This is a genomic window from Mesorhizobium sp. M7A.F.Ca.US.006.01.1.1, assembly GCF_003997935.1.
Taxonomy (GTDB): Bacteria; Pseudomonadota; Alphaproteobacteria; order Rhizobiales; family Rhizobiaceae; genus Mesorhizobium.
The window spans coordinates 1-56,428 of the sequence record NZ_RZQL01000010.1; the positions used below are offsets into that span (position 1 = coordinate 1).

Annotated in this window: 58 protein-coding genes (1 of these 58 cut by a window edge); 31 read left to right on the forward strand and 27 right to left on the reverse strand. The window is 62.5% G+C overall.

Translation table 11 applies throughout. The features are described from left to right. Positions 1–861, reverse strand: an 861-nt coding sequence (locus tag EN943_RS03440; protein ID WP_127411510.1) for a cobyric acid synthase, incomplete at its 3' end; no start/stop codon positions are given. After that, the gene (locus tag EN943_RS03445; RefSeq protein WP_127411511.1) at positions 861–1,475 is read right to left on the reverse strand and encodes a dimethylsulfonioproprionate lyase family protein; all 615 of its coding nucleotides are present in this window, start codon (positions 1,473–1,475) and stop codon (positions 861–863) included. The genes EN943_RS03440 and EN943_RS03445, both read right to left, overlap by 1 nt. A gap of 144 nt (positions 1,476–1,619) precedes the next feature. Here EN943_RS03445 and EN943_RS03450 point away from each other — a divergent pair, with 144 nt between their 5' ends. Both EN943_RS03450 and mmsB read left to right on the forward strand, forming a co-directional pair. Beyond that, complete coding sequence (locus EN943_RS03450) at positions 1,620–2,786, forward strand: isobutyryl-CoA dehydrogenase (protein WP_127411512.1); 1,167 nt, start codon at positions 1,620–1,622, stop codon at positions 2,784–2,786. A 25-nt stretch (positions 2,787–2,811) separates the two neighbouring features. Then, positions 2,812–3,696, forward strand: a complete 885-nt coding sequence (gene mmsB / locus EN943_RS03455; protein ID WP_127411513.1) for a 3-hydroxyisobutyrate dehydrogenase — start codon at positions 2,812–2,814, stop codon at positions 3,694–3,696. 330 nt (positions 3,697–4,026) lie between these two features. Here mmsB and EN943_RS03460 read toward each other — a convergent pair whose 3' ends face one another. From EN943_RS03460 to EN943_RS03495, 8 genes are all read right to left on the reverse strand, one after another. Further along, on the reverse strand, positions 4,027–6,462 hold the full coding sequence (locus EN943_RS03460) for an FAD-dependent oxidoreductase (RefSeq protein ID WP_127411514.1): 2,436 nt from the start codon (positions 6,460–6,462) through the stop codon (positions 4,027–4,029). Positions 6,463–6,655: 193 nt separating this feature from the next. Next, complete coding sequence (locus EN943_RS03465; RefSeq protein WP_127411515.1) at positions 6,656–7,300, reverse strand: cytochrome c oxidase assembly factor Coa1 family protein; 645 nt, start codon at positions 7,298–7,300, stop codon at positions 6,656–6,658. A gap of 81 nt (positions 7,301–7,381) precedes the next feature. After that, positions 7,382–7,747, reverse strand: a complete 366-nt coding sequence (locus tag EN943_RS03470; RefSeq protein ID WP_127411516.1) for a hypothetical protein — start codon at positions 7,745–7,747, stop codon at positions 7,382–7,384. A 143-nt stretch (positions 7,748–7,890) separates the two neighbouring features. Next, positions 7,891–9,270 (reverse strand): aspartate aminotransferase family protein, encoded by a 1,380-nt coding sequence (locus tag EN943_RS03475; protein ID WP_127411517.1) that lies wholly within the window; start codon positions 9,268–9,270, stop codon positions 7,891–7,893. 47 nt (positions 9,271–9,317) lie between these two features. Continuing rightward, positions 9,318–9,458, reverse strand: coding sequence for a capsid protein (locus tag EN943_RS03480; RefSeq protein WP_081738968.1), 141 nt, complete (start codon positions 9,456–9,458; stop codon positions 9,318–9,320). 70 nt (positions 9,459–9,528) lie between these two features. Beyond that, entirely contained in the window at positions 9,529–11,601 is a 2,073-nt protein-coding gene (locus tag EN943_RS03485; protein ID WP_127411518.1) for a prolyl oligopeptidase family protein, read from the reverse strand. A gap of 70 nt (positions 11,602–11,671) precedes the next feature. Continuing rightward, positions 11,672–12,844 carry an MFS transporter gene (locus EN943_RS03490; RefSeq protein ID WP_127411519.1) on the reverse strand — a complete coding sequence of 391 codons (1,173 nt, stop codon included), beginning with the start codon at positions 12,842–12,844 and terminating at the stop codon, positions 11,672–11,674. Between the two features lie 112 nt (positions 12,845–12,956). After that, positions 12,957–14,132 (reverse strand): MFS transporter, encoded by a 1,176-nt coding sequence (locus EN943_RS03495; protein WP_127411520.1) that lies wholly within the window; start codon positions 14,130–14,132, stop codon positions 12,957–12,959. A 253-nt stretch (positions 14,133–14,385) separates the two neighbouring features. On the opposite strand from EN943_RS03495, the gene EN943_RS03500 reads away from it, so the two are divergent. From EN943_RS03500 to EN943_RS03515, 4 genes are all read left to right on the forward strand, one after another. After that, positions 14,386–15,963 (forward strand): trimethylamine methyltransferase family protein, encoded by a 1,578-nt coding sequence (locus tag EN943_RS03500; protein ID WP_127411521.1) that lies wholly within the window; start codon positions 14,386–14,388, stop codon positions 15,961–15,963. A gap of 138 nt (positions 15,964–16,101) precedes the next feature. Beyond that, positions 16,102–16,584, forward strand: a complete 483-nt coding sequence (locus tag EN943_RS03505; RefSeq protein ID WP_127411522.1) for a DUF559 domain-containing protein — start codon at positions 16,102–16,104, stop codon at positions 16,582–16,584. Continuing rightward, positions 16,584–19,154, forward strand: coding sequence for an FAD-dependent oxidoreductase (locus EN943_RS03510; RefSeq protein ID WP_127411523.1), 2,571 nt, complete (start codon positions 16,584–16,586; stop codon positions 19,152–19,154). The genes EN943_RS03505 and EN943_RS03510 overlap by 1 nt, the downstream gene beginning before the upstream one ends. Before the next feature lie 9 nt (positions 19,155–19,163). Next, positions 19,164–20,519: a Xaa-Pro peptidase family protein gene (locus EN943_RS03515; protein ID WP_127411524.1), complete on the forward strand. Its 1,356-nt coding sequence runs from the start codon at positions 19,164–19,166 to the stop codon at positions 20,517–20,519. Here the strand turns inward: EN943_RS03515 and EN943_RS03520 are convergent. Further along, complete coding sequence (locus EN943_RS03520) at positions 20,484–21,311, reverse strand: PhnD/SsuA/transferrin family substrate-binding protein (protein WP_127411525.1); 828 nt, start codon at positions 21,309–21,311, stop codon at positions 20,484–20,486. The two genes, EN943_RS03515 and EN943_RS03520, sit on opposite strands and share 36 nt — an antisense overlap. 91 nt (positions 21,312–21,402) lie before the next feature. Continuing rightward, a complete protein-coding gene (locus EN943_RS03525; protein ID WP_164778059.1) occupies positions 21,403–22,413 on the reverse strand; it encodes a fatty acid desaturase in 1,011 nt (336 codons plus the stop codon). Positions 22,414–22,641: 228 nt separating this feature from the next. Between EN943_RS03525 and EN943_RS03530 the strand changes: the two genes are divergently transcribed. Continuing rightward, complete coding sequence (locus tag EN943_RS03530; RefSeq protein ID WP_127411526.1) at positions 22,642–23,499, forward strand: helix-turn-helix transcriptional regulator; 858 nt, start codon at positions 22,642–22,644, stop codon at positions 23,497–23,499. Between the two features lie 131 nt (positions 23,500–23,630). Continuing rightward, positions 23,631–24,653 (forward strand): betaine--homocysteine S-methyltransferase, encoded by a 1,023-nt coding sequence (gene bmt / locus EN943_RS03535; RefSeq protein WP_164778060.1) that lies wholly within the window; start codon positions 23,631–23,633, stop codon positions 24,651–24,653. Positions 24,654–24,669: 16 nt separating this feature from the next. Here bmt and EN943_RS37550 read toward each other — a convergent pair whose 3' ends face one another. The 3 genes from EN943_RS37550 to EN943_RS03550 all read right to left on the reverse strand — a co-directional run bounded on the left by EN943_RS37550 (position 24,670) and on the right by EN943_RS03550 (position 27,983). Further along, complete coding sequence (locus EN943_RS37550; protein WP_164778061.1) at positions 24,670–24,939, reverse strand: hypothetical protein; 270 nt, start codon at positions 24,937–24,939, stop codon at positions 24,670–24,672. 366 nt (positions 24,940–25,305) lie between these two features. Beyond that, complete coding sequence (locus tag EN943_RS03545; protein ID WP_127411528.1) at positions 25,306–27,420, reverse strand: VWA domain-containing protein; 2,115 nt, start codon at positions 27,418–27,420, stop codon at positions 25,306–25,308. 2 nt (positions 27,421–27,422) lie between these two features. Then, entirely contained in the window at positions 27,423–27,983 is a 561-nt protein-coding gene (locus tag EN943_RS03550; RefSeq protein WP_127411529.1) for an RNA polymerase sigma factor, read from the reverse strand. 155 nt (positions 27,984–28,138) lie between these two features. Here EN943_RS03550 and EN943_RS03555 point away from each other — a divergent pair, with 155 nt between their 5' ends. The 6 genes from EN943_RS03555 (at position 28,139) to EN943_RS03580 (ending at position 30,533) form a co-directional block, all read left to right on the forward strand. Continuing rightward, entirely contained in the window at positions 28,139–28,462 is a 324-nt protein-coding gene (locus EN943_RS03555) for a metalloregulator ArsR/SmtB family transcription factor (protein ID WP_127411530.1), read from the forward strand. Continuing rightward, the gene (locus EN943_RS03560; RefSeq protein WP_127411531.1) at positions 28,459–28,884 is read left to right on the forward strand and encodes an SRPBCC domain-containing protein; all 426 of its coding nucleotides are present in this window, start codon (positions 28,459–28,461) and stop codon (positions 28,882–28,884) included. The genes EN943_RS03555 and EN943_RS03560 overlap by 4 nt, the downstream gene beginning before the upstream one ends. 54 nt (positions 28,885–28,938) lie before the next feature. Next, positions 28,939–29,160: a hypothetical protein gene (locus EN943_RS03565; protein WP_127411532.1), complete on the forward strand. Its 222-nt coding sequence runs from the start codon at positions 28,939–28,941 to the stop codon at positions 29,158–29,160. Positions 29,161–29,171: 11 nt separating this feature from the next. Beyond that, positions 29,172–29,612: a DUF1801 domain-containing protein gene (locus tag EN943_RS03570; protein ID WP_127411533.1), complete on the forward strand. Its 441-nt coding sequence runs from the start codon at positions 29,172–29,174 to the stop codon at positions 29,610–29,612. 80 nt (positions 29,613–29,692) lie between these two features. Beyond that, positions 29,693–30,085 (forward strand): VOC family protein, encoded by a 393-nt coding sequence (locus EN943_RS03575; RefSeq protein WP_127411534.1) that lies wholly within the window; start codon positions 29,693–29,695, stop codon positions 30,083–30,085. Positions 30,086–30,125: 40 nt separating this feature from the next. Then, on the forward strand, positions 30,126–30,533 hold the full coding sequence (locus EN943_RS03580) for a DUF1801 domain-containing protein (protein ID WP_127411535.1): 408 nt from the start codon (positions 30,126–30,128) through the stop codon (positions 30,531–30,533). 2 nt (positions 30,534–30,535) lie between these two features. On the opposite strand, the gene EN943_RS03585 is transcribed toward EN943_RS03580, so the two are convergent. Next, the gene (locus EN943_RS03585; protein WP_127411536.1) at positions 30,536–31,714 is read right to left on the reverse strand and encodes an NAD(P)/FAD-dependent oxidoreductase; all 1,179 of its coding nucleotides are present in this window, start codon (positions 31,712–31,714) and stop codon (positions 30,536–30,538) included. Positions 31,715–31,796: 82 nt separating this feature from the next. Then, the gene (locus tag EN943_RS03590; RefSeq protein WP_127411537.1) at positions 31,797–32,384 is read right to left on the reverse strand and encodes a TetR/AcrR family transcriptional regulator; all 588 of its coding nucleotides are present in this window, start codon (positions 32,382–32,384) and stop codon (positions 31,797–31,799) included. 140 nt (positions 32,385–32,524) lie between these two features. Between EN943_RS03590 and EN943_RS03595 the strand changes: the two genes are divergently transcribed. Further along, positions 32,525–33,082: a DUF308 domain-containing protein gene (locus EN943_RS03595; protein ID WP_127411538.1), complete on the forward strand. Its 558-nt coding sequence runs from the start codon at positions 32,525–32,527 to the stop codon at positions 33,080–33,082. Positions 33,083–33,221: 139 nt separating this feature from the next. Here EN943_RS03595 and EN943_RS03600 read toward each other — a convergent pair whose 3' ends face one another. From EN943_RS03600 to EN943_RS03620, 5 genes are all read right to left on the reverse strand, one after another. Continuing rightward, on the reverse strand, positions 33,222–33,959 hold the full coding sequence (locus EN943_RS03600; RefSeq protein ID WP_127411539.1) for a dienelactone hydrolase family protein: 738 nt from the start codon (positions 33,957–33,959) through the stop codon (positions 33,222–33,224). Positions 33,960–34,063: 104 nt separating this feature from the next. Further along, the gene (locus EN943_RS03605; protein WP_127411540.1) at positions 34,064–35,362 is read right to left on the reverse strand and encodes an MFS transporter; all 1,299 of its coding nucleotides are present in this window, start codon (positions 35,360–35,362) and stop codon (positions 34,064–34,066) included. Then, complete coding sequence (locus EN943_RS03610) at positions 35,359–36,036, reverse strand: FadR/GntR family transcriptional regulator (RefSeq protein ID WP_127411559.1); 678 nt, start codon at positions 36,034–36,036, stop codon at positions 35,359–35,361. Before EN943_RS03610 ends, EN943_RS03605 begins: the two co-directional genes overlap by 4 nt. 88 nt (positions 36,037–36,124) lie before the next feature. After that, a complete protein-coding gene (locus EN943_RS03615; protein WP_127411541.1) occupies positions 36,125–36,820 on the reverse strand; it encodes a 4Fe-4S dicluster domain-containing protein in 696 nt (231 codons plus the stop codon). Between the two features lie 89 nt (positions 36,821–36,909). Continuing rightward, on the reverse strand, positions 36,910–38,484 hold the full coding sequence (locus tag EN943_RS03620; protein WP_127411542.1) for a trimethylamine methyltransferase family protein: 1,575 nt from the start codon (positions 38,482–38,484) through the stop codon (positions 36,910–36,912). A 274-nt stretch (positions 38,485–38,758) separates the two neighbouring features. Between EN943_RS03620 and EN943_RS03625 the strand changes: the two genes are divergently transcribed. Beyond that, positions 38,759–39,457 (forward strand): B12-binding domain-containing protein, encoded by a 699-nt coding sequence (locus EN943_RS03625; protein ID WP_127411543.1) that lies wholly within the window; start codon positions 38,759–38,761, stop codon positions 39,455–39,457. An 88-nt stretch (positions 39,458–39,545) separates the two neighbouring features. Here the strand turns inward: EN943_RS03625 and EN943_RS38955 are convergent, their stop codons facing one another. Beyond that, positions 39,546–39,764, reverse strand: a complete 219-nt coding sequence (locus EN943_RS38955; protein ID WP_318011966.1) for a hypothetical protein — start codon at positions 39,762–39,764, stop codon at positions 39,546–39,548. Between EN943_RS38955 and EN943_RS03635 the strand changes: the two genes are divergently transcribed. The 10 genes from EN943_RS03635 to EN943_RS03680 all read left to right on the forward strand — a co-directional run bounded on the left by EN943_RS03635 (position 39,750) and on the right by EN943_RS03680 (position 48,890). Then, positions 39,750–40,379 carry a DUF1638 domain-containing protein gene (locus tag EN943_RS03635; RefSeq protein ID WP_127411544.1) on the forward strand — a complete coding sequence of 210 codons (630 nt, stop codon included), beginning with the start codon at positions 39,750–39,752 and terminating at the stop codon, positions 40,377–40,379. The two genes, EN943_RS38955 and EN943_RS03635, sit on opposite strands and share 15 nt — an antisense overlap. A gap of 112 nt (positions 40,380–40,491) precedes the next feature. Next, positions 40,492–41,067, forward strand: a complete 576-nt coding sequence (locus EN943_RS03640) for a DUF4893 domain-containing protein (protein WP_127411545.1) — start codon at positions 40,492–40,494, stop codon at positions 41,065–41,067. A 104-nt stretch (positions 41,068–41,171) separates the two neighbouring features. Continuing rightward, the gene (locus EN943_RS03645; protein ID WP_127411546.1) at positions 41,172–41,954 is read left to right on the forward strand and encodes a formyl transferase; all 783 of its coding nucleotides are present in this window, start codon (positions 41,172–41,174) and stop codon (positions 41,952–41,954) included. Positions 41,955–42,157: 203 nt separating this feature from the next. Next, on the forward strand, positions 42,158–42,460 hold the full coding sequence (locus tag EN943_RS03650; RefSeq protein WP_027034742.1) for a virulence factor: 303 nt from the start codon (positions 42,158–42,160) through the stop codon (positions 42,458–42,460). Further along, positions 42,453–43,091 (forward strand): methylenetetrahydrofolate reductase C-terminal domain-containing protein, encoded by a 639-nt coding sequence (locus EN943_RS03655; RefSeq protein WP_127411547.1) that lies wholly within the window; start codon positions 42,453–42,455, stop codon positions 43,089–43,091. The genes EN943_RS03650 and EN943_RS03655 overlap by 8 nt, the downstream gene beginning before the upstream one ends. Continuing rightward, positions 43,088–44,179, forward strand: a complete 1,092-nt coding sequence (locus EN943_RS03660) for a methylenetetrahydrofolate reductase (RefSeq protein ID WP_127411548.1) — start codon at positions 43,088–43,090, stop codon at positions 44,177–44,179. Before EN943_RS03655 ends, EN943_RS03660 begins: the two co-directional genes overlap by 4 nt. 81 nt (positions 44,180–44,260) lie before the next feature. Beyond that, positions 44,261–45,235, forward strand: a complete 975-nt coding sequence (locus EN943_RS03665) for a methyltetrahydrofolate cobalamin methyltransferase (RefSeq protein ID WP_127411549.1) — start codon at positions 44,261–44,263, stop codon at positions 45,233–45,235. Beyond that, a complete protein-coding gene (locus EN943_RS03670) occupies positions 45,186–47,336 on the forward strand; it encodes an ASKHA domain-containing protein (protein ID WP_127411550.1) in 2,151 nt (716 codons plus the stop codon). The genes EN943_RS03665 and EN943_RS03670 overlap by 50 nt, the downstream gene beginning before the upstream one ends. Positions 47,337–47,524: 188 nt before the next feature. Further along, positions 47,525–47,710, forward strand: a complete 186-nt coding sequence (locus tag EN943_RS03675) for a hypothetical protein (RefSeq protein WP_127411551.1) — start codon at positions 47,525–47,527, stop codon at positions 47,708–47,710. A 232-nt stretch (positions 47,711–47,942) separates the two neighbouring features. Continuing rightward, positions 47,943–48,890, forward strand: a complete 948-nt coding sequence (locus tag EN943_RS03680) for an alpha/beta hydrolase (RefSeq protein WP_127411552.1) — start codon at positions 47,943–47,945, stop codon at positions 48,888–48,890. Between the two features lie 27 nt (positions 48,891–48,917). Here EN943_RS03680 and EN943_RS03685 read toward each other — a convergent pair whose 3' ends face one another. Further along, positions 48,918–49,817, reverse strand: a complete 900-nt coding sequence (locus EN943_RS03685) for a LysR substrate-binding domain-containing protein (protein ID WP_127411553.1) — start codon at positions 49,815–49,817, stop codon at positions 48,918–48,920. 221 nt (positions 49,818–50,038) lie between these two features. On the opposite strand from EN943_RS03685, the gene EN943_RS03690 reads away from it, so the two are divergent. The 5 genes from EN943_RS03690 (at position 50,039) to EN943_RS03715 (ending at position 52,832) form a co-directional block, all read left to right on the forward strand. Further along, entirely contained in the window at positions 50,039–50,224 is a 186-nt protein-coding gene (locus tag EN943_RS03690) for a hypothetical protein (protein ID WP_013531162.1), read from the forward strand. A gap of 340 nt (positions 50,225–50,564) precedes the next feature. Then, positions 50,565–50,699: a hypothetical protein gene (locus tag EN943_RS38775; protein ID WP_013531161.1), complete on the forward strand. Its 135-nt coding sequence runs from the start codon at positions 50,565–50,567 to the stop codon at positions 50,697–50,699. Between the two features lie 346 nt (positions 50,700–51,045). Beyond that, positions 51,046–51,984, forward strand: coding sequence for a GlxA family transcriptional regulator (locus EN943_RS03705; protein WP_348625597.1), 939 nt, complete (start codon positions 51,046–51,048; stop codon positions 51,982–51,984). Positions 51,985–52,053: 69 nt separating this feature from the next. After that, positions 52,054–52,344, forward strand: coding sequence for a DUF1778 domain-containing protein (locus tag EN943_RS03710; protein ID WP_027034749.1), 291 nt, complete (start codon positions 52,054–52,056; stop codon positions 52,342–52,344). Further along, on the forward strand, positions 52,341–52,832 hold the full coding sequence (locus tag EN943_RS03715) for a GNAT family N-acetyltransferase (protein WP_127317913.1): 492 nt from the start codon (positions 52,341–52,343) through the stop codon (positions 52,830–52,832). The genes EN943_RS03710 and EN943_RS03715 overlap by 4 nt, the downstream gene beginning before the upstream one ends. Before the next feature lie 37 nt (positions 52,833–52,869). Here EN943_RS03715 and EN943_RS03720 read toward each other — a convergent pair whose 3' ends face one another. The 3 genes from EN943_RS03720 to EN943_RS03730 all read right to left on the reverse strand — a co-directional run. Then, positions 52,870–53,211 (reverse strand): peptidase inhibitor family I36 protein, encoded by a 342-nt coding sequence (locus tag EN943_RS03720; RefSeq protein WP_127411555.1) that lies wholly within the window; start codon positions 53,209–53,211, stop codon positions 52,870–52,872. 165 nt (positions 53,212–53,376) lie between these two features. Beyond that, complete coding sequence (locus EN943_RS03725; protein ID WP_127411556.1) at positions 53,377–54,225, reverse strand: DUF1194 domain-containing protein; 849 nt, start codon at positions 54,223–54,225, stop codon at positions 53,377–53,379. A 94-nt stretch (positions 54,226–54,319) separates the two neighbouring features. Then, positions 54,320–56,428, reverse strand: the 3' portion of a protein-coding gene (locus tag EN943_RS03730; RefSeq protein WP_127411557.1) for an FAD-dependent oxidoreductase. 453 nt of this gene lie beyond the right edge of the window; only the last 2,109 of its 2,562 coding nucleotides appear in the window; the start codon falls outside the window, past its right edge; its stop codon occupies positions 54,320–54,322.

A 56,428-nucleotide genomic window follows, 5' to 3' on the forward strand; every position in this document is an offset into this window, starting at 1 on the left:
CACCACCTCGACCTGCGGCTCGGCCTTGAGCGGGTCAAGATCGTCGAAATTGGCGATGCGGCCAAGCATCGGCACCGCCACCTTCAGCGCGCGCGCTTCGCCGGACGCCAGCCGTTCCAGCACCACCGAATCTTCCGAAGGCAGGCGTGCCGCCGCCTTCAGCCACGGAACGACACCGAAACAGCGCCATCCCGTGAATGTCTCGATCGACCTTATGCCGTCGTCGAACAGCGAAACGTCGCCGCGGAACTTGTTGATGAGGTAGCCGACGATCATGCGCCGGTCCTCCTCTGGCAGGATCAGATGCGTGCCGGCCACGGACGCGATGACGCCGCCGCGATCGATGTCGCCGACCAGCACCACGGGCACATCGGCGCGCGTGGCAAAGCCCATATTGGCGATGTCGCGGCTGCGAAGGTTGATCTCAGCCGGCGAGCCGGCGCCCTCGACGATGACCAGATCGGCGCCCTCGCCGACCTTGCCCCAGGAGTCCAGCACGGCATCCATCAGCCGGCCCTTCATCGCCTGGTAGTCGCGCGCCCGCGCTTCGCCGAACATTTTGCCCTGCACGATGACCTGCGCGCCGACATCGGTCTGCGGCTTCAGCAGAACCGGGTTCATGTGGACCGATGGCGCCACGCCGCAAGCGATCGCCTGCAGCCATTGCGCGCGGCCGATTTCACCGCCGCCGGCATTGTCGTCGCCCGGAATGTCGGCGACGGCGGCATTGTTCGACATGTTCTGCGGCTTAAACGGCCGCACCTTCAACCCACGCTTCTTTGCCGCACGGCACAGGCCGGCGACCAGCACTGTCTTGCCGACATCGGAACCCGTGCCTTGCAGCATGATCGCTTTGGCCATCAGCCCCTGCCCTGCGCCACGGTTCCGGCAATGTCGGATTTCTGCGCCAGCGGCCCGCCGCGCCAGATGTACAGCGCCAGCAACGGCTCCTTGCTGGTGTGCATGGCGTGATTGACGTTGGAAGCGTGGTGAACGACCTCGCCGGCCGTACGCATGCAAAAGCCGCTTTCGCCCATGCGCCATTCGGTACCGCCGGTCAGCGGAATGTAGATTTCCTCCGCAACATGATGGTGGTCGGGATAGACGATATCCGGCCCAAGGATCAGCAGGCCGGCGGCGGTCTCGTCATTGGCGAAGTGGCCTCGCGTGCCGAACACTTCCAGCCAGCCGTAATTGTCGATGAACTCTTTTCCGAAATCCGCCTCGCCATAGGTCTGCCCCCAGCGGAAATCGTTGCGCCGTTCGGCAAGCAGTTGCACCAGAGGCTTGGCATCTGGCAGCGCCAGTTCGGCGGCGCGATCGAGATGGCGCAGGCAGGCGAGCGGATGCGGCTCCAGCGTGCGAGCCGGCATGTCCCAGCTGATCCGCGTCACGGCATCGCGCACCAGGGCGTGATCCACGGACGCAAGGTATGCGTGGAGCCGGCCCAGCAGTTCATCGAATTTTGTCGTCACATCTTGCTCCGGACATGCATTGATGCACAGCCGCTCCGCAGAGCGTCGGGTTGCGCGGCGGCATCATTGGTCTAGATTGGTGCGCGCGCAAAGCCAAAAACGACAGGCCAGCGAGCTAGCTGGCCAGCACACAGGGAGCACGCCATGGACGCCGCGGTCGATGCGAGCACCAGCCAATTCGAACTCAACGAGGAGCAGCGCGCCATCCAGGAGATGGCGCAGGCCTTCGCCGCCGACCGAGTCGCGCCGAATGCGCTCGATTGGGACCGCAACAAGCATTTCCCGGCCGACGTGATCCGCGAGACCGGGCCGCTCGGCCTCGGCGGCATCTATGTCAGCGACGATGTCGGTGGCTCGGCACTTGGCCGGCTCGACGCCGTGCTGATCTTCGAGGCGCTGTCGCATGCCGATCCGGCCTTTTCGTCCTTCATCTCGATCCACAACATGGTGGCCTCAATGATCGACCGTTTCGGCAATGACGAACAGCGCCAGCGCTTCCTGCCGAAGCTCACGTCGATGGAATGGCTGGCGAGCTACTGCCTGACCGAGCCCGGCTCCGGCTCCGACGCCGCGGCGCTGAAAACGCGTGCGGTGAAGAGCGGCGACGACTATGTCCTCAACGGCACCAAGCAGTTCATCTCCGGTGCCGGCGACAGCGATGTCTACGCCGTCATGGTGCGCACCGGCGCCGATGGGCCGAAAGGCATTTCCACCATCATCGTGCCGAAAGACGCGCCAGGTCTTTCCTTCGGCGCCAACGAGCACAAGATGGGCTGGCACATGCAGTCCACCCGCCAGGTCATCTTCGAGGATTGCAAAGTGCCGGCGGAGAACCTTTTGTCCGGCGAAGGCGCGGGCTTCGGAATTGCCATGGCCGGGCTCGACGGCGGCCGGCTGAACATCGCCGCCTGTTCGCTGGGCGGCGCGCAGTCGGCGCTCGACAAGGCGCTTTCCTACACCGCCGAGCGCAAGGCCTTCGGCTCGAAGATCAACCAGTTCCAGGCGCTGCAATTCAGGCTGGCCGACATGGAGACCGAGCTGCAGGCGGCGCGTATTTTCCTTTATGCCGCCGCCTCGAAACTCGACCGCAAGGCGCCGGATGCCGGCAAATGGTCGGCGATGGCCAAGCGCTTCGTCACCGACACCGGCTTCAATGTCGCCAACGATGCGCTGCAGCTGCTCGGCGGCTACGGCTACCTGCACGACTACGGCATCGAGAAACTGGTGCGGGACCTGCGCGTGCACCAGATCCTCGAAGGCACCAACGAGATCATGCGCGTTATCATCGCGCGAGCGCTGATCGGCCGCTGACGTTACAAAAATCGGGAGAGAGACAATGACGACGATCGCCTTCATCGGCCTCGGGAACATGGGCAATCCGATGGCCGCCAATCTGGTCAAGGCGGGGCATACGGTGAACGGTTTCGACCTCATGCTGGAGAACCTCACCGTCGCCAAAGAACATGGCGTGACGATCATGGCGAATGCCTTGGCCGCGGTGAAGGATGCCGAAATGGTGATCACCATGCTGCCTGCGGGCAAGCATGTGCTGTCGGTCTATGAGGACATAGCGCCCAAGGCGAAAAAGGGCGCACTATTCATCGATTCCTCGACCATCGATGTCGAATCGGCGCGTAAGGCGCACGCCATTGCCGCCAGACACGGCCTGCTGTCGATCGATGCACCGGTCTCAGGCGGCACCGGCGGTGCCGCAGCCGGCACGCTGACCTTCATGGCCGGAGGCTCCGATGACGCCTTTGCAACTGGCGAGCCGATCCTGAAGGCGATGGCCGGCCGCATCGTCCATTGCGGCGGCGACGGCGCCGGCCAGGCGGCAAAGATCTGCAACAACATGATCCTCGGCATTTCGATGATCGGTGTCGCCGAAGCCTTCGTCCTGGCCGAAAAACTCGGCCTGTCGCATCAGGCGCTGTTCGACGTCGCCTCGACCTCCTCCGGCCAGTGCTGGTCCTTGACCACCTACTGCCCGGTGCCCGGGCCGGTGCCGACTTCGCCCGCAAACAGGGACTACCACCCAGGATTTGCAGCCGCCTTGATGCTGAAAGACCTGAAATTGTCCCAGGAAGCCGCGCAAGGTGCGGGTGCTGTAACGCCGCTCGGTGCCGAAGCAGCCCAGCTCTATGCCTTGTTCAACGCGCAGGGACATGGCGGCGTCGATTTCTCCGGCATAATTAATTTTCTCAGGGGTAACCCAGCGTAACCCACAGATTTGGCGGGTTTTCCGATTTCCTTCGGTGGAAAAAATGCAAATTTAGATTTGCTTAAGCTCTCGATAACTCCGCGGTAACGATGTCCCTATAAAACGGACTGCGAGGCGGACATATCTCATCCGCCCGGCGCTCCGGATCAGGTCTCGCGTACCGGAGCCCGTAAGTTTCGACAAGTGCTATAAGTTTCGCAAAGTGTTTGCGTAGCGAAGCGCCATGCGTATCTGGCAAAGCCGCGTTCCCGATGGAGCGCGGTTTTTGCGTTTTGCCCTGCAGCGCGCTTTGAGACATCGATAAACCCGGAAACTGTGCGCCGGGATGGCTCACATGCGCCCACGGGCGCCTTCCGGATCATAGGGCGAGTCGGCGATCACCTTGGCCGCGCAGCGCTCGCCGAGGATCGAAACCTCGAGCTCGGTACCGGGCAATCCAAGATCCAGCGGCAGCAGCGCGAGCGCTACGTCATGACCAAAAGTGTAGGAGTAGCCTGCCGAAGTGACGTGACCGACGAGCGCGCCTTCGCGGTAAACGCACTCGAAGGCGAACGCGCTCGCGCCATCCGTATCGATCGACAGCGTGGCGATCCGGCGTGTCACCTGCTGCTGTTTTGCGACCAGTGCCGCGCGGCCGATGAAGTCCCCTTTGTCGAGGCTGATGAATCGGTCGAGGCCGCTTTCCCAGGCTGACAATTCGGGGTTCATGTCGCGATACATAGCGCGGTAAGATTTATCGAGACGAAGCGATTCCAGCGCTTGAAGTCCGACCAGCTTCAGCCCGTGTGCCTCTCCCGATGCCAGGAGCGCATCCAGCAAATGCCGCTGATAGCAGAGCGGATGATAGAGTTCCCATCCCAGTTCGCCGGAGTAGTTGACGCGCAGCAGCCGCACGTCGCTGGCCATGCCGACGGTGCCGGATTGCACGCTGAACCAAGGGAAGGCCTCGTTGGAGAGGTCGATCTCCGTCAGCGGCTGCAATATGTCGCGCGCCTTCGGCCCAACCAACGTGAAGCTGCCGCGATCCTCCGTGACGTTGCGCAGATGCACGCTGCCGTCCTTCGGCAACAGCCGGCCGAGATCGTCAAGGTTCCAGCGCTCGGCGCGCGGCGTCGATATGAGGTAGAACAGGTCGCTCTGCAGCCGCGCCACCACATACTCGGCCTGCACGCCGCCGGTCGGCGTCAGGTGATGGGCAAGAGCGACACGACCGGGACGCGGCAGTCTGTTGGCCAGGATTCCGTCGAGCCAGTCCCTTGCGCCCGGACCGCTGACCTCGAGCTTGGTCATGGGGGTCATCTCGACCAGCCCTGCGGCCTGGCGGACAGCCTGGACCTCTGCGGCGACGTGGTTCCCTTTGGCGGTCCAGCGCCAGCTGTAGACATTGCGCGCTTCGACACCGGCAGGCGCAAACCAGCTCGGCATCTCCCAGCCGTTCAACACATCCCATACCGCGCCAAGCTGGCTTAGACGGTCATAGGAAGGGGCCGTTTTCTGCGGTCGCGCCGCCGGCATGTCCTGGCCTGGATAGTGCTGCGCGGCGTGGGTGCCCCAGGCCTCCCGGACCTTTGCCCGGGTCCAGTTCTTGTTGGCATACTGGCCGAACCTGCGGGGATCCAGCTCCGCCGTGTCGATGCTGTTGCCGCCCTCGACGATCCGTTCGGAGAGGTAATAGCCAATCGCACCGCCCCAAAGGATGCCCCCAGGCACCCCTTCGGCGAGCCAGACATTCTCCAGGCCCCACGCCTGCCCCATCAGCGGCAACTCATCGGCCGTCATCTGGAAAGGTCCTCGCACATTCCGCTTGATGCCAGCGCGTCCGAGCGCGGGGACCAGTTCGGTCGCGCGCTCCCAGTTCCAGGAGACGGCGTCGAAGTCTTCATCGAGCAGATCGGCGCCGAACCATTCCGGGACGCCGTTTTCGGCGAACAGCTTGAGCTGTTCGGTGCGCTCATAGGGACCGAACATCAGCCCGTCCCCCTCTTCGCGCAGATAACCCTCGTAACCCTCGTCCCTGAGGATGGGCATCTCCGGAAGACCAAGCCGTTTGCGTTCCACAATTTCGGGAACCGCCTCGGTGATCCAGTACTGATGCAGGATCGGGATCGCGGGAATGTCCAGGCCCAGCATGGCGCCTGTCTGGCGTGCGTAATTGCCGGTTGCAAGAATGACGTGTTCACAGACGATGTCACCGCGTGAGGTCTTGACCCTCCACTCGCCGCTCGGCATGCGCTCGAAACCCACGACCTCGGTATCAAGATGGATCTTCGCGCCGAGGTCGCGTGCTCCCTTGGCCATCGCCTGGGTGACATCGGCGGGTGCAATGTGGCCGTCATCGGGATGATAGAGGGCGCCCAGCATGCTGTTGTTGTCGAGCAGCGGCCAGATCTCTCGCGCCTCAGCGGGCGATACGATCCGGGCCCGCACACCCTGGACCTCGGCAACGTCCATATAGCTTCTGTACTCGTCCAGCCTGTCGCGCGTGTTGGCAATGCGCAGTTGCCCGCATTTGTGCCAGCCGACGTTCTGGCCCGTCTCCGCCTCCAGACCTTCATAGATCTCGATCGACCTGGCGATCATGCGGCCGACATTGCGGCTGCGCGCGTAAGAGGGGATGAGCCCCGCGGCATGCCATGTCGACCCGGCCGTAAGCTGTGTTCGCTCCAGCAATGCCACATCGGTCCAGCCGCGCTTTGCCAAGCCGTAGAGAATGCCGGCACCCACACAGCCGCCACCGATCACGACCGCACGAAAGGAACTCACCATATGCGCGTGCCCTTGTCTGAAATTGCCACCAGCCCACCTGGACGTACGCGCATACTGTCAGACAGCATCCGGTTTTTCAGCATATTTCCTTGTCTGGAACGCAGCAGTGGTCACCCGACTGTTGGGCCACAAAGTCGGCCGAACAGTCAGCTGCCGCACCCGCGTCTAGGCTGCGATCTTGCGTTTTGCCCTGCTATATTCCGATTGCCGCATTCGGGATCGGGACGTGATCTTCGTTGATCAGCACGATCGGTGCATCGGCTCCCTCGACCCTGACGACCAGCAGGCGCAGGCTCCATGTGCCGGCTGTCCGGACAGCGGTCGAATATGCCGTGCCTTTGCCCTTGGCGCCGTGGAGCGGAATGCCGAACTGGGCGTCGCCGGTCCCATTCGCATTGACGTTGAGATGGCCGCCGACCCAGAAACTGTCGGTCAAATCATCACCCAACGCCGCCTTGACGCGGTCGTCGGCGCGAAGTCTTTCCATCGTCATATGATAGGCATCGCTGCCTTTCAGGACGTAGGGAATGCTGCCCACCATTGTCGCGCAGCCGCCGATCCCGACCACCCAGACGGCAAGGCCGGCGATTGCCCAATTGCGCTGCGTCTTGCGGAACTGTTCCGCATCACGCCAGGCGCGGTTCCGCCACGCCCAGCGGCTGCCGCGCGCGCCCAGCACGATGATCATGACGATGTTGACGACCGGGATCAGCGCCAGCAGCGCGATGAAGGTGCTGTTGCCGATACCCCAGATCCAGTTGAGGAAGAAGGCGCCCCAGTTCCAGCGGTCGAGTTCGGCTGGAATTTCAGCCGGCTGGTTGAGCGGTTGTCCGGCCATCGTATCCCCCATCGGTAACGTACCGACTGATTCTAGCGCATGCGCTCCTCGATGCGCAAAATCAAAGTTCTGCAACCTCGGTCAGGTCTTGTTGGACAGCCGCCGAAAATTCGCTTTCACGGCACGGCTTGCCGGCTTCAGCGCGGCGCTGATCGAGCGCTCCGCCGCGACACCGTTGAACAGCGATGGCGTGCGGCCGGAAAAGACTTCCGGCCAGAACCGCGATGCCGATTGCAGGAAAGACATTTGTGCCGCAAACGCGCCTTCGGCCATAGCGGCGGTCTTCTCGTTGACCGCACGCGCGGTCTCCGTGCTCCATGGCTGGCTGCTCCCGCGATCCATGGCCATCAACGGCAGCCGCATCATCGCCACCAGCGGCGCCAGCATCAGGTCGCCGCCGATGCTGGCCGCTTCTTGCGTCCGTCGGCTCTTGCCGGTCTTTCTCATGGAAACAAACCCCTTGTCGCGGCCGAATCAGCCGCTGCCCCACACACTACGCGCTTGTGATGGAATTCGTTCCCTCCCCCGCTTCAGCATGGTCTCAAGGCTGGGCGCTCCCGCCGAGGAGCGCTCAGCCTTGGGGTCGAGTTCTACCGCTTGCGAAGATCGGCTTGCGCCAGATCCAGCGCCTTCGAGATGCGGTCGCAGGCCATATCGATCGTATCACGGGTCCAGATCAGCGGCGGCGACAGGATCATCGTGTCGCCGGTGGCGCGCAGCATCATGCCATTCGCGATGGCATGATCCCGCACGGTTACCGCCGCACCTCCAGCCGGAAGGAACCGCTCCTTGGTCGCCTTGTCCTTGACGATCTCGATCGCGCCCATCAGTCCGATCGAACGCACCTCGCCGACCAGATCATGTCCGGCAATGCGCTCCTGCAACGCCTTGGCGAGGTAAGGGCCGGTGTCGTTCCGGACGCGGTCGACTAGCCCTTCGCGCTCGATGATCTCGAGGTTCTTCAGCGCCACGGCGCAGGCCACCGGGTGCCCGGAATAGGTGTAGCCATGGTTGAACTCGCCGCCCTTCTCGACCAGCGTCGAGGCGATGCGGTCGCCGACCAGCAACGCCGACAGCGGTTGGTAGCCCGATGTCAGCGCTTTGGCGGTGGTGATCGTGTCGGGCTCGATGCCCAGCGTCTGGGCGGCGAACCATTCGCCGGTGCGGCCATAGCCGGTGATGACCTCGTCCAGCATCAGCAGGACATTGTATTTGCGGCAGATGCGCTGCACTTCCGGCCAGTAGCTAGCCGGCGGTATCTTCACGCCGCCCGCCCCCATGACCGGCTCGCCGATAAACGCGGCAACCTTGTCGGCGCCGGCTTCGAGGATCGCCTCCTCGACAGCCCCGGCCGCGCGCAGGCCGAAATCATGATCGCTCTCGCCAGGCAGCGCCAGTTCATAGGCGTAGGGCATCATCACATGGACGATGTTGGGCACCGCCCCGTTGAGCTGCTTGTGCATACCATCCATGCCGCCGAGCGAGGTGCCGGCAACGGTCGAGCCGTGATAGGCCATCTTGCGCGAGATGATGCGGTTCTTCTCCGGCTGGCCTTCCAGCACCCAATAGTGGCGCACGAGACGCAGTGCCGTGTCGTTGGCCTCCGAGCCCGACGAACCATAAAACACCTGGTTGACGTGCTTCGGCGCGATCTCCGCCAGCTTCTTGGACAGCAGCACTGGCGTCGGCGTCGAGCATTTGAAGAAGGAGTTGTAATAAGGCAGCTCCTTCATCTGGGCATAGGCGGCCTCGGCCAGCTCGTCGCGGCCATAGCCGATGTTGACGCACCACAGCCCGGCCATGCCGTCGAGGATTTCAGCCCCCTCGGAATCGTAGATGAAAGGGCCGTTGGCATGGGTGATGATGCGCGACCCGGCCCCGCGCATTTCCTTGTGGTCGGTGAACGGATGCAGATGATACGCGGCGTCGATCTGCTGAAGCTGCTTCAGCGAATAATTCTGATAGGTCATGTCTGATCTTCCCTCTGGATTCTATCCGGCAAGCCGGGGCGAATGCTTCAGAGGCACAGAGGTGGCGAATAGCCGATGCGGGCACACAGCCGCAAAAGCTCGGCGCGCAGCGTACGCGGTGACGGTGTCACCGCCACCCGCAGCGCGCGAGCCTCAAATGCGTCAACCAACATCCTGACGAGAGCCATGGCTGGCACCTTAGAGCAAAGGATGGTCGAGGTGAACCACCCTTTGCGCCGGCAACGCTTGGTCTGCCGGTTATGCCGTCCCGCCCAGCGCCCTCTGCAGGAAGACATATTTCATCGCCGTCTGCGCCGCCTGCGGCCGGCGGTCGCCACGCCCGCCATGACCGCCCTCGGTCTCCTCGAAGAACAGCGTCCTGGCATGGCCGGCTTCCTGCAGGCGGGCGGCCATCTTGCGCGCATGGCCGGGATGGACCCGATCGTCAGCGGTCGATGTGGTGAGCAGCACCGGCGGATAGGCGGCAGCGGCGTCGACATGCTGGTAGGGCGAGTAGGCTGAAAGCCACTTCGCGTCTTCGGGTTTCGACGGATCGCCATATTCGGCCATCCACGAGGCGCCAGGCGGCAATTCGACGTAATGCAGCATGTCGAGCAGCGGCACCTCGATGATGACGGCGCCGAAAAGTTCGGGATGCTGCGTCAAGGAAACGCCGGTCAGCAAGCCGCCATTCGAACCACCCTGGATGCCGAGTGAGCTTGCTGTCGCGATGCCGCGCTTGACGACGTCCTGCGCGACCGCTGCGAAATCATCGAATCCGTTTTGGCGATTGCCCTTGAGCGCCGCTTGATGCCAGGCCGGGCCGAACTCGCCGCCGCCGCGGATGCAGGCCTGCACATAGGCATTGCCCTTTTCCAGCCATAGCCTGCCGCGCACGCCGGCATAGCCGGGCAGCAGCGGCACTTCGAAACCGCCATAGCCGTAAAGCAGCGTCGGCACCGGGCCCTTCTGGTCGCGCCGCCTGACGACGAAATAAGGGATCATCGTCCCGTCCTTGGAGCGTGCCTCGAACTGTTCCGAGATCAGCGGCGCAGCATCGAAACGCGCCGGCTGCGACTTCACGGTTGCGAGCGTCTCGCCATTGTCGTCCGACCAGATGATCGAGCTCGGGGTCAGGAAATCGGTGAAGGAGAAGGAAACGGTCGAGCCGAAATGCTCGGCGTGGCTGATGCCGACATTGCCGTTTTCGGGCAGCGCGACCGGTTTCAGCGACCATCTGCCATCCCTGCGCTCGCAGACGACGACCTTGCCGCGCACATTGTCCATCAGGCTGATGAACAGCCGGTCCCGCGTACGGGCAATGCCGGCGATGGACACGCGATATGCCGGCTCGAACAAGGTTTCGACAGGTCCGAGCGCGCCGGTCTCGACCCAGCGCGCCAGGTCCAGCGAATAGAGGCCGTCGGGCTTGCACAATGTGCCGTCCGGCGCGGTCCACGGGCTGCGCACGCCGAAGACGAGCTGATCCCTGAAGATCGCAGTGTCGGTCATGTCATCAGGCAGCGGCAGACGTCTGTTCTCGCCGGACGACAGCCGCAGGAAGATGTGCGAGGCAAAGAAATTGAGCGTCCGGGCCAGGACCAGATAGCGCCTGTCGCCGTCGAACTCGACGGCTGCGCCCACAGCGAGGTCCTCTTTCTGAGCCTCGAAAATCGGCGTCGCGTCTTCCAGCTTGGAGCCGCGCCTCCACAGCTTGATGACACGCGGATAGCCGGACTCGGTCTTGTCGGCCTCGTCGAAAGCGGCCGAAACGATGACGGTGTCCTTATCCAGCCAGCTGAAACCCGACTTGGAAGCGGGTGCACGAAACCCGCCCTCGACAAACGACTTCGCCGCGATGTCGAATTCGCGCATCTCGCTGGCGTCGCCGCCATCGGGCGACATTGAGACAAGGCAGAGATTGAAGTCTGGATAGAGTCGGCTTGCGCCGCCAAAAACCCATTTTATCCCCTCCTTCGCCGCAAGCTGGTCGAAGTCGATGATCGTTTCCCATTCCGGCTTCTCGGTCTTGTAGGAAGCGACGGTCGTGCGGCGCCAGAGGCCGAGCACATTAGTCTTGTCCTGCCAGAAATTGTAGACATGACCGGCTGTTGCCGCGCCGACCGCGATGTTGTCCTCGGCCGTCATCAGGTCGAGCGCTGTCTGGAACGACGCCTGATAGGACGGATCACTCTGCAATTCGCCAACTGTGATCTCGTTCTGACGATGCACCCAGTCCAATGACTGCTTGGCCGTCCTGTCCTCCAGCCAGAGGAAGGGATCGTCGGTGGTGGGGGCGGAATTCGGCGTCTGGGTGGCAGGCTTGGTCATGAGGTCTCCGATAAACGTGTCGCCTTTGGCACTCCCAACATCGATATAAGGTGTTCGATATTCAATATGTTCAACCGACAATTGAAGCTTTCCGCCGGCCAACGACGCTCGCAGCCGCCAGCGCCACGCACATCAGGCCGAGTGTGATCGGCAGCCCGCCGGCACCCAGAATATCCATTGCGCCGCCCGCCAGCGGCGGCACGGCGATGCCGCCGACGCCCCACATCAAGGAAAAGGCCGCATTACCGGCAACCAGTGCGGAGCCGGTGAAGCGTTCGCCGAGCTCGATGATCGACATCGTGTAGATGCCGTAGGAAACCGCGCCCCAGATAAAGACCATTGGCCAGATGAGCGGCGACTCGATGAGAAGCGGAAGCAGGACGCAGCCGAGCACCGTGATCGCGACGCAGGCGAGCCGCACCAGGCGCGCGGAAAGCCTTTCCGCCAAAAGGCCGAGCGGCACCTGCATGGCGATGTTGCCGGCGATCATCACCGACAGCAGCGCCGACATGCGGGTTTCGGTGATGCCGTGATGGGTGCCATAGACCGGCAGCAACGCCAGCGCGCCCTGTTCGAAGCCGGCGGCGACTATGACGGCAAACAAAAGCAGCCACGCCAGCGGCACGAAACCCAGGACGGAAACCTGATGCCCGGCCTCGTCGACCTTGGGCAAACGCGGCAGCACCAAGCCCAGGCAGATGCCGCACAGCACGAAGGCGGAGATGCCGACGAGGAAGGGCGGCCAGCCCTCAGTGCCGACTGCAAGCAGGCACAGTGGCCCGGCCGCGAAACCGGCCGAGATGATCGTCGAATAGACACCCATGACGCGCCCTCGCCGGGCCGGCGGCGCCAGCGCGATGACCCAGATCTCGCTCAGCACATAGAGCGGATTGGTCACCACGCCGATCAGGAAGCGCAGGGGAAACCACAAATAGACATTTTGCGTCCAGCCGATCAGAGCCAGCACGACAGCCGAAAGGGCCGCACAGGTGAGCGCCGTGCGCCCTGCCCCGAACCGCCGCGCCAGCGTCGGGATCAATGGTGACGACAGGATGAACCCAATCGGCGTCATGGCCGCCGACAGGCCGATCATCGCCGGCGAAACGCCCTGGCGCTGCAGGATGAAACTCAGCAGCGGATAGGACAACCCTTGCGCGATGGCGAACACCGACACGGTCGCGATCACACCGGTGATCGCCGCCCATTGCATCGTCTCGTCCTTGTTCGATTCAACCAAATTCATTGTGCGCACCGCTATCGAGGCTGCAGGATTAGCGATTGAGCAACGTGGTGGTAAGCCCTTGGCAGGCGAAAACAGTTTGCTCCAGACAATGCCTGTCATGAGGCTGGGCCTGTCAGGAAGCTCGGCGCACGGACGACCGATACAGCGCGAACATCACCAGCACCGCGTCGAGGCCGGCGATCACGAGCGGCAGCCCGAGCGGGCCGATGCCTTGCATGAGCAGGCCGGCACCGGGTGGGCCGACGATGCCACCGACGCCCCACATCAGTGCAAAGGCAGCGTTGCCGGCGACCAGCACAGAGCCCTTGAACCGGCTGCCGAGTTCGACCAATGCCATGGTGTAGACGCCGTAACCGACCGCGCCCATCACCAGCAGCACGACCCAGATCGACGGCGTTGTGATCAGCAGAGGCAGCAAAAGCGCGCAAACGGTTGTTGCCAGCGCGCAGACGATGATCATGGCGCGGCCGCCAAAACGCTCCGCCAGAAGGCCGAGTGGTATCTGCAGCAGGATGTTGCCGAGGGAAAGCGCCATCACCAGCGAGGCCAGAACGGCTTCCGCCAGGCCATAGCTGGCGCCGAAGACCGGGACCAGCGCATAGGTGCTCTGCTGAACCGCCGCCGAGACAAGCACGGCAAGCAGCAGCGCAGGCGCCACCCTGGCAAAGCCGACAAGGCCGCTGGCAGGCTGGTCGTCATCCTCGAAACCGGTGAGCTTAGACGAGACCGCGTGCAGGATCACCGCGCAGAGCGCGAAACCGGCGACGCCGACCATGAAGGGCGCCCAGCCCGACGTACCGAGCAGGGTCAGCGCGAATGGCCCGGCCGCGTAACCGGCGCCCATCAGCGTGTTGAACACTCCCATCACCCTGCCGCGCCGCGATGGCGGCGCCAGCGACAGTGCCCACACCTCGCCAAGGATGTAGAGCGGGTTGATGACCACGCCGATGATGAAGCGAATGACGAACCACGCCACCCAATCCTGCAGATAGCCGATGCCCAGGAAGCAGAGCGCGCCGATCAGCGAGCAGCCGACCGCCAGGTTGCGCCCACCGACCAGCCGTACCGCCGCCGGCACGAAGGAAGCCGAAAGGATCAGCCCGAGCGGCATCATCGCCGCCGACAAGCCGATCAGCGCCGGCGACATGCCTTGTTTCTGCATCAGCAGCGTGAACAGCGGCGAGCTCAGCCCTTGCGCGGCGCCGAACATGGCAAGTGCCGCGGTGACGCCGGCAAGCGCCGCCCACTGCGTTCCCGCTTCGCCTTCGCTCGAGCCGGTCGCGACCATGCTGCTATCCAAATGAACCGCTAGCCATCAGGCCGGCAAGCCCGAGTAGCTATCGGTTCGATCCCGGGAAAGGAAGGGCCGGCCGCCGAAATCCGCTTGCGCCAACGAGGCCGCGGGATCAGGCCGATGTCGTGGCCGCGCAACTGCCGTTCCGGCATGTCGCTTCCCTCGCCCTAGTGGTCGCCGCCTCCGCAATGGCTGGACAGCCGCCGGTCCATTATGCCGCCCGCTATCGCATCCTACGAGGACCATCATGACCGCCGCCCTACAACCCTTGGAACCGGCATTGACCACCGACCGCGCCCGTCGCGGCGGCCGCGCCGGAAAGCGCGCCGGCGGCTCCGCCGCGTTCGAGCAGCCGGCTTTTCGCCAGCTGAAGAACCCGCTGACGCCGACCAGGCTGGTCTCCGACGACGAGCTGGAATCGATCCACCTCGCCTCCCTGCGCGTGCTCAGGGAAATCGGCGTCGACGTGCTGCATGACGAAGCCCGCAGCATCATGAAGGCGCATGGCGCCGACGTGCGCGAAGGCAGCGAGCGGGTGCGCTTCGACAGCGACATGATCCTCGAACTGGTGTCGCACTGCCCGTCGGAGTTCACCATCCATGCCCGCAATCCGGCGCACAATGTCCGCTTCGGCGGCAACAATGTGATCATCTCGATGATGGCGTCGGCGCCCAATTGCTCCGACATCGATCGCGGCCGCCGGCCCGGCAACCAGCAGGACTACCGCAACTTCTTAAAACTCGCGCAGATGCACAACATCCTGAACTGCACAGGCGGCTACCCGGTCGAGCCGACCGATATCCATCCATCCGTCCGCCACCTCGAATGCATCCGCGATCTCAGCGTGCTCACCGACAAGGTGTTCCACATCTATTCGCTCGGCAAGGAGCGCAATGTCGACGGCATCGAGATCGCCAGGATCGCGCGCGGCATCAGCCACGAACAGATGCTGGAGGAACCATCCGTCTTCACCATCATCAACACCAATTCGCCATTGAAACTCGATGTGCCGATGATGGAAGGCATCATCCAGATGTCGAGCAAGGGCCAGGTCGTCGTCGTGACGCCGTTCACCCTGTCGGGTGCCATGGCGCCGGTGACCATCGCCGGCGCGCTGGTGCAGCAGAACGCCGAGGCGCTGTCCGGCATCGCCTTCGCCCAGATGGTGCGCAAGGGCGCGCCCGTCGGCTATGGCGGCTTCACCTCCAATGTCGATATGAAGTCCGGCTCACCGGCCTTCGGCACGCCGGAATACATGAAGGCGCAGCTCGTCGGCGGCCAGCTTGCCCGCCGCTACAACATCCCCTACCGCACCTCCAACACCTGCGCCGCCAACACGGTCGACGCGCAGGCGGCTTATGAAAGCGTGTTCTCGCTGTGGGGCGCTATCCAGGGCGGCGGCAATCTGATGATGCATGCTGCGGGCTGGCTCGAGGGCGGCCTGCGCTGCTCCTACGAGAAGACCATCCTGGACATCGACCTGGTGCAGATGGTGGCCGAATTCCTGACCCCGCTCGACCTTTCCGACGAGGCGCTCGGCTTCGACGCCATCCAGTCGGTCGGCCCCGGCGGCCATTTCTTCGGCACCCAGCACACGCAGGACCGCTACAAGACCGCCTTCTACTCGCCGATCCTGTCCGACTGGCGCAATTACGAGACCTGGGCGGAAGCCGGCTCGCCGACGGCGCTCGAAAAGGCCAACAAGGTCTGGAAGGAACGGCTTGCGTCCTACGAGGAGCCTTACATGGACCCGGCCATCCGCGAGGAACTCAACGCCTTCGTTGCCAAGCGGCGGTCCGAAGGCGGCGCGCCGACCGATTTTTGATCGGCAGTGTTGTTGATGAACGGTCGACCCCCACTCCGTCGAGCTGCGCTCGACACCTCTCCCCCGATCGACGGGGGAGAGGAAAGGCGCGAGCTTATGCACGCTGGCACCCTTCCTCTCCCTCCGGAGGGGGGAGAGGTGGCGTCGCGAAGCGGCGACGGAGTGGGGGAAGGCGCTCATGAAACCCGCAGCCGTCGCAAAACGGGCACTACCCAGCGAGCCAGAAAACTCAGGCAAGGTGACAACCAGGCCGAAGCGCTGCTTTGGCTTGAGTTAAAGGCCCGCAAACTTGGCGGCTACAAGTTCACGCGACAGTTCTCTATCGGACCATACTACGCGGACTTCTGTTGCCGTGAAAAAGGGCTCGTTGTTGAGATTGACGGACATCAACACGCCGACAGTTCCTATGATCACCGCCGCGACGATTTCATGCGTGCCCAGGGCTATTCGATCCTGCGTGTTTGGAGCCATGAGATCCTGAAGCATCGTACTTCGGTTTGTGAAACCATCCTTGCCGCGCTCGATGGCAGGCTGGCCGAGAACATCACGGCACCTGACCTCCGCTTCGTCTTCACGCCTCACTCACCCGATTCAATCTCTTCAAAAACGGACCTATCTTGATGAAATCTCACGTAAAAGCGGTTGTCATCGGCGGCGGCGTCGTCGGCTGCTCGGTTCTCTACCACCTGGCCAAGGCCGGCTGGACCGACATCATGCTGATCGAGCGCTCTGAGCTCACCTCCGGCTCGTCCTGGCACGCGGCGGGCGGCTTCCATACGCTGAACGGCGACCCCAACGTCGCCAAGCTGCAGGCCTATACGGTGCAGCTCTACAAGGAGATCGAGGAAATATCCGGCCAGTCCTGCTCGCTGCATTTGACCGGCGGCGTGATGATGGCCGACACGCCGGAACGCATGGATTTCCTGCGCCTTGCCCATGCCAAGGGCCGCTATCTCGGCATGGACACAGAGCTGATCACCCCGTCCGAGGCCAAGGCAATGTTCCCGCTGATGGACGAGACCAACTTCGTCGGCGCCATGTGGGACCCGGTCGAAGGCCATCTCGACCCGTCCGGCACCACAATCGCCTATTCCAAGGCGGCGAAAAAGCTCGGCGCTGAGATCGTGCTGCGCAACCGCGTCGTGGAATTGACGCAAGAGGTCGACGGCACCTGGAACGTCGTCACCGAACAAGGCACGGTGAAGGCCGAGCATGTCGTCAATTGCGGCGGCCTGTGGGCACGCGAGATCGGCCGCATGGTCGGCGTCGAACTGCCGGTGCTGGCCATGGAGCACATGTATCTCCTGACCGAGCCGATGCCCGAGGTCGAGGAATTTAACAAGTCTACCGGCCGCGAGATGATCGGCGTGCTCGACTTCAAGGGCGAGATCTACACCCGCCAGGAGCGCAACGGCATCCTGCTCGGCACCTATGAAAAGGCCTGCAAGCCGTGGTCGCCGGTCAACACGCCGTGGGATTTCGGCCATGAATTGCTGCCGCCCGACCTCGACCGCATCGCGCCATCGCTGGAAATCGGCTTCAAGCATTTCCCCGGCATCGAGAAGGCCGGCATCAAGCAGATCATCAACGGCCCCTTCACCTTCGCGCTCGACGGCAACCCGCTGGTCGGCCCGGTGCAGGGCCTGACCAATTTCTGGTGCGCCTGCGCCGTCATGGCCGGCTTCAGCCAGGGCGGTGGCGTTGGCCTCGCTTTGTCCAACTGGATGGTGCATGGCGATCCCGGCTTCGACGTCTGGGGCATGGATGTCACCCGCTTCGGCGAATGGGCAGGCCTGCGCTACACCAACGCCAAGGTGCGCGAAAACTATTCGCGCCGCTTCTCCATCCGCTTCCCCAATGAAGAACTGCCGGCGGCACGTCCCGCACAGACCACGCCGCTCTACGACACAATGCTGGCCAACAACGCCGTCATGGGCGACTCATGGGGTCTCGAAACACCGCTCTGGTTCGCACCAAAGGGCAAGGAGCCCAGGGACATCGTTTCCTTCCACCGCTCCAACGATTTTGGACCGATCGGCGAGGAAGTGCGCGCCACGCGTGAACGCGTCGGCGTCACCGAGATCGCCAATTTTGCCAAATACGAAGTCTCGGGACCCGCGGCCGAGGATTTCCTCAACCGGCTGATGACCAACCGGATGCCGAAGACCCGCCGCATCGTGCTGACGCCGATGCTCAACGAATTCGGCAAGCTGATCGGCGACTTCACCATCGCCAAGGCGGCAGAAGACCGCTTCATGATCTGGGGCTCGTCGGCGGCGCAGAAGTACCACATGCGCTGGTTCGAGAAGCACCTGCCGAAGCACGGAACGGTGCGCATCCACCGCTTCGACCAGACGCTGGTCGGCCTGTCGATCGCCGGGCCGAAATCGCGGGACTTGCTACAGAAACTGGTCGATGTAGACGTCTCGACAAAAGCCTTCCGCTTCATGGATTTCCGCGAGATGGCGGTTGGCGGGGCGCCCTGCATGGTCAACCGCATCACCTACACCGGCGACCTCGGCTATGAAATCTGGATGGCGCCGGCCTACGAGCGCCTGGTTTACAAAGCGATCAAGGACGCCGGCGAGGAATTCGGCCTTGTCGATTTCGGCATGCGCGCTCTGCTCTCCATGCGCCTCGAAAAGAATTTTCCGACCTGGTTCCGCGAGTTGCGGCCGATCTACGGACCGTTCGAAGGCGCGATGGACCGCTTCATCAAGCTCGAGAAGAACGATTTTATCGGCCGCGAGGCCGCCGCCAAGGAAAATGCTGAGGGACCAAAGCTGCGCCGCGTCTCCTTCATCGTCGATGCCACCGACGCCGATGTCATGGGCGACGAGCCGATCTGGGCCAAGGTCAGCAAGGACTATGGCACGGTGGAAAAGCCGCATGGCTATGGCGCGCCGCGCTTCGACAAGGGCGGCAAGGAAATACGCGGCTCCAAGGCTGCCGAAGGCGCTTCCGCCGTGCGTGGCATCGTCGACGGTGACTGGCGCGTGGTCGGCTGGGTCACGTCGGGCGGCTATGCGCATTATGTGCAGAAGTCGATGGCGCAGGGCTACGTCCCCGCAGCGCTTGCCGAGGACGAAAGTGCCGGGCTGTTCGAGATCGAAATCCTCGGCCACCGGCGCCCGGCCCGCATCAATGTCGAAGCGCCCTTCGATCCGAGCGGCGAGAAGATGCGGACCTGAGGTTCGACCATGGACAGCGCGGGGCCGAAGGGCAGCTTTGGCCGCCATCGCAAGATCATGCCCTTCGAGCCAGGCTCGATCGAGGCCCTCCGCGACGCCTCCCGCCGGAAGGCGGCTTCGCTCAACCAGCATGTGCTGGGCTATGGCGCGCAGGCCGAGGCTGAATGGGCTGCGGCAGGCATTGCCGCTCCCGACCTGGCGGCGATGCGCCAATACCGGCTGGAGCGCATCCGCGCCGAGTTGAAGCGGCGCGGCTATGCCGGCGCCCTGCTCTACGACCCCGTCAACATCCGCTACGCCACCGACAGCACCAACATGCAGCTGTGGGTGGCGCACAATCCGACGCGGCATTGCTTTGTCGCCACCGAGGGGCCGGTGGTGCTGTTCGATTATTTTTCCTGCGAGCACCTGTCCGACCATTCCGGCGTCGTCGACGAAGTGCGGCCTGCGGTATCGTGGATGTATCTCTATGGCGGCGAGCTGACGGAGCAGAAAGTTCGCCGCTGGGCCGCCGGCATCGCCGATCTGGTCAGGGAACATGGTGCCGGCAACAGCCGCATCGCCGTCGATCACATCAACCCGGAAGGCGTCGAGGAACTGGCTCGCCTCGGCATTCCCATCGGCAATGGCGAAGCGGTGATGGAGAACGCGCGGCTTATCAAATCGTCGGACGAAATCCTCGCCATGCGCCGCGCCATCGTCGCTTGCGAGGCAGCGATGGGCGAGATGGAGCTGGCGCTGCAGCCGGGCATTTCCGAAAACGAGCTGTGGGCGGAACTGCACCGCGGCAACATCGCGCGCGGCGGCGAATGGATCGAGACGCGACTGCTGACGTCAGGCCCGCGCACCAATCCATGGTTCCAGGAATGCTCGTCGCGCAAGATCGAGGCTGGCGATCTCGTCGCCTTCGACACCGACCTGATCGGCCCCTATGGCTTCTGCGCCGACCTGTCGCGCACATGGCTCTGCGGCGATGCAAAGCCTACCAATGAACAGCGCGACCTGTTCCGCATCGCCGCCGATCAGATCGAGCACAACACGGCACTGATGCAGCCGGGCATCTCGTTTCGCGACCTCGTCGAGCGCTCGGCCGTGCCACCGGGAGACTGCTTCCCGACGCGATACGGCGTGCTCTATCACGGCGTCGGCCTAGCCGACGAGTATCCGACGCTACCGCATGCCAGCGACTGGACATCGGACACGCCGGACGGCGTGTTGGAACCGGGCATGGTGCTGTGCGTGGAAAGCTATATCGGCCGGCTTGGCCGGCGCGAAGGCGTCAAGATCGAGGAACAGATCCTGATCACCAAGACCGGCAACGAACAGCTCTCAACCTACCCGTTGGATACGAGGCTGCTCGGCTAGCCCGGCAATGGCCTCGCGCAACGCCCCAACGGTCTTTTCCGGCGTCGCTGCGGCGGTGATGTAAGGCAGGCCTTTGCGCCGCCCGGTCCAGCCGACGACCGCCACCTTTTTCGCCGCCGGCTCGAACTGTTGCGCCAGCGCCCAGCTCTCGCAGTCGATCGCAGCGATATCGGCCTTGCCCTCCGCGACGGCGATGATCGAGCCGCGATGGCCTCCGCTTTCGCTGCGCGTTGAAAAGATGTCCAAGCCTTCGCCGGCCGCTCGCAGGTCGCGCGTCAGCGCAATGGTACCCGACATCGAATCGAGGCTGTTGAAGGTGAAGCGCTTGCCCCGGATCAGATCGAGCGGGAGAAATGGGCTGCCATCCGCCGGCGATCGAACCTCTGATCCCTCGCCTGTCCGCATTACCAGTGCGCTCGAATAGAGTTCGCCCTGCCCGCCTTCATAGGCGTCGTAACCGGGCTGGCCGATCACCTGCACATGCCTGGACAGGCCAAGTTCCATCGGCCCCCAGCAGGTCTGCGCGAACAGCAGCGCCGGATGCAGCCACAATCTATAGAAATCGAGTTCATCCGGCGGCAATGTCGCCGGGTCGGGAGCGATGATTTTCCCCTCGGCACCACGAATACCGCCCGGCACCGGCGGCAGATCACCATTGCGGCGCACGATGGTTTGCGGCGCGTCGATGCCCTTTTGCCGAAACGCGTCGCGCAGCAGCACCCATTGCGCGTCGACTTCATCGCGCACTTCGGGCCAGTCATACATCGGCAACGCCGCAACCAATTCACTCATGCCGATATCAAATCATCATGTCTGGAAAAAGGATCGCGAAAACGCGGCGTTCAATCAGAATTGGCCGACATGGATTCCGGGTAGACCGGAATTATTCCTTCGGCGGCTCGGCGGGAACCGGCGCACTGCCGAGCCCGCTGATGCTGCGCGCCCTGATGCGCGGCTTGAAGGCCCTGCCCGGCTCGGCTTGACGCCGCAACACCGGATGCACGATCGGCTCTTTTGCCTTGAAGGCGTAAGCCTTGATCAGCGCGAAATAGTTCGGATAGGCATAGCCATTGTTCATCCGCAGCCATTCGTCACGGCGGTCACGAAACAGCTTGGGCAGCTTGTACCAGGCCACGGTCGGTGTCTTGTGATGGACGAAGTGCAAATTGTTGTTGAGGAACAGGAACGACAGCGGCGAGCGCTCGACGATCACCGTGCGGCCTTCCGGATGTTCCGACCATTGATGCTCGGCGAAAGTGCGGATCGAGATCAGCGACTGGCCAAGCCAGACCGGCACCAGAATGTAAAGCCACAGCGGGATGCCGAAGCCGAACTGGACGATCGGCAGCACGATGGCAAGGCCGATCGCATGCAACAGCCAAGCCTTGCGGATCGCCTTGTCGCCAGCGATCACCTGCTTGGCATCGTCGATGAAGAAGCCGACGCAGGACAGCCACGGGCCGAGCACGAAACGGCCGGCCATGGTGTTGTTGATCTTGAGCAGGAATTTCATCGTCGGCGGCAGCTCGTCATGCTGCCAGAGCGCCTGATAATAGCTTTCCGGATCGTCCAGCGGGTCGGTAAGCCGCTCGTCGGCGTGGTGACGCAGATGGATTGTCTTGAAGCGGCGAAACGGCCAGACCAGACCGATCGGCAGAAACACGAAGGCTTCATTGACCCGCGCGTTGCGTGTCGGATGACCGTGCAGCACTTCGTGCATGATCGACGATTGCAATGCGGCTGTGAAGGCGAGGACTGCGAGCGCCAGGACGGGATAGGTGGGCCAGAGCAGGAAACCGGTGGCGAACCATGCCGCGTAACAAAAGAAAGCGAGAACCACGGTTGGCCACTCGATGGCCGGTGCGCTGTGTCGCCTGATGCTCTGGCTCGTCATGCTATCGACCACTGTCCTCAGTCGCCGGAACCCCAATTGGCTCCTGACAGCATAATGTCAGGAGAAATGATTCCACTCAACGAGACAAAGTGCACAAACTGTTGCGATTGCGCATTTTTGACCGCATATGTTATACATTGTAAACAGACTTGGGGATTCATTTACGCCTGAGACGCGCACAGAACGGCTTCGGCGCAAATTTTTCCTCAATTGGCCTGGAGGACGGATATGGATAAGCGCGACCTGTCGACGACCTTCCGCGAACGCCTGAAAACACTCTTGACACGCTCCGACCTCAACCAGTCGGCCTTCGCGACCGCGGTCGGCATCGACCGCTCGGCGCTGTCGCAGCTGCTGTCGGGCGCCTCGACCCGCCTGCCCCGCGCCGAGACGCTGCTCAACATCGCCGCCGAGTTCAAGGTGTCGCTCGACTGGCTACTCGGCCTCAGCCAGGACGAGGGCCTCACCGGTGAAATCCGCGAGAGCCTGGAAATCGAAGAGGCACCGGACGGTTTCGATCGCACGCTGCTGGCCAAATGGCATGCCGAGGCGGCCGGCACCAAGATCCGCTACGTGCCGGCCGGCATTCCCGACCTTCTGCGCACCGAAGCATTGGTCGACTACGAAGCGGGCATCACCAACAAGAGCCGCCTGGCGCAGGCCGGCGAAACGCAATACCGCATCGACTACAACAGGCGGCCGGAAACCGACATGGAAGTCTGCATGCCGCGCCATACGCTGGAGATTTTCGCCCGCGGGCTGGGTGTCTGGGACCGTTTTCCCGAAGCCGACCGGCGCGCCCAGCTGCTGCACATGGCGACGCTGCTCGACGACCTCTACCCGACCTTCCGGCTGTTTCTCTATGACGGGCGGATGCGCTATTCGATCCCCTACACCATCTTCGGCCCCTATCGCGCCGCCATCTATGTCGGCGACATGTATCTGGTGCTCAACGCCACCCAGCCAATCCAGACGCTGATCCAGCATTTCGACAATCTGATCCGGGCCGCCGACATCAATGCGCACGAGGCGTCCGGCTTCGCGCACAGACTGGCCGGCATGTCGTTCTCAACAGGCACTGTCTGATCTTCGGCAACGATGATCCCTCGGACGGAAACCGGCCTCCGCATTGGTGGCCGCGCTGCCGCTATTTCATTGACTACACATAAAGACTTCTTTATATCCTTATTCGACTTCGAAACATGAAAGCCAATCCGATGACGACCACCAACCCGATCGATGCGCTGCTGGCTGAAAAGGGCGTGCTGCTGGCCGATGGCGCCACCGGCACCAATTTGTTCGCCATGGGTCTGGAGGCCGGCGAGGCACCCGAACTGCTGAACGAGACGGCGCCCGACACCATCACCAGCCTGCACCAGAATTTCGTCGATGCCGGCGCCGACATCATCCTCACCAACTCGTTCGGCGGCACCCGTCACCGCTTGAAGCTGCACCATGCCCAGGATCGCGTGCACGCGCTGAACAAGCGCGCCGCCGAGCTCGCGCGTGCGGTCGCCGGCAAGGCCGGCCGCAAGGTGATCGTCGCCGGCTCGGTCGGCCCGACCGGCGAATTGCTGGTGCCGCTCGGCGCCATGACCTATGACGAGGCGGTCGACGCCTTCGCCGAGCAGATCGAGGGTCTCAAGGAAGGCGGCGCCGAAGTCGCCTGGATCGAGACGATGTCGGCTCCCGACGAGATCCGCGCCGCCGCCGAGGCTGCCATCCGCGTCGGCCTGCCCTACACCTACACCGGTTCCTTCGACACCGCCGGCCGCACCATGATGGGCCTGCTGCCCAGGGATATCCACGGCGTCACCGACGGGCTGTCGCAGGCGCCTCTCGGCGTCGGCGCCAATTGCGGCGTCGGCGCATCCGACATCCTGGCCTCGCTGCTCGACATGACCGAGGCGAAGCCGGAAGCGACGGTGATCGTCAAGGGCAATTGCGGCATTCCCGAATTCCGCGGCACCGAAATCCACTATTCAGGCACACCCGAACTGATGGCCGACTATGTCAGGCTCGCCGTCGACGGCGGCGCCAAAATTATCGGCGGTTGCTGCGGCACCTCGTTCCAGCACCTTGCCGCGATGCGCAAGGCGCTCGACGCGCACACCAGGGCGGATCGGCCGACGGTTGCCGCGATCGTTGAGCGCATTGGTCCGATGCGCAACAAGGTGGCGACGGAAAACACCGCCGAGACCAGCGAAGCCCGCCGCGAGCGCCGCCGCAGCCGGGCCTGACCTCATCGGTTTTCGATTATTCGCTGTTGTCGGCGTAGCTCGACTGCGCCGACTTGAAGTCGACCACATTGTCGCCGCGCATCGTCATCAGCGCGCCTGAAGCGCTGGGGTCGGTGATCTGTTCCAGCATGATGCGGAAGCGGTCGTTGGTCAGCGCCGACATGGCGGTGTTGCGGGCAGCGGTGACATTGTCGCTGATGCGCCTGGATTCTGATGATGGGGCTGATGAAACCGCCGAGGCGTCTCTTGCCGGCGGTATCGAGTTGGCGATAGTCCTGATCTGCAATTTCGGCTCCCTCAAGCCCAGTACACCCGTCCTGTGTAACAAGGAGGGGGTTGCGATCCGGTACCGGAAATACGGCGCAATTTAACGATCATGCAGGTTAACGCTGCGCCTCGGATCTGTTGAGATTCAGGTCAGGCTGAGTCGAGAATGGTGGTTTTCGAGAACCGGAGCGGAGCGTACTCAAAGTACGTGAGCACCGGAAGCGCAGGGAACCCCCATTCGCAGGCCGGCCTCACCTGAATATCAATAGATCCGAAAAAAAGGCCGGCAAGGGAATGAACCCCTCGCCGGCCTGCCTCACCCGCCCGTAGGTCGGTTTCCCCTGTCAGAACGATCCCATCTGAAAGAAACCGGCCGTCATCACCACTACCGGTTACCGCCCAGCGCCGAGGCAAGGCGCACAAGCGAGAGGAACTCGGACCTGTACCCAAACGGGTCGGCTCCTCGAGCGGCAGTGGCAATCTCCATAATCTTGTCGTAGCCGAACTTCGCGGTCGCATCCTCGTCGCGCAGCTTCTGGCCGAAGGCCGCAACCGCGACGGAGAAACGCTGGTCGGTGCTGGCCTGGTCGAAGGACGAAATCTCGTTGGCCGAGGTCACCGGCGTGGTGATCAGCTTCGAGACGTCTTCATTCGGCAGCTTGTAGCGGATCTTGACGAAGGCATATTCGCCCGCATTGGCGACGCCGCCATTGTCCACCGACGCCTGGCCATAACGCAGCGGATCGATCTGCTCACCGCCGCTGCCCTTGGGCGTGATTTCGTAGATCGCGGTGACGGAATGGCCCGAGCCGATATCGCCGGCATCGACGCGGTCATTGTTGAAATCCTCGCGGTTCAAAGCGCGGGTCTCATAGCCGATCAGGCGATATTCCGAGACCTTGTTCGGGTTGAACTCGACCTGGATCTTGACGTCCTTGGCGATGGTGAACAGCGTCGACGAGGCATCCTCGACCAGCACCTTTTCAGCCTCCGCCAGCGTATCGATATAGGCGGCGGTGCCGTTGCCGTTCTGGGCGATGGTCTGCATCATCTGGTCGTTCAGATTGCCGCGGCCGAAGCCGAACACCGACAGGAAGACACCGGTCTTGCGCTCGCTCTCGATCAACCGCTTCAGGTCGTCGTCGTCGCTCTGACCGATATTGAAGTCGCCGTCGGTGGCGAGCATCACCCGGTTGACGCCGTCCTTGACGAAGGATTTTTGCGCCAGCCTGTAGGCTTCCTTGATGCCCGCCTCGCCGGCCGTGCTGCCGCCGGGCGTCAGATTGTCGATGGCACTGAGGATCTTGTCCTTTTCGGACGCCTTGGTCGGCTCCAGGACTGTGCCGGCGTCACCCGCATAGGTGACGATCGAGATGGTGTCGTCGGCCTTCAGCTTGCTGACCAGCAGCCGGAAAGCCGATTTGAGCAGCGGCAGCTTGTCCGGCTCGTCCATCGAGCCCGAGACGTCGATCAGAAAGACCAGATTGGCCTTCGGCTGCTCGGTCGGCTTGACGTCAAACCCCTTGATGGCGACGTGCATCAGCCTGGTGTGCGTGTTCCACGGCGTCGGCATGACGCTGACGGTCGAGTTGAAGGGTGTCGAGGCCGACTCCGGACCCTTCCAGTCATAGGGGAAGTAGTTGATCATCTCCTCGACGCGAACAGTATCGGCCTGCGGCAGGGTGCCCTGCTTCAGCGAGCTGCGCACGAAGGAATAGGAGGCCGTGTCGACGTCGATCGAGAAGGTCGAGACCGGATCCTCGAGTGCCGCATGCACCGGATTGGCCTTGAAATCCTCGATGCGGTCGCGGTTTTCCGGTGGCGGCTGCATCTGGTCGGCCGGCAAGGTCGACGGCTGCTGCGGCGCCATCAGCTTGGACTCGGCCGGCATGCGGGCCCGCGACGTGCTGGGCGCACTTACGGCGCCATCCAATGCAAATTCGCCTGTCGGAGCCGGTGGCGCAGGCTCGGCCAGCACACCGCGCTCCAGCGCATTCTGTTGTGCCGCGCCGCCGGCAACGGTCGATTCGGATTTCTGCGGCGAGGCCGGCGCCACAAGCGCATCGGTGGCGTTGCGGCTTTCCACATCGGCGTCGGCCTTCTTGTCCTTCTCCAGCCCGGTCGGAGCCGGCTTCGGCTGAGCGGTCGTTGGCTTCACCGTCGCCGGCTTGTCGGCCAGCGTCTCGCTGATTTTCTCGTCGCCGCCGAATTTCGGCGGCTGTTCCCTCAGCAGATGGAAGGTGGCGTATCCGGCGATCGGCAGGGCGACGAGCCCGGCAAGAGCCGGCGTGGCAATGAGTTTCTTTTGCATGATCTCGCTCCAGAGCTTTTGTGCTCGCTCTGTGAGACGAAGCCCGCCAACCGATCCTTGGGTAACGGCAGAAATATTTTCCTGATCGTAGGCGCGCAGGGCGGCTTCGAAAGCACGTGCCTTGGCGTCCTGGGCGGGCGCCGGCGCCGCTATATCGCGCAATCTGTTGAGTTCGTTGTCTTCGACCATGGTCACACTTCCCCGGCCGAGCGCATCAGCGTCTTCAGCCGTTTCTTCGCTTCATGGATGTGCCAGGAAACCGTCGTCTCCGAGATCGCCATCGCCTCGGCGGCGGCCGCATGGCTCAGGCCCTCGCCATAGACCAAAAGCACGGCGTCGCGCTGCTTGTCCGGCAATCGCCGGACGGCTGCCCACAGCGCTTCGGCAGGGTCTTCCGGTTCGACCGACGCTTCGCCCGAAATCAGTGCATGGACGCCATAGGCCTCGGTCTTGACGGTCTCGCGGGCGGACTTTCGCATCATGTCGCGCGCGGCGTTCATCGTCACGGAATAGAGCCATGTCGTGAAAGCGCCGCCGCCGCGATAGTCGCGGATCGCCTTGCCCAGCCTGACGCAGACTTCCTGGGCGATGTCTTCGGCATCGGCCTTCCTGCCGCACCAGCGATAGGCGGTGCGATAGACGAAGTCATAGTGCCTTTCCAGCAATGTGCTGAAGGCCACTCTGTCTCCGCCCTTCGCCCGCCCGATCAGTTCGGCGTCGGAGGCTTCGCTCTCATCCAGCATCATCGCCATCATTTGCCTGTTGGACGAAGGCTAATGGCTAATCCTTGGGGCAATGGAAAGATTTTTTTGGAAACCGCCGGATCGTGACCGCCGACACCCCGCTTGACACATTCATATCTCGACGGTTATACGTCAATCAATAGCCACAGGGTTATCGATCCCGGATGACGAACGCTCACGATGTTCTCTTCAGAACGCTCTCCGATCCGACGCGTCGAGCGATCTTCGAGCGCCTGTGCCGGCAAGGCGAGCAGACGGTCGGCGCCCTGACGGCTCAGTCAGGGGTCTCTCAACCTGCGGTGTCGAAGCATCTCGGCGTGCTCAGGCAGGCCGGGCTGGTGCGCGACCGCCATCAAGGACGGCAGACCCATTATAGCGCCCAACTCGCAGCACTTGCCCCACTGACCGACTGGACGAACCAGATGAACGCATTCTGGCAGAGCCGGTTCGATGATCTCGAAAATTTGCTCAAAAGAATGGACCAATGACCAACATCGCGACCGAAACGCGCTCCGTCATCGTCGAACGTGAGATCCCCTATCCGCCGGAAAAAATCTGGCGCGCGCTGACCCAACCGCATCTGATCGAGGAATGGCTGATGAAGAATGACTTCAAGCCAGTCGTAGACCACCGTTTCAATCTGCGAAAGGAACCGCAGCCTGACGTGAGCATTGTTATCGACTGTCAGGTAACAGCCGTCGAATTGAACAAGACACTGTCCTACACGTGGCAGGCCTATGGCCTTGAGAGTGTCGTCACCTGGACACTCCTGCCGACCAGCACGGGCACCCGGTTGCGCATGGAACAATCCGGCTTCCGGCCGGATCAGGAGCAGGCGTATCGGGGCGCGACGAGGGGGTGGCGGCAGTACTTTACGAATCTGAGTCAGGTCCTGGCGCGGATAGATTGAAACCCGCCGGTGCGGATCGGTGGTCCGCGTCGGCTGTTTTGACAGGAGGAACTATTGGACTGGAACATGTGGGTTCGGCAAATTCATCGCTGGCTGTCGATCATCTTTACGCTGACCGTCATCGCCAACTTCGTCACCATGGCATTCGGCCAGCCTCCCGCCTGGGTGGTCTACTCGCCGCTCCTGCCGCTCTTCCTGCTGCTGTTCAGCGGCCTGTACATGTTCGTGCTGCCCTATGCCGCCAAGGGGCGCGGCGCGCAGCGTGCCAGCGGATAGGAGTGGGCAGAATGGCCAAGACGCAGGGACAATCGACCAAGTCCAAGGCTGCGCCAGTGCTGCTCTCGGGCGGCAACCCGCAAATCGCCAAGGGCGACGGAGACGCCCCGGTGCAGGCCTACATCTCGGCAATGCCGGGCTGGAAGCGCCGGCTCGGCGAACGCCTCGACGCGCTCATCGAGCGCAACGTGCCCGACGTCCGCAAAGCCGTGCGATGGAACTCACCCTTCTACGGCATCGAAGGCCAGGGCTGGTTCGTGAGTTTCCATGTCTTCAACCGCTATTTGAAGGTGACCTTCTTCAGTGGCATCTCATTGCAGCCGATCCCACCAGGGGGCACGGCCAAGAGCAAGGATGTGCGCTGGATCGACATCCGCGAAGGCCAGTTCGACGAGGCGCGGATGGCGGACTGGGTGAAGCAGGCCGCCGCCCTGCCCGGCTGGATCCCGTAGCGGCCGCAACGACTGCAAACAAAAATTCAAATTCTTTCTGCCGAAAAGGCGGGGCCAAAGACGACAGAGGAGAAAGAGCCATGAAGATCAAGCTGACCAGCGTGTATGTGGACAACCAGGAAAACGCACTGCGCTTCTACACCGACGTGCTGGGCTTCACCAAAAAGGCCGATTTCAGCAATGGGCCTTATCGCTGGCTGACCGTGGCCTCCGCTGAAGAGCCTGATGGAACCGAGCTGCAGCTCGCGCTCAACGACAACCCGGCCGCCAAGGCCTATCAGGAAGCCATCTTCAAGCAGGGCCAGCCCGCCGTCATGTTCTTCACCGACGACGTCAAGGGCGACTACGAGCGTATCAAGGCGAAGGGTGGCGCGTTTATCAAACCGCCGACCGAGGTGACCGGCTCGACCATCGCCCAGTTGAACGACAGCTGCGGCAACCTCATTCAGATCACCCAGCTGGCGCGCTGGTAACGCGCGGCGGTTGAACGCGTCGAGGCACAGGAGACACCCAATGACCCCCTCGCAACAGATCGACCAGCTGATCGCCGGCCTCACCGATTGGCGCGGCGAGACGCTCGCCGGCATCCGCAAGACCATCCTTGCAGCCGACCCGGACATCGTCGAGGAGTGGAAGTGGATGGGCAGCCCGGTATGGTGCCTCGACGGCAACATCGTGGTCGGCAACGCCCACAAGGACAAGGTGAAGCTGACCTTTTCCCATGGCGCCAGCCTGCCGGACCCCGACAATCTGTTTAACAACGGTTTTGGCGGTAAGGTGTGGCGGGCTATCGATGTGTTCGAGGGCGACACGCTCAATGAGAGCGCTTTAAAAGAGCTCGTCCGTGCGGCCATCGATTACAACCACGCCAAAAAGAAGAAGAAGACGCCTGCGGCTGCCGGGGCGAAGCCACGGACGTAAGTCTATGCTGCCTGCCCCGCCACCCAGCCCGACGACCATGCCCACTGGAAATTATAACCGCCCAGCCAACCCGTGACATCGACGGCTTCGCCGATGAAAAACAGGCCCGGCACGGATTTCGCCTGCATCGTCTTCTGGTCCAGCCCGTTGGTGTCGACCCCACCCAGCGTCACTTCGGCGGTGCGGTAGCCCTCCGAGCCGGCAGGCTTGATGCGCCAGTCATTGACTGCGGCAGTTATGGTTTTGATCTGGGCGTCGGAAAGATCGGCAAGGTTGCCATCGATGCCGGTGCGCTCGGCGATCGACTGCGCAAGCCGCTTCGGCAGATGATTTGCCAGCACCGTCTGCACCGCCTGCCGTCCATTGCCGCGCTTGGCGGCACGAATGAGGTCTGCCACGTCAACTCCTGGCAGCATGGCGATGCGGATTTCATCGCCCTCGCGCCAATAGGACGAGATCTGCAGGATGGACGGTCCGCTGACGCCACGGTGCGTGAACAGCATCGCTTCGGAGAACCGCGTCTTGCCGCAAGCGACTTCCGCGTCGACGGCGTTGCCGGCCAGCGGCGCCAGCCGCTCGAGCGTGTTTGCGTCGAAGGTCAGCGGAACCAGCGCCGGCCGCGTTTCGACGATGGCAAGGCCGAACCGTTCGGCAAGCTCATAGCCGAAACCGGTCGCCCCCATCTTGGGGATCGACTTGCCGCCACAGGCCACGACCAGCGACTGGCAAGTAACCAAGCCTGTGGAGAGGGTGAGCGCAAACCCCTCCACGGTTTTGCGGACATCCTCAACGCTGGCCGAGAGCGCCAGCTCCACGCCCCTGTCCTGCATTTCCGAGACCAGCATGTCGATGATCTGGCGTGCGGAGCCATCGCAGAACAGCTGCCCCAACGTCTTCTCGTGATAGGCAATGCGGTGGCGTTCGACGAGGGCGATGAAATCGCGTTGCGTATAGCGGCTGAGCGCCGAAATGCAGAAATGCGGATTACCCGACAGAAAATTCTTCGGGCTGGCATGGATGTTGGTGAAATTGCACCGGCCCCCGCCGGAGATGCGGATCTTCTCGCCAGGCGCCGCCGCATGATCAAGGATCAGCACCGAACGGCCGCGCTTGGCCGTCTCCACGGCGCACATCATTCCGGCGGCACCCGCGCCGATGATCACGACATCATAAGATTGCATCAGGCTATTCGTTCCCGCTCGACCGGCTCATTTTGGGGCGCGCCACTTGTGCTGCCTGGTACCACTTTGGCTCGATGGTTTTCTAGCAATCCCGTCCCAGCAGCCTGGTGATCTGGGGGGTGACGATTGTGGTGAACAACCCGGGATCGCTGAAAGCCCTCGCGGACAGCATTGCCCCATGAACCGATGCCATCAGCATCTGGGCCTCCTCCTCCGGCCGATTGTTCAAGCGGAACAAGTCCTGCTCCATTCCAGCCTGCAGCACCGACGTAAGCCATTCCGCGAGATTTTGGAAATGGGCACGAACGCGTGATGCGACCTCTTCCGGCAGCATCTGCATCTCGCCGGCGAGCATCGCGCAGACGCAGAACGACGGCGAGGCATCGCGAATGCATGTCCGCCAATAGTTCAGATAGGACTGCAGTTGTTCAGCAGGGCTTGAGAGTTCTCCCCGGAGAGATTCCAAACCCGCTTCGGCCTGCCGCCTGTAACGATCCACCAACACCGAAACCAACTCGGCCTTCGTCGGAAAGTGATGGTGGATACTCGCCTTCCTGATGCCGATGGCAGCCGAGATATCGGCATAGCTGAACCCGTTGTAGCCTCCCGCGACGATGAGAGACTGCGCGACATCGAGAATCTTTTCTGAAGTCGAAGCCATTGATTTCATGTCGCTGCCTACCTTCTGGTAGGCAAATTGTCAAGGTTGTGCATCGTTCCCGATTCTCACAGGGACGTGTCCCGACATCGGGTTGACTCAAAGGCTTTGCCTACCTACTGATAGGTAGACAGCAATAAGGAAACCTGCCGATGCAAAACCAGTCTTTCACCCAGTCCGGATGGCTACGATCCTATTATTTCGCACGCGCCATATTTTCTATCGCCTGGGTTGCTGCCGCCATCCTATTCAACGGGCAACCCGGTCCCACCGCGCTTCTGCTCGTGATCTACCCCGCATGGGACGCCCTCGCCAATCTGGTCGACGCCAAGGTAAATGGCGGCCTGAAGGCCAACTCGTCCCAGGCATTGAATGTCGTGGTCAGCCTGATAACAGCGCTCGCCGTCATCGTGGCGGTCGCCAACGGCATGTATGCCGTTCTGGTCGTGTTTGGGGTTTGGGCGATCCTCTCGGGCCTGCTGCAGCTGAACACGGGACTAAAGCGTTGGCGCTACCAAGGCGCACAATGGGCGATGATCCTGAGTGGTGCGCAGTCGGCCCTCGCCGGCGGCTTCATGATCAGCCGATCCCTCGGCACGGCTGTGCCGACGATTCTGGACATCGCCCCTTATGCCGGGTTCGGTGCGTTTTACTTTCTGCTTTCCGCAATTTGGCTTGTCGTCGCAGCCTATCGCAAGGCAAACGCCTAGGCGCAGCCGATCCGGCGGCGGCAAGGTGAACAGTCATCTGCCGCCGTCGAAAGGGCAAGCATCGCTCACTCTTTGCCGCATCGGCTGCCGTTCTGGTTCAAGACGCGTAGCGTCCTGCTCTGGGGCGCGACCGCTGACCTTAGATCAGCGTCTCTGCGAACAGCGTCGTCAATCGCTTCCAGTGGCGTTCGGCCCCCGCGGCATTGAAAACGCTATGATCGGGCACGCACCAGCCATGCGCCATGCCGGCATAGTTCTCGATGACGTGGTCGACTTCCGCAACCCGCAACGCTTCCTCCAATCGCATCGATTGTTCCGGCGGGAAACTTCTGTCGACACCCGACATGCCGACATAGACGCGCGCCTTGATGGAGGCAGCCTTGCGATGCGGGCTGTCGGCGGCGTCGCTGGCCAGATTGCCGCCATGGAAGCTTGCGGCCGCTTTTATCCGTTCGGGATAGGTTGCAGCCGCATTCAATGATCGACCGCCGCCCATGCAATAGCCGACGGTGCCGATCGGCCCGGTGATGCCCTCGGCAGCGAGTGCATCGAGGAATGCACCGCTGTCGCGGATGGTCATCTCCTGCGTCGTGCCGGTGACCAGCGCCATCAGCGGAATTTTGGTCTTTTCCTCGGCGAAGGCGGTCTTGGCGTCGAACGGCCCGTAAGGCGCATTGCGGTAGAACAGATCGGGCACCAGCACCGCATAACCTTCATTCGCCAGCCGCTCGGCCATACCGTCGAGCGCCGGCCGCGGGCCGAAGGCATCCTGATAGAGAATGACGCCGGCCTTGGCAGGAGATGCGTTTGCCGAGCGGAAAAGCCCGGCATTGGCAACACCATCCCTGGTCTTGATCTGAAGGTCGTGTTTCGTCATCGCCCGCTCCGTTCGACTGATGCGCGATACATAGCCGCGCAAGCCTATACGGCAAGGCGTTCCCTGAACCCGGCAGTCAACATTTCGTGCAGGATTGCGTGGCGCTATTGCTCGCCTTCTCGCACGGTCCGTGCACCCACATGCAGCGCGCGGCCGGCACCGAGCCCCATAATGGCTACGCCAAGCCCGAGCACGACGAACAGGAACGCCGTTCCCGAAAAACTGCCGGTCCAGTCGCGGATCAGGCCCACCAGCAGCGGGCCGAAGGCCGCCAGCACATAGCCGACGCCTTGCGCCATGCCTGAAAGATGCGCGGCGACATGCGAATCCGGCGAACGCAGCACGATCAGGCTCATGGCAGCCGCGATTAGGCCACCCTGCCCGATGCCTTGCAGGATTGCCCAGAACAGCACCGTCGAGGTCGGAGCAAAGAGAATGCCGAGCAGCGCGATCACCGCGGTGGCAACGAGCGCCACATTGATGCCGCGCTGGTCCTTCAGCCGCATCGCGAAGGACGGCACGGCAAGGCACGTGATGACCTGCGCCATCACCGACACCGAAACCATGGCGCCGGCGGTGGCCGCATCGAAACCGCGTTCGCGCAGGATCGGCGCCAGCCAGCCGAAGATGCAATAGGCAAGTGCCGACTGCAGGCCCATGAACAGCGTCACCTGCCAGGCCAGGCGATCGCGCCAGAGACCGACGACGCGAAAGCCGCGATGACTGACCTGCCGACGGCTGCCCAGCGCCTGCGGAATCCAGATCAAAAGCACGACCAGTGTGGGCACCGCCCAGGCAGCAAGTGCCCCGGACCATGAACCGGTGACAAAATGCTCGATCGGCAGCGTGAAGCGGGCGGCAGCGGCCGAGCCGGCGCAGAGCGCCATGGTGTAGAGCCCGGTCATGACGGCGGCCCTGTCGGCGAAATCGCGCTTCACCAGGCCAGGCAGCAGCACATTGCCGATGGCAATGGCGCCGCCGGCCAGGAAGGTGGCGACAAACAGCAAGGGAACCGTGCCGAACCAGCGCAGGCCGGTTCCCAGCACCAGCAAGGCGAGCGCCCCGAGCAAGGTGCGCTCGGCTCCATAGCGCTGAGCAAGCCTCGGTGCGAAGGGTGCGAACAGGCCGAGGCACAGGACGGGCAGCGTCGTCAGCAGGCTGGCGCCCGTCGTCGACAGCCCGGTTGCCTGCATCACTTCGGGCAGCAGCACCGACAGGCTCGAAAATAGCGGCCGCAGACTGAAGGCGATCAGCACAAGGCTCGCGCCAAGCACGATGCGCGCCGCACGGCTGCGCAGTTCAGGCGGCTGCGGCATGGGCAGGCTGTCGGCCTCGGCATCGATGAGTTCCAGACCCTCCATGACCTCGGCCTTCGGGTCAGGCTGACGAAAACTCTGGTTCATTGCGAAAGCAGTCTTTCAAGTTGGGCAAGCACCGGCGCCATGAAGGCGCGGACGGCGGCAACGGCGCGCTCGGGATCGCTCGCGGCAATGGCGTCGACGATTGCTGCATGCGCCTGGTGGTCCGGTTCGGGCAGATCACCGTCGAGGGTGGCATGGATAGTCTCTGTGATGGCGGCGGTGAAGAAGTCGTAGAGCTCCATCATTGCCTTGTTGCCGGACGCTGCGACGACGGATTTGTGGAAGGCGAGATCGCGGTGGATGAAGGCTTCGCTTCCGCTTTCGGCGACAGTGCCGCGCGCAGCAAGCAATTGCCGTATCCGCTCGAGGTCGGCTGGCGTGTGACGCAAGGCGGCGAGCCTCGCGGCCTCGAGGTCCAGCGCCGCCCGCGCCTCCCACTGATCGCGCAGGCCGCTGCGCTTGACCCGGTCGAGCGCGGCAGAAGTATCGACGGCAGAGCGCACATATGTACCCGACCCCTGGCGCGTATCCAGCAATCCCTGCGAGACCAGCACCCGCACCGCCTCGCGCACCGTGCCGCGGCTGACCGACAGAAGATCGGTGAGGGCTGCCTCATTGGGAATACGCTCGCCGACGCCCCAGCGGCCGCTGACGATCTCGGCACGCAGGCTGCTGGTGGCGCTGTCGGTGAGATTGGTTCTGGTGGCGGGTTGCATTCTATTCATCAAGTCATCAGATGACTTGATGAATAGGCCCGCTGCCATCAGACGTCAAGCTACTACCTGGATCAGGGCTGCATTTCGATCAGCCGTCCACCGCCGCAAAGCTTGCCATGTGAAACGCCTGGACCTCCGGGGGGTAGCGATAGGCCGTGCCATAAGGACAGGCATTCCGGTCGAGACAGCCGCCGCTGCGACACGGTTCGCCATTCGCCCCCCGCACATGCGCCAGACAGGATTGATAGGCGGACCCTTGCGCGGAATAGGCGTCGACCGGGCAGGATTTCAGGCAGGGCTTTTCGATACAGGTGTCGCAAAGATGAGGCCCCGGCTCGACGGCTTGAACCGAAAGCTCGTCGTCGAACAGCAGCGCACCGCGATAGGCGTGCCAGAGCCCGTATTGCGGATGCATGAGGATGCCGAGCGGCGACGGCTTCAGCCCCTCCGCCCGCATCGCCCATTGCTGGAACGGCAGATAGGGCTTGTCGGAAGGCGAAACGGCCCGCGCCCCGAATGCCTCCGCCACGGCGCCGATCACTCCGCGCGACCATGTGTCGAGCGGATTGGCGATTGCCTGTGGCTGTTGCTCCCACCAACGGAGGAAATGCGGCCAGGGTGCAGCACCCGCCTGCCCCACCAGCAGAACGGCCGCTGCCGGCGCACCCGGCGATCCCGTTGGCGGCGCTTCGCCTGGCGTAAAATTGAAACCGCCCCGAAGAACAAGGCCGTTGGCAAGGAGCGCCGCAGCAATGCCGTCAACGCTGCCGGCAGGCGCAATCATTCCTTCTTGACCGGATCGGAGAACGCGCTCCGCCAGACTTCCTTGTGGATGATGTTGGCGACTTTAGCCCCGCCTGATTCGGGCTCCTTTCAAGTGAAGGCGTCGGGCATCGACCCCTTCTTCTTGGCGATGAAGTCCTTCAAGGCTTCGTCGATGCTCGGATCGAGATACGGCGCCTCGTAGCTTTCCAGCCAGCGGCGGGCGAGATCGTTGGCACGCTGCGGCGCGGTCTTCTCGCCTTCGGCCAGCCACTGCTCGTAGGAATTGTTGTCGGCAATGTTGGAGCGATAGAAGGCGGTCTGGAAATTGGCCTGGGTGTGGTCGCAGCCGAGATAGTGGCTGCCCGGCCCGACCTGGCGGATAGCATCCATCGCCTGGCCGTTCTCCGACAGGTCGACGCCCTCTGAGAATTTCTGCGTCATGCCGAGCTGATCGATGTCCATCATGAATTTCTCGTAGCAGGACGCCAGCCCGCCCTCGAGCCAGCCGGCCGAATGCAGCACGAAGTTGGTGCCGGCCAGGATGGTCGAGTTCAGCGTGTTGGCGCTTTCATAGGCCGCCTGCGCATCCGGAACCTTCGACGCGCAAAGCGAACCGCCGGTACGGAACGGCAGACCGAGACGCCGCGCCAGCTGTGCGGCGCCATAGGACACCAGCGACGGCTCCGGCGTGCCGAAGGTCGGCGCGCCCGACTGCATCGAGATCGACGAGGCGAAGGTGCCGAACAGCACCGGCGCGCCCGGCCGGATCAGCTGCGTGAACGACGCGCCGGCCAGCACCTCGGCCAGAACCTGCGTCAGCGTGCCGGCCACCGTCACCGGGCTCATCGCGCCGGCAAGGATGAACGGCGTGACAATGCAGGCCTGGTTGTGGCGCGCATAGACCTTCAGCGCGCCGAGCATGGTCTCGTCGAACACCATTGGCGAGTTGGCGTTGATCAGGCTGGTCAGCACCGTGTTGTTCTCGACGAAGTCGTCGCCGAACACGATCTTGGCCATGGCGACGGTGTCTTCGGCACGTTCCGGCGCGGTCACGGAACCCATGAACGGCTTGTCGGAATATTTGATGTGGCTGTAGATCATGTCGAGGTGGCGCTTGTTGACCGGCACGTCGACCGGCTCGCACACCGTGCCGCCCGAATGGTGGATCGACGGCGCCATATAGGCGAGCTTCACGAAATTCTGGAAATCCTCGATCGTCGCGTAACGCCTGACGCCATCGAGGTCACGCACGAAGGGCGGACCGTAGACCGGCGCGAACACGGTGGCATTACCGCCGATCTGCACCGAGCGCTCGGAATTGCGCGCATGCTGAGTGTAGACGGACGGCGCGGTCTTCAGAAGCGAGCGGCACAGCCCCTTGGGAAAGTGCACGCGCTCGCCCTTGACGTCGGCGCCGGCCTCTTTCCACAGTTGCAGCGCTTCCGCGTCATCACGGAAGATGATGCCGATCTCCTCGAGCACCGTGTCGGTGTTCTTCTCGATCAGCGCCAGGCCTTCCTCGTCCAACACCTCGTAAACGTTAATCTTGCGCTTGATGTAGGTGAGCTGCGCGCCCGGACCGCCGCCCGAACGTGCGGCCCGCCGCGCGGCAGCCCCGCCACTGGCGCCGCGCCCACGTCGCGCGTTGGACGCTTCCTGATCGACTGCCGCGTGTTCGCTCATGATGGTTCTTCCCTGAATCTGTTCTTGTCTGGAATCCATAGCGGCTGCCTCTCGCCGCTTCTTGCCAGATCGTAGCCATGCACCCTATTCGAAACGGCCCGCCAGCGCCAACGCCTGTCGCAAAATCGACAAGAATTCCAAGAGAGTTACGGTCGCTTTCCTTTTGCGGGAAGTCGCAAATCAGCTATGGATACATGCCCTCAGCGGGTTAGGTATGAACGCGAAGATGTGTGCCTTGCGACATGGTCGCGATGCCGGCAGGAGCTCGATACAAATGTCCGACGACGAGATCATCCTTTCCGAACTTTCCGATGACGAGTTGGTGCAGCAGATGCACGACGATCTCTATGACGGGCTGAAGGAAGAGATCGAGGAAGGCACCAACATCCTGCTCGAGCGCGGCTGGGTGCCCTATAAAGTGCTGACGGAAGCGCTGGTCGAAGGCATGCGCATCGTCGGCGAGGATTTTCGCGACGGCATCCTGTTCGTTCCCGAAGTGCTGCTTTCGGCCAACGCGATGAAGGCCGGCATGTTCATCCTGCGCCCGCTGCTCGCCGCCACCGGCGCGCCCAAGCAGGGCAAGATGGTCATCGGCACCGTCAAGGGCGACATCCACGACATCGGCAAGAACCTCGTTGGCATGATGATGGAGGGCGCCGGCTTCGACGTCATCGACCTCGGCATCAACAATGCGGTCGAGAAATATCTCGATGCGATCGAACAGCACCAGCCCGACATCATCGGCATGTCGGCACTGCTGACCACGACCATGCCCTATATGAAGGTCGTCATCGACACGATGAAGGAAAAGGGCATTCGCGACGACTATGTCGTGCTGGTCGGCGGCGCGCCGCTGAACGAGGAATTCGGCAAGGCCGTCGGCGCCGATGCCTATTGCCGTGACGCGGCGGTGGCGGGCGAGACCGCCAAGGACTACATGAAGCGCAAGCACAATGTGCGCGCTTCGGCCTGATTGGCCACTTCGGCGTGGACAACAGGAAAAGCCGCGCCTTGCAGCGCGGCTTTTTTGTTCCCAAATGACGGAGAAGGCCGCGCGCGGATCAGGGTTTGGTGACGGTGTCCTCGACCGCCTTGGCGGTCGATTTGACATCCCTGCCGACGCCGCGGACGGTGTTCGCGCAAGCCGCGAGGGCCAAGGCGCAGGCCAGGATGGCAATCGGCGTGATGCGTAGCAGTTTCATGGACGGTGTCTCCCTCAACAGATAAATTAGCGCCACAACAACGAAGGCCGCTCGACTGGTTCCATGGCCAAGACGCAAAAAACGAAACCGAATCAAGACGACAGGCTGCTCGTCATCGCCTGCGGGATGATTGCGCGTGAAGTTCTGGCCGTCAAGGAACAGCTCGGACTGGATCACCTCGACCTGACCTGCCTGCCGGCGGAATTCCATTTCTATCCCGACCGCATCGCTCCGGCCATGGACAAGGCAATCGAAAAGGCCAAAGCGGAAGGTTATACCAACATCTTCGTCGGTTATGCCGATTGCGGCACCGGCGGCCGGCTCGATCGTATCTGCGAAAAGCATGGCGTCGAGCGCATGGCCGGCCCGCACTGCTTTGCCTTCTACCAAGGCATGGATACCTACGCAAAGATCGCCGACGACGACATGATGTCGTTCTACATGACCGACTTCCTCTGCCGGCAGTTCGACGCTTTCTTCATGAAGCCGCTCGGCCTCGACAAGCACCCGGAGCTGATCAAGGACTATTTCGGCAACTATGAGAAGCTGATCTATCTGGCCCAGACCAATGACCCGGAACTCGACAAGGTGGCCGAAAAGGCTGCCAAAATGCTCGGTCTCGTCTACGAACGCCGCGCCACGGGCTATGGCGACCTGACGGCGGGCTTGGCGCATGCAGCTGCACGCGCCTGAAGCAATTCTTGACCCGCGATGGCTCAAGCCTGGATGACAGGCCGCTGTGAATAGGTAAGTTGTGCGTCACAAGCAAACAGGCTGCCAGCCATTCGAACATGGAAACGCACCGATGACCCCTCGCCTCTTGATAGCTGCACTCGGCCTCCTCTGTTTAGCCCTGCCCGCTCATGCCGACGGCGAGATACAGAAACTCATCACCCCAGCCGACAAGACGCGGCTCGACAATTATGGCGAGACCCGCAAGACAGCCCTTGCCGAGGCGAAGGCAGGTAACCCGGCCGAGGTCAAGCAACTCGATGCCCTGCTGGCAAAGCCGTTGGTGGCCTTTTCCGACAAGGACCTGATCGGCAACTGGCAGTGCCGCACCATCAAGGCCGGCGGACCTTTGCCGCTCGTCATCTATGGCTGGTTCAAGTGCAAGGTGACCGACGACGGTTCCGGCTGGCGGCTGGAAAAGATCAGCGGCTCGCAGCGCACCAAGGGCCGTTTCTTCGACGATGGCGAGAAACGCGCGATTTATCTCGGCTCCTTCTATGTCAACGATGATCCGGCAAAGCCCTATGGCAGCGGCCCGCAAACCGACCAGGTCGGCTACGCCTTCCGCAACAGCGCCAAGGAATGGCGCATCGAATTCCCGGCGCCCTACTATGAATCGAAGCTCGATATCATCGAATTCAAACGCTGACCGTGTATCGAAGAGCTGATCACCGCTGATCACCAAGGATTAACCCGGACACCCTAGCATCCCGTCCATTGTCGAGAACGGGTTGCTTGGAGGGGGCAGGATCCATGGCAGCAGCAAGATCCAGTGCAAGTCCGATCGTGGTCGTCACCGGAGGTGGCCAGCATGTCTGGGCTATGATCAATGCAATCGCCGATCGCGTTGGTCCTGTCAGCGTCATCCTCGAAACCCCTGAATCCAAAAAGCAATTGCTGCGTGGCCGGGCTCGCCGCCAGGGCTGGATCTCCGCCATGGGCCAGCTTGGCACGATGGTGCTGAGCAGGTTGGGCAAGCGGTTCCTGGCCAGCCATAGCGCACGATTGATTGCCGAGGAGAAGCTGGAGGTTGAGCCGCGACTAGGCCAGGAGATCATCCAAGTAGCCTCGGCCAATGGGCTTGAGTGCCTGCAGGCGATCCAGAAGATCCGGCCAGGCGTTGTGCTGCTCAACGGTTGCCGACTAATCTCGGCTGAGATGCTGAGCCAAATGCCCTGCCCGGTGCTCAACTACCATGCGGGCATCACGCCGAAATATCGCGGCATGAATGGCGGCTATTGGGCTCTAGTATCAGGCGATGCGCAGAATTTCGGCACGACTGTCCACCTCGTCGACGCTGGCGTCGACACTGGTGGCGTGCTGAAGCAGGCGCGCGGCGGATCGAAAAAAGGCGACACCATCTCAAGTCACGCGCTACGCCAGACGGCGTTCTCGCGCGACATCTGCGTGGAGGCCATCAGCGATGCTCTGGCTGGAAAACTCACGACGATCGATCCCGGCCTGCCTTCGAAACTGTGGTATCATCCGACGATCTGGTTCTACCTCTGGACTGGCCTGAGAACCGGCATCTGGTAGCGCGTTTTTCGTCCGAGACGACATGCCGCGCGCCGGCCTTTCGGGCGCATCGAGCCTGCTGCCAGCGGACGCCGCAAACGAATAAACGCACCTTTCATTTTACGACATCGAAATGCGTCGCTTTTGAATGCGCGCGCGTCGTCCCATAACAAGCGGCCCCACTGCGCTTGCGGCAATGCTCCGATATCGAGGAGTGAGAATTCATGGCCGATCTGATCGTCGTCTACTGGCGCGACATCCCTGCCCAGATCATCGTCAAGAAGGGCAGGCAGAACGCCAAGCGTGAACTGCCGCTGCGCTTCACCGAGGCGATCGACATGTGCGCCATGCGCACCGGCGCCGGCGGCACCGACGACTATCTGGCCGAATGGCGCAAGGCCGATCCCATTCCGGTCGGCGACGACCTCGAAGCCGAAGTCGAGAAGGCGTTCAACGACATCGACACGAAATATGACCGCGAGCGGCTGGTCGCTCTGGTCAAGGCGGGCGGCAAAGAAAATGTCTGAAACCGTTCCTGCCAAGGAGGGCCAAAGGGTTGTCCAGCCTGTTACCCAGGCCACTTTGGTCAAGAAGGCAGCGCCGAAATCCGACTACAAGCCGGCCGACGTATCGCCGCAGCGGCGCGTGCAGCGTTCCTTCGCGGTCCGGCTGTGGTCGGTCAGGCATTCGCGGTTGCTCGAATGGTTCTACGCCAAATTCGCCGACATGTTCCTGCTCCTCCATCCCTTATGGAAGGGCATCGGCTACGGCCGCGTCGAAGGACCGATCAAATTCGTCGAAAAACGCGTCAAGGGCTTCATGTTCGACTGTCGCATGTGCGGCCAGTGCATCTTGTCGTCGACCGGCATGTCGTGCCCCATGAACTGCCCCAAGCAATTGCGCAACGGCCCTTGCGGCGGCGTCCGCGCCAACGGCAATTGCGAGGTCGAGCCCGATATGCCCTGCGTATGGGTCAAGGCCTGGGAAGGCTCGCAGAACATGGTGCATAGCGACAGGATCCTGACCGTGCAGAAGCCGGTCGATCAGTCGCTGCGCGAAACCTCGGCCTGGCTGCGGGTGACCGCGCAGGCGGCCACCGCGCGCGAAGCCGCCGCTGCCGCCAAGAATGGCGCGGCAAACACCGGGGCGTCGGCATGATCGGACGTCAGCGCGATGAGAACCCGGCCGGCATCGATCTGCCGCTCGAACCCCTGCCCGGCCACACCTCGCGCGGCCGGCTGGAACGCGTGCTTCGGCGCGGCGAGTTCGCGGTGACGACCGAGCTCAACCCACCCGATAGTGCCGATCCCGAGGACGTCTACAACCGGGCGAAGATTTTCGACGGCTGGGTCGACGCCATCAACGCCGTCGACGCTTCGGGCGCCAATTGCCACATGTCTTCGGTCGGCATCTGCGCGCTTTTAACCCGCATGGGCTATGCGCCGATCATGCAGATCGCCTGCCGCGACAAGAACCGCATCGCCATCCAGGGCGACGTGCTGGGTGGTGCCGCGATGGGCGTCGCCAACATGCTGTGCCTGACCGGCGACGGCGTGCAGGCCGGCGATCAGCCCGGCGCCAAGCCGGTGTTCGACCTCGACTGCATGTCGCTCCTGGAAACCTGCCGCATCATGCGCGACCATGGCAAGTTCCTGTCCGGCCGCAAGCTGACGACGCCGCCGCAGCTTTTCCTCGGAGCTGCGATCAATCCGTTCGCTCCGCCGATCGACTTCCGTCCGCATCGGCTGGGCAAGAAGATCGCCTCCGGCGCGCAATTCGTACAGAGCCAGTATTGCTTCGACGTGCCGATGTTCCGCACCTACATGCAGAAGGTGCGCGACCTCGGCTACACCGAAAAATGCTTCATCCTGGTTGGCGTCGGCCCGCTCGCCTCGGCCAAGACGGCCAAGTGGATCCGCTCCAACGTGCCGGGCATTCATATTCCCGATTCTGTCATCAAGCGGCTGGAAGGCGCCCAGGACCAGAAAAAGGAAGGCAAGCAGCTCTGCATCGACATCATCAACGAGGTGAAGGAAATATCCGGCGTTTCCGGCGTCCATGTGATGGCCTACCGGCAGGAGGAATATGTCGCCGAGATCGTCGATGAATCGGGCGTGCTGAAGGGCCGCCAGCCATGGAAACGTGAGATCCGCCGCGATGATCAGCTTGTCGCCGACCGGCTCGACAGCATCTTGCACGACGACATTACCGAAACGCAGGTGGACATGGTGAAGACCGCGCACTGACGGCGCGGACGGCCACCCATTCGCTTGAACGAAATCAGACAACGATATAAAGAAATCTTTATATCACGGCGGAGAGAATTCATGACCCGTACCATCGTCGCTTCGGCGACACGAGAAATCATCATCGGCTTCGACCAGCCGTTCTGCGTGATCGGTGAACGCATCAACCCGACCGGCCGCAAGAAGCTGGCCACCGAGATGATCGCGGGCAATTTCGAGACCGTCATCAGGGACGCGCTCGAGCAGGCAGCCTGTGGCGCCACCATGCTCGACGTCAACGCCGGCGTCACCTCGGTCAATCCGAACGAGACCGAACCCGGCCTTTTGGTGCAGACGCTGGAGATCGTGCAAGGGCTGGTCGACCTGCCGCTGTCGATCGACTCTTCGGTCACCGCCGCGATCGAAGCCGCTCTCAAGGTCGCCAAGGGCCGGCCGCTGGTCAACTCCGTCACTGGCGAGGAAGAAAAGCTCGAAGCCATCCTGCCGCTGGTCAAGAAGTACAACGTGCCTGTCGTCGCCATCTCCAACGACGAGACCGGCATTTCCATGGATCCGGACGTGCGCTTCGCCGTCGCCAAGAAGATCGTGCAGCGCTGCGCCGATTTCGGCATTCCGGCGCATGACGTCGTCGTCGATCCGCTGGTGATGCCGATCGGCGCGCTGGGCGACGCCGGCCGCCAGGTGTTCGCGCTGCTGCGCCGCCTGCGCGAAGAGCTCAAGGTCAACACCACATGCGGCCTGTCCAACATCTCGTTTGGCCTGCCGCATCGCCACGGCATCAACGCCGCCTTCATCCCGATGGTGATCGGCGCCGGCATGACCTCTGCCATCATGAACCCGGTGCGTCCGCAGGAAATGGAAGCCGTGCGCGGCGCCAATGTGCTGAACGGCACCGACGAGAACTGCACCAACTGGATCCGCACCTACAAGGACTACAAGCCGGCCGAAGGCGGCCAGGCCGTTGCCGCCCCGACGCAGGTCAATGCGCCGGGCGACGGCGCCGGCAATGGCGGTCGCCGCCGTGGCGGCCGTGAAGCCCGGATGGGCCGAGGATAAGCGCGCAATCGTGAATTCACCTGCAAACATCACCGATCCGCTCGTGCTGTTCATGCCGTCGGGCAAGCGCGGGCGTTTTCCAGTCGGAACGCCCGTGCTAGACGCCGCGCGCCAGCTCGGCGTCTATGTCGAAAGCGTCTGCGGCGGACGCGCCACCTGTGGACGCTGCCAGATCGAAGTGCAGGAAGGCAATTTCGCCAAGCACAAGATCACCTCCTCCAACGACCACATCACGCCCAAGGGCGCCAAGGAAGAGCGATACGAGCGCGTCCGCGGCCTGCCCGAGCGGCGCCGCCTCTCCTGCTCGGCGCAGATCCTCGGCGACCTCGTCATCGACGTGCCGCAGGATACGGTCATCAACGCGCAGACCATCCGGAAGGATGCCGACACCAGGGTGATCGCCCGCGATGCAGCGATCCGCATGTGCTATGTCGAGATCGAAGAACCCGACATGCACAAGCCGCTTGGCGATCTCGACCGCCTGAAGATCGCGCTGATGCACGATTGGGGTTTGAAAAGCCTCGATTTCGATTTTTATCTGCTGCCGCAGGTGCAAGGCATCCTGCGCAAGGGCAACTGGACCGCGACCGCCGCCATCTACAAGGATGCCGACTCAGAGACCGCGCGCGTCGTGGCGCTGTGGCCCGGCCTCAAGAACGAAGCCTATGGGCTGGCCTGCGACATCGGCTCGACCACCATTGCCATGCATCTGGTGTCGCTGCTGTCGGGCCGCGTCGCCGCCTCGTCGGGCACCTCGAACCCGCAGATCCGCTTCGGCGAGGATCTGATGAGCCGCGTCTCCTATGTGATGATGAATCCTGACGGCCGTGAAGGCATGACGGTTGCCGTGCGTGAGGCAGTCTCCGGGCTGGTCGACAAGGTCTGCGCCGAAGGCAATGTCCAGCGCAACGACATCCTGGACAGCGTCTTCGTCGGCAATCCGATCATGCACCATCTGTTCCTCGGCATCGATCCGACCGAGCTTGGCGGCGCGCCCTTTGCGCTGGCCGTGTCGGGCGCTGTGCATATCAAGGCATCCGACATCGGCCTGAAGCTTAACCAGGGCGCCAGGCTCTACATGCTGCCTTGTATCGCCGGCCATGTCGGTGCGGACGCAGCGGCGGTGACGCTGTCGGAAGGCCCGCATCGCCAGGATGAGATGATGCTGATCGTCGATGTCGGCACCAATGCCGAGATCGTACTCGGCAATCGCCAGCGGGTGGTTGCGGCCTCCTCGCCCACCGGCCCTGCCTTCGAGGGCGCCGAAATCTCCGGCGGCCAGCGGGCGGCGCCCGGCGCCATCGAGCGCGTGCGCATCGATCCCGATACGCTTGAACCAAAATACCGCGTCATCGGCTCTGAGCTGTGGTCCGACGAGCCGGGCTTCCTGGAGAGCGTGCAGGCGACCGGCGTCACCGGCATCTGCGGTTCCGGCATCATCGAAGTGGTTGCGGAGATGTATCTCGCCGGTATCATTTCCGAGGACGGCGTCATCGACGGCGGACTTTCGGCCCGCTCGCCGCGTGTCACCGCCAATGGCCGCACCTTCTCCTATGTGCTGAAGGAGGGCTCCGCCGCATTGACGGAAGATGGGCCGAAGATCACCATCACCCAGACCGACGTGCGCGCCATCCAGCTTGCCAAGGCAGCGCTTTATGCCGGCACCAAGCTGTTGATGGAAAAGCAGAACACCGAGCATGTCGACCGCATCCATTTCGCCGGTGCCTTCGGCTCCTTCATCGATCCGAAATACGCCATGGTGCTAGGCCTGATCCCGGATTGCGACCTCGACAAGGTCTCGGCCGTCGGCAACGCCGCCGGCGCCGGCGCGCGCATGGCCCTGCTCAACCGCGGCTATCGCCGCGAGATCGAGGACACGGTCAGCAAGATCGAGAAGATCGAGACGGCGCTGGAACCGAAATTCCAGGAGCATTTCGTCTACGCCATGGCGCTGCCCAACAAGGTCGATCCGTTCCCTAAACTGTCGGCCGCGGTGAAACTGCCGCCGCGCAAGACGGTCAGCGAGGATGGCGCTGCCGGCGACGCCGCTCCGCGACGGCGTTCGCGCGAAGGCCATGCCGCCAGGCGTGGACGGGAATAAGCAGCCGCGCCCCCGGCCGCCTCCTTTCCAAACTCATTTGCGTGCAAATGTTTCCGGATCGCTTGATCCGGAAACCAAAGCGCTGTTTTCGTGAAATTCGCCAGATACATGGCAGGCGCATTCAACCGGCATCGAACGGCAGGCAGGGAAATATCTTTCAGCCGCCGCACGCTCCAAGGGAGAGAACGATGTCGATGCTCGAAAGCCTCGGCCGCTATGGCGCGGCCATCAAGAATGCTCACGACCGCAGCAAGGCGCGGCGCCTGCTGAACAGCCTGCCGCCTGAAATCCAGAAGGACATCGGCTGGCCGGTGCCGCCGAGATCCAGCGAAAAGACTGCACTCATCAACACGATCTGGAGCGCCGCTCGCTGATGACCTTCGCCGACAAATGCAAATTGCTCGGCATGCGCCGGGGATCTCGCGTGTCCCCGGCGACCACCAGAAACCGGCTGCGTGCCGCACTTCTGCCGCGCCGCTGACCACTGGGGCGCGGATCACACCGCCGTGTAGACGCGGGCGTAAATCTTGACATTTTCAGCCACGGCACGATCTTTCGATTTAGGGGGTTCTCTTAGTCGGCTTTGGCCGAAGTTCGTGTATTCGCATGCCAAGTTTGAAAAGCCATGTCGTGTCCTTCGTCCTGCGGCACAGCCGCAAGCAGGCATTTGCCAGTCCGGAAAATCTGCAGCGCTGGATCGCGGCCGCGCGCAAGACCGAGAACCACCGGCCGCCCGCCTCGCTGCACCAGCGTCTCGACATCGAGATGCACACGGTCAATGGCTTCCCCGTCTACGAAATCCCACCCAAGTCCGGCGAACAGAAGCGGATTCTCTACTTGCACGGTGGCGCCTATGTCTTTGAAATCACGCCCTATCATTGGCACCTGATCGCCGAGATGGCGGATCGGCTGGGCTACGGCGTCACTGTCCCGATCTATCCCATCGCCCCCGAACACGATTTCCACGCCATGTTCGGAATGGTTGGCGAGGTCTATCGGCAAATGCTCGCGGAGACGGAGGCCGAAGACATCGTCTTCATGGGGGATTCCGCCGGCGGCAATATGGCTGTGGTCCTGACCATGATGGCCGCCGAAGAAGGACTGCCCCTGCCGTCGCGGCATGTGCTCATTTCGCCGGGTCTCGACGTGTCGCTCACCAATCCCGCAGTGTTCGAGGCGGAACGCAACGACCCTTGGCTGGGCATAGCTGGGGGACGAGAGGCAATTCGTCTGTACAGTGCCGGCATCGATCCCAGCGACTGGCATATCAGCCCGGTCTACGGCGATCTGTCGGTGCTGCCGAAAACGCTGCTGTTGACCGGCTCGCGCGATCTTCTGACCCCCGACAATCTGATCTTCGCAGAGAAGGCGCGCGCCGCCGGCGTTGAAATCGATCTTGTCTATGAGGAAGGCATGTTCCACGTCTGGCCGCTGATCGACATGCCGGAAGCCCGACGCGCCCGCGAGCGCATCGTCGCGTTTCTGGGAGAGAGCCGGATCGTGCAAGACACGAGAATAAGGCCTGAAGAGCGCCCCGCCGAAGCGGCGGAGTAGCTCTATAGTATCGTCCTTACCAGCCGCTCAGAACTTGCCGGTTTCCCGGAAGACTTCGAAGGTCGCGCGGATGTGGTCGGCGACCGCCTTGACCGGGGCACTGGCATCCGGCGCCACCACCATCGCCAGATTGTAGGTGCCGATATCGGGCATGCCGTCCTTCGGGCAGAGCTCGACCATGTCGTTGCCGAGGAACGACTTCGGCAGCGGCGCTACGGCGAGATCGGACATGATCGCGGCGCGCTGGCCGGCCGTGTGCGCGCTCATATAGGCGATGCGGTAGTTGCGGCCCTCGCGGCCAAGCGCGTCGAGCGCTCCGGCGCGCCAGGCGCAGCCCTCTTCCCAAAGCGACACCGGCAAGGGCTCGCGCAGATGCGCTGAGCCGCCCTTGGCACCGGCCCAGACGATCGGCTCGGTCAGCAGCACCTCGGCGCCGAGCGCGCTGGTCTTGTAGGAATTGGTCAACAGCGTGATGTCCAGCGCCCGGTCGTCCATGCGCCGGCGCAGATTGCTGCTCTGGTCGATGGTGACGTCGACGGCGATCGACGGATGCGACTGCGCGAAACGCTTCAGCACATGCGGCAGCACGCGCTCACCGTAATCGTCCGGCGAACCAAGCCGCACCACACCGACAATCTCGGGAATGATGAATTTCGACACCACCTCGCGGTTGATCGACAGCAGCCGGCGGGCATAGCCGAGCAGCATCTCGCCGTCCGTGGTCAGCGACACTGAGCGGGCGTCGCGCGCGAACACCGAGCGGCCGAGAATGTCCTCCAGCTTCTTGATCTGCATGGAGACGGCCGACGGTGTGCGGAAGACGGCATTGGCCGCAGTGGTGAAGCTGCCGGTCTCGGCAATCGCCACGAAAGTGCGCAAAACATCGAGATCGAGCAGTGGCAGCGGATGATTGAGCGGGGCGTTCATTGGAGCCGACCTTCAATTTTTCTGATACAAAGCATCATTCCATTTCGTTTGATTGAACATCAGATTGAGAGGATAGTCAACTCCATCGAAGCAGGTTGCTGCCACAAGCAGCCATGAAACGACCACGACACAGACCTGCATTCGACACGAAATGAAGTTGAAACAAACCCGACTTAACCAGCTCGCTGTCTGGCACCCGCCAGCCACCAAGGGAGAATGAAATGTCTATCCTGTCGTCCCTCGGCCGCATCGCGACCGAATTCAGCGCGGCCCGCGCCCGCTACCAGACCGAACGCGCCATCCGCTCCCTCCCGATCGAACTGCAGAAAGATATCGGCTGGCCTGAAGCTTCCGACACCAAGACCGGTACTCGCAATGGCATCGGATCCTGGGCTGGAGCAAAGTAGATCGTGTGTACCATGTGCTGAAGGCCTGCCGCGCAGCCCGCCCGGCAGGCCTTCTTTGTTTCATTTGTATTCAAATGAGTTTTTGGAGCCATGCCGCCGGCGCATGACGCATATGAGAAAGCCGCATAGCAGCTCCTGCTTCCAATTAATGCCTTGTAAATAATCGTAAATTTTGGGCACCGTGCCCAAATCTGTCGCAATCGATGTCGCATTTCATATCAAGCGCTTCGCTTTTGCGATTTAGTTTCTGCTTACACAAGCCTATATCAACGCCAGCAAACGAGCTGCCCCACTCCATCAAGCGAAGGCGACCCGTCTGAGCAACCGAATGGAGATGATTATGAAGCTTTTTGCACGCCTCTTTGCCCGCCGCGAAATGAACCTGACCACCGCTCTCGAGCGTCAGCGTCTTGCCAACACCATGCCCGGCCAGACCGGCGCGATGAATGCGGCGCGCCTCGGCTTCGTTGCCTGAAGATTTTTAGGGGCAGCGCATCCCTGCCGCTGCTTTAAACCTGTAACGCCGCCCGGCTCCGGCCAAGGCGGCGTTTTTGTTCTGCGCGCATACCGTACGTTGCTCGTCCCTTGAACAGTTCGTGCCACTTCCAGGGCTCGCTGCACGCCGATTGCCCATTTGCGACCCATGTCGCAAATTTAATCTCGTCGTAGCGGCGTAGCCGATTGACAGACATGGTTTTTCCTGATGTCGCTATGCTATTCGCGACATCCTGTTCGCGTCATGGCTGTGTGAGGTTCCCTTGAACGCCGTAAAGCATCCGATCAAGCGATCGTTTGTATTCTTCCTTATTCCCGATTTCACCATGATCGCTTTTGCGACCGCGCTCGACCCCCTGCGCTCGGCCAATCGCATGCTCGGCTACGAGGCCTATCGCTGGCGCCTCGCCAGCATCGACGGCAAGCCGGTGCGCGCCTCGAACGGGGTCGAATGCGCGGTCAACACCTCGCTCGAGGACGAGCGCAAGAAGATGGCAGGCCCCGACCGGCCGAACATGGCCATCGTCTGCAGCGGCATCAATGTCGAGCGTTATCAGAACAAGTCCGCCTTCGCCTGGCTGCGCGAGGAATACAATCGCGGCGTCGCCGTCGGCGGCCTGTGCACCGGCGCGCATATCCTCGCCGCCGCCGGCCTGTTGTCCAACAAGCGCTGCGCCATCCACTGGGAGAACCTGCCGGGCTTTTCCGAGGCGTTCCCGAAGGCCAATGTCTTTGCCGACCTCTTCGAGATCGACCAGAACATCTACACCTGCGCCGGCGGCACCGCCGCACTCGACATGATGCTGAAGCTGATCGGCGACGACTTTGACGAAAACCTCGTCAACCGCGTCTGCGAGCAGGTGCTGACCGACCGTGTGCGCAGCCCCACCGACCGCCAGCGCCTGCCACTACGCGCCCGCCTCGGCGTCCAGAACTCGAAAGTGCTGACCATCATCGAACTGATGGAGGGCAATCTGTCGGAGCCGCTGTCACTGATCGAGATCGCCGACCATGTCGACCTGTCGCGCCGCCAGATCGAGCGGCTGTTCCGCACCGAGATGGGCCGCTCCCCCGCCCGCTATTATCTCGAAATCCGGCTCGACCGCGCCAGGCATCTCTTGATCCAGTCGTCGATGCCGGTGGTCGAGGTGGCGGTCGCCTGCGGCTTCGTCTCGGCCTCGCATTTCTCCAAATGCTACCGAGAACTCTACGCCCGCTCGCCGCAGCAGGAGCGCGTCGACCGCAAGCAGCTGCTGGCGGCCTGATCCGATACCCCTTAGATTGTCATGACATTGTCTGGCAAAATGTGATATCCTTCTGCCGAAAGGTGTCACATGACCACGAGAACGACTCGATCCGAAAAACTGGACTTGCGTCTTACCGTCGAAGCAAAGCGGACGCTCGCGACCGCAGCCGCCGTTGAACGCCGTTCGCTGAGTGATTTTGTCCTTGAAAGTGCACTTGGGCGCGCCGAGGAAACACTGGCGGACCGACACAGCTTCTCCCTCGACGCAGAAAAATGGGCTGCGTTCATGGCGGCGCTGGATGCCCCCACGCGAGATCTTCCGCGCCTGAAGCGCCTGCTGAGTGAACCGAGCATCTTTTCCGGCCGCGATCCGGCGTGAGCCGGTTTCGTATCGAGAAACTGGCTCGCACGCATCTGGTGGATGTGTTCGATTGCGGCGAGCTGCCGCTCAATAGGTTTCTCGCCAGGTACGCACTTCAAAACCAGCAAGCAAATGCTTCGCAAACCTATATTGGTCTCTCCGGCGAAGATGTGGTCGGCTTCTATACGCTCGTGGTTGGTGAAGTCGCCTATGATGGTGCGCCCGAGCGATTGACGAAAGGCCTTGCGCGCCATCCGGTTCCGATAATGCTGCTGGCGCGTCTCGCGGTCAGCCTGAACTGGCAGGGCAAAGGCGTTGGCGGCGGAATGCTGCGCGATGCCATCCTGCGCAGCCTGCAGGCGGCTGACATTGCAGGCATTCGCGCGGTGACCGTACATGCCAAGGATCACAACGCCCGCGCCTTTTACGAGCGTTATGGTTTCATTCAATCCCCAACCGACCCGCTACACCTCTATGTGCTTGTAAAGGATTTACGGAACCTTTGAGGCACACGTAACCGGTCTGCGCTCCGCCGCCTGAACCTCAGTAGTCGTCGCAGGTGCATTCCGCCGAGGAGATACGGTCGTTCCAGTCAGTGCCACCCAAATTGCGGATCCTGCGCGTGATCTCGATCGAGCGGCCGCCCATCCGAGAATCCTCATAGGCCACGAGCGTGCAGCCGCGGCGAACGATCACCGACGACACACGGTCATTCCAGAACTGGCCGCCACGAAAATTTACGGAGTCCTCGGCACCCATGCCGATGGACCGCCCGCGAAAATTCCCGTTCTCGAACATGATACAGGCAGCCTGATTGTACTGGGCGCTGGCGACGTCGGCATAAAGCATCGACGCGACTGCGGTCAGGATGGCAAGACGTCTCATCGGCGTTTCCTCGGTTTGGCCGCGCTCCTGGCTGGATCATGCGGCCTTGCCAGTTTGCCACTGCTTCGGTCGCGGAGGCAAGTCTGAGCGTAAGCCCGAGCAGGTAGGCAGCGGGGCAAGAATGGGGTCGGTTTGGGCCAAAGATCACGCTCGACGGGAAGAGCTTTAGCGGCTGTCAAACATCCAGCTGCGGTTGCGCCACATTTTCTCGCCGACCAGGCAGTCGGTGGCGGGCTTGTCCTGCGCCAATACCACCGGCGGATGCGTGGCTTCTTCCGCCGCCCATTGCGGCGAGGCCGGGCCGGCGAGTTCCAGCACCAGCTTGCGACGGATGGCTTCGGGAAACTGCGTCCAGTCATTGACCGGAATCATGAAGGCTCCGGGTCCGCCGATGACGCAGTCGCTGTAGTAGCTATCGAGATTGCTGACGTCGTAGGCGCCGGAAAAACCGCCTCGCGTCATCAGCGGCAGGCCATTGATGACGATGCCTTGCTTGATCAGATCGTCGCGGGTCAGGTTGACCGGCGCACCCTGGTTGTTGGGGCCATCGCCCGAAATGTCGATGACCCGCTTCGTGCCCTGGTAGCCGCTTTCGGCGAACAGGTCGTTGCCGAACTCCAGCGCGCCGGAGATCGAAGTGCGCCGCGCGCTGCCCGGCGGCTGCGCCGACAATTGCGCAACCACGCGTTCCGCGTCGGTGCGGCTGGCGATTACTGTCCACGGCACGATGACGCGCTGCCAGGTGGTGCCAGCCCATTCGACATAGGTGACGGCGATCTTGCCATGGGCGCCATCGGCAATGGCCTGCAGCACATTGTCGTGCGTCAAGGCGGCTGCATAGCCGTGACGCTGGATCTCGAGCTCCTCCGGCGACATCGACAGCGACACATCGACGGCCAGCACCAGCTCGACATCGACCGGTTCGTCCGCAAGGGCCGCCGGCGCCAGCCAGAACGTCAGCGCGAACGCGGCGCAGCCTGAAAGGAAATGTCTTGCGCAGGCAAAAGCAGACATGCCGCGAAGGTAAGCGAAAACCGTCGACTTAAAAAGAGAAAAGCCCGGCCGATGGCCAGGCTTTTGCCTTCATGCCCTTTGCGCCGGCCAACAATCAGCTGCGCGGCTTTAAATTCTCCGGGTCGTAGAGCGGCTTGTAGCCGACCGCAGCCACTTCGACGGGATATGTCTCACCGAAATACTCGATCGTGAGCTTGCGGCCTTCCTGGGCGTACGCCCACGGCAGATAGGCAAGACCGATATTCTTGCCGATGGTCGGGCCGTAGGCCATCGAGGTGGTAAAGGACCGCCGGCCGAGATCGTCGACCAACGTCTCGCCAGTCTTCGGATCCATCACTGGCATGGTGCCGACGGGATAGCGGGCAACGCCTTTGGAATCGACATTCTCGGTCATCACCAGCGTGCACAGCATGGCCGGTTGGTGCTCGCGGGCGCGGTATTCGACGTGCTTCGCCTTGCCGCAGAAATCGTTCTCCTTGACCTTTGGACGGGCGAGATCGGCTTCGAGCAGATTGTACTCGGTCAGAAGGTCGGCGTTCTGCAGACGCAGGCTCTTCTCCATGCGGCGGGTGTTGGCATAGGTCTCGACACCGAAAGGCATCACGCCAGTCGAGCGCAGCGCGTCCCACACAGCGAGACCGTCCTCATAGCGCATATGCAGTTCCCAGCCCTGCTCGCCGACATAAGAGATGCGGAAAGCAGTGACGTCCTTGCCGACGATCCTGACCGGCTTGATCGCCGCGAACGGGAAATTCTCGAGCGAAAGCCCATCCGGATTTTCGACCACCTTCTGCAAGGTCGCCCGGGCGTTCGGCCCCCAGATGCCGATGGTCACATACTTCTCGGTCACGTCGGTGATGGTGACGTCGAAACCTTTGTCCTGTGCCGTGCGGCGCATGTACTGGAAGTCACGCGGGCCAGCGTCCGCGCCGTCGATCAAACGACAGCGGTCGGCCATGCGGATGACGGTAAAGTCGGCGCGCACCATGCCTTCCTCGTCGAGGAAGTGGGTGTAGATGCCCTTGCCGATGTTGTTGTCGCCGCCGATCTTGGCCGCGCACAGCCATTCCAGCAGCGCGACATGGTCGGGACCTTCGATGTCATACATGGCGAAATGCGACAGGTTGACGATGCCGCAATCCTCACTCATGGCCAGGTGTTCGGCATTGGAGACGCGCCAGAAATGGCGGTTGTCCCACTCGTTTGCACGCACCGGCACGCGTTTGCCGTATTTTTCCAAGAGATGCTGGTTGGCGGCATAGCCGTGGGCGCGCTCCCAGCCGCCCAGTTCCATGAAATAGCCGCCAAGTTCCTTCTCGCGCTCCCAGAACGGCGAGCGCCTGATGTTGCGGGCCTTGGAGAACGGTTCGCGCGGATGCACCGCCGGATTGTAGACCTTCATCGCCGTCTCGGTGCAGCGGTCCCAGATGAACTGCTCCTTGGTCTGGTGCGGATAGAAGCGCGCATAGTCGATAGCGTGATGGTCGATTTCCGTGCGGCCGTCGGTCATCCAGTCGGCGATGAGCTTGCCCATGCCGGGACCATCCTTGACCCAGATGGCGACGGCATACCATAGGCCCCGCACCTTCTGGCTTTCGCCCATGGACGGGCCGCCATCGGCCGTCACCTGGAGAAGCCCGTTGAAGGAATGGCTCTCGTTGTAGCCGAGTTCGCCGAGGATCGGCGTCAGTTCCATGGCGCGTTCGAGCGGCGCCAGGATCTGCTCCATGTCGAGATCGCGCTGCGACGGTGAAAGCCGCGCCTGGTCCTTCTCCAGGAGGTCGCGCGGATGGCAAAGGCGCGGATTGGTCTCTTCGTAATAGCCCCATTCGATCTGCCCGCCCTCGGCTGTCTTGGGATCACCGGTGTCGCGCATATAGGCCGAATTGCCCTGGTCGCGCAGCAGCGGCCAGCCGATCTCCTTGCCGGTGCCGGCGAACTCGTTGTAGGGACCGAAGAAGGTCAGCGGATGGTCGATCGGCATGACCGGCAGGTCTTCACCGACCATCTCCGCGATCAGCCGGCCCCATATACCGGCGCAGACGACGACATAGTCGGCCTCAATGGTGCCGCGGTCCGTCACCACGCCTGATATGCGGCCGTCCTTGACGACGAGCGACTTGGCCGATGTGTTGGCGAAGGATTTGAGCTTGCCCGAGGCTTCCGCCTGGTCGACCAGCTTGCCGGCGACCGTCTGCGAGCG

Bases quoted from the DNA above. Each gene is read 5' to 3' on its own strand.
- EN943_RS03705 (WP_348625597.1), top strand. From the start codon at position 51,046: ATGATCGCTTTTGCGACCGCGCTCGACCCCCTGCGCTCGGCCAATCGC.
- EN943_RS03605 (WP_127411540.1), bottom strand. From the start codon at position 35,362: ATGAACCAGAGTTTTCGTCAGCCTGACCCGAAGGCCGAGGTCATGGAG.
- EN943_RS03460 (WP_127411514.1), bottom strand. From the start codon at position 6,462: ATGGTGAGTTCCTTTCGTGCGGTCGTGATCGGTGGCGGCTGTGTGGGT.
- EN943_RS03520 (WP_127411525.1), bottom strand. From the start codon at position 21,311: ATGAGTGAATTGGTTGCGGCGTTGCCGATGTATGACTGGCCCGAAGTG.
- EN943_RS03480 (WP_081738968.1), bottom strand. From the start codon at position 9,458: ATGGCTCTCGTCAGGATGTTGGTTGACGCATTTGAGGCTCGCGCGCTG.
- EN943_RS03615 (WP_127411541.1), bottom strand. From the start codon at position 36,820: ATGATTGCGCCTGCCGGCAGCGTTGACGGCATTGCTGCGGCGCTCCTT.
- EN943_RS03560 (WP_127411531.1), top strand. From the start codon at position 28,459: ATGACCAACATCGCGACCGAAACGCGCTCCGTCATCGTCGAACGTGAG.
- EN943_RS03655 (WP_127411547.1), top strand. From the start codon at position 42,453: ATGTCTGAAACCGTTCCTGCCAAGGAGGGCCAAAGGGTTGTCCAGCCT.
- EN943_RS03470 (WP_127411516.1), bottom strand. From the start codon at position 7,747: ATGAGAAAGACCGGCAAGAGCCGACGGACGCAAGAAGCGGCCAGCATC.
- EN943_RS03450 (WP_127411512.1), top strand. From the start codon at position 1,620: ATGGACGCCGCGGTCGATGCGAGCACCAGCCAATTCGAACTCAACGAG.
- EN943_RS03555 (WP_127411530.1), top strand. From the start codon at position 28,139: ATGACGAACGCTCACGATGTTCTCTTCAGAACGCTCTCCGATCCGACG.
- EN943_RS03595 (WP_127411538.1), top strand. From the start codon at position 32,525: ATGCAAAACCAGTCTTTCACCCAGTCCGGATGGCTACGATCCTATTAT.
- EN943_RS03550 (WP_127411529.1), bottom strand. From the start codon at position 27,983: ATGGCGATGATGCTGGATGAGAGCGAAGCCTCCGACGCCGAACTGATC.
- EN943_RS03675 (WP_127411551.1), top strand. From the start codon at position 47,525: ATGTCGATGCTCGAAAGCCTCGGCCGCTATGGCGCGGCCATCAAGAAT.
- EN943_RS03490 (WP_127411519.1), bottom strand. From the start codon at position 12,844: ATGAATTTGGTTGAATCGAACAAGGACGAGACGATGCAATGGGCGGCG.
- EN943_RS03625 (WP_127411543.1), top strand. From the start codon at position 38,759: ATGTCCGACGACGAGATCATCCTTTCCGAACTTTCCGATGACGAGTTG.
- EN943_RS03645 (WP_127411546.1), top strand. From the start codon at position 41,172: ATGGCAGCAGCAAGATCCAGTGCAAGTCCGATCGTGGTCGTCACCGGA.
- EN943_RS03690 (WP_013531162.1), top strand. From the start codon at position 50,039: ATGTCTATCCTGTCGTCCCTCGGCCGCATCGCGACCGAATTCAGCGCG.
- EN943_RS03530 (WP_127411526.1), top strand. From the start codon at position 22,642: ATGGATAAGCGCGACCTGTCGACGACCTTCCGCGAACGCCTGAAAACA.
- EN943_RS03620 (WP_127411542.1), bottom strand. From the start codon at position 38,484: ATGAGCGAACACGCGGCAGTCGATCAGGAAGCGTCCAACGCGCGACGT.
- EN943_RS03515 (WP_127411524.1), top strand. From the start codon at position 19,164: ATGGACAGCGCGGGGCCGAAGGGCAGCTTTGGCCGCCATCGCAAGATC.
- EN943_RS03600 (WP_127411539.1), bottom strand. From the start codon at position 33,959: ATGACGAAACACGACCTTCAGATCAAGACCAGGGATGGTGTTGCCAAT.
- EN943_RS03725 (WP_127411556.1), bottom strand. From the start codon at position 54,225: ATGTCTGCTTTTGCCTGCGCAAGACATTTCCTTTCAGGCTGCGCCGCG.
- EN943_RS03545 (WP_127411528.1), bottom strand. From the start codon at position 27,420: ATGGTCGAAGACAACGAACTCAACAGATTGCGCGATATAGCGGCGCCG.
- EN943_RS03635 (WP_127411544.1), top strand. From the start codon at position 39,750: ATGGCCAAGACGCAAAAAACGAAACCGAATCAAGACGACAGGCTGCTC.
- EN943_RS03660 (WP_127411548.1), top strand. From the start codon at position 43,088: ATGATCGGACGTCAGCGCGATGAGAACCCGGCCGGCATCGATCTGCCG.
- EN943_RS03575 (WP_127411534.1), top strand. From the start codon at position 29,693: ATGAAGATCAAGCTGACCAGCGTGTATGTGGACAACCAGGAAAACGCA.
- EN943_RS03670 (WP_127411550.1), top strand. From the start codon at position 45,186: ATGGCGGTCGCCGCCGTGGCGGCCGTGAAGCCCGGATGGGCCGAGGAT.
- EN943_RS03570 (WP_127411533.1), top strand. From the start codon at position 29,172: ATGGCCAAGACGCAGGGACAATCGACCAAGTCCAAGGCTGCGCCAGTG.
- EN943_RS03465 (WP_127411515.1), bottom strand. From the start codon at position 7,300: ATGGCCGGACAACCGCTCAACCAGCCGGCTGAAATTCCAGCCGAACTC.
- mmsB (WP_127411513.1), top strand. From the start codon at position 2,812: ATGACGACGATCGCCTTCATCGGCCTCGGGAACATGGGCAATCCGATG.
- EN943_RS03475 (WP_127411517.1), bottom strand. From the start codon at position 9,270: ATGACCTATCAGAATTATTCGCTGAAGCAGCTTCAGCAGATCGACGCC.
- EN943_RS03485 (WP_127411518.1), bottom strand. From the start codon at position 11,601: ATGACCAAGCCTGCCACCCAGACGCCGAATTCCGCCCCCACCACCGAC.
- EN943_RS03610 (WP_127411559.1), bottom strand. From the start codon at position 36,036: ATGCAACCCGCCACCAGAACCAATCTCACCGACAGCGCCACCAGCAGC.
- EN943_RS03710 (WP_027034749.1), top strand. From the start codon at position 52,054: ATGACCACGAGAACGACTCGATCCGAAAAACTGGACTTGCGTCTTACC.
- EN943_RS03685 (WP_127411553.1), bottom strand. From the start codon at position 49,817: ATGAACGCCCCGCTCAATCATCCGCTGCCACTGCTCGATCTCGATGTT.
- EN943_RS03720 (WP_127411555.1), bottom strand. From the start codon at position 53,211: ATGAGACGTCTTGCCATCCTGACCGCAGTCGCGTCGATGCTTTATGCC.
- EN943_RS38775 (WP_013531161.1), top strand. From the start codon at position 50,565: ATGAAGCTTTTTGCACGCCTCTTTGCCCGCCGCGAAATGAACCTGACC.
- EN943_RS03585 (WP_127411536.1), bottom strand. From the start codon at position 31,714: ATGCAATCTTATGATGTCGTGATCATCGGCGCGGGTGCCGCCGGAATG.
- EN943_RS03510 (WP_127411523.1), top strand. From the start codon at position 16,584: ATGAAATCTCACGTAAAAGCGGTTGTCATCGGCGGCGGCGTCGTCGGC.
- EN943_RS03640 (WP_127411545.1), top strand. From the start codon at position 40,492: ATGACCCCTCGCCTCTTGATAGCTGCACTCGGCCTCCTCTGTTTAGCC.
- EN943_RS03650 (WP_027034742.1), top strand. From the start codon at position 42,158: ATGGCCGATCTGATCGTCGTCTACTGGCGCGACATCCCTGCCCAGATC.
- EN943_RS03590 (WP_127411537.1), bottom strand. From the start codon at position 32,384: ATGAAATCAATGGCTTCGACTTCAGAAAAGATTCTCGATGTCGCGCAG.
- EN943_RS03680 (WP_127411552.1), top strand. From the start codon at position 47,943: ATGCCAAGTTTGAAAAGCCATGTCGTGTCCTTCGTCCTGCGGCACAGC.
- EN943_RS03500 (WP_127411521.1), top strand. From the start codon at position 14,386: ATGACCGCCGCCCTACAACCCTTGGAACCGGCATTGACCACCGACCGC.
- EN943_RS03525 (WP_164778059.1), bottom strand. From the start codon at position 22,413: ATGACGAGCCAGAGCATCAGGCGACACAGCGCACCGGCCATCGAGTGG.
- EN943_RS03665 (WP_127411549.1), top strand. From the start codon at position 44,261: ATGACCCGTACCATCGTCGCTTCGGCGACACGAGAAATCATCATCGGC.
- EN943_RS03495 (WP_127411520.1), bottom strand. From the start codon at position 14,132: ATGGTCGCGACCGGCTCGAGCGAAGGCGAAGCGGGAACGCAGTGGGCG.
- bmt (WP_164778060.1), top strand. From the start codon at position 23,631: ATGACGACCACCAACCCGATCGATGCGCTGCTGGCTGAAAAGGGCGTG.
- EN943_RS03580 (WP_127411535.1), top strand. From the start codon at position 30,126: ATGACCCCCTCGCAACAGATCGACCAGCTGATCGCCGGCCTCACCGAT.